This window comes from Silvania sp., from assembly GCF_051656365.1.
Lineage (GTDB): Bacteria > Pseudomonadota > Gammaproteobacteria > Enterobacterales > Enterobacteriaceae > Enterobacter > Enterobacter hatchlandensis.
This window is the reverse complement of record NZ_JBOGBT010000084.1, coordinates 56,618-100,514: the sequence shown is the minus strand read 5'-3', so window position 1 is coordinate 100,514 and position 43,897 is coordinate 56,618. Positions and strand designations below refer to the sequence as shown.

At 58.5% G+C, this 43,897-nt stretch carries 41 protein-coding genes and 1 pseudogene (1 of these 42 only partly in view); 10 read left to right on the top strand and 32 right to left on the bottom strand.

Annotated features, from left to right (window positions below):
* The 12 genes from ACRDD5_RS15965 to ACRDD5_RS15910 all read right to left on the bottom strand — a co-directional run.
* A partial coding sequence (locus ACRDD5_RS15965; RefSeq protein ID WP_438677311.1) for an Ig-like domain-containing protein occupies nucleotides 1-11,129 on the bottom strand: 11,129 nt, incomplete at its 3' end.
* Between the two features lie 465 nt (nucleotides 11,130-11,594).
* Complete coding sequence (locus tag ACRDD5_RS15960) at nucleotides 11,595-11,870, bottom strand: hypothetical protein (protein WP_438677310.1); 276 nt, start codon at nucleotides 11,868-11,870, stop codon at nucleotides 11,595-11,597.
* A gap of 65 nt (nucleotides 11,871-11,935) precedes the next feature.
* On the bottom strand, nucleotides 11,936-13,060 hold the full coding sequence (locus ACRDD5_RS15955; protein WP_438677309.1) for a hypothetical protein: 1,125 nt from the start codon (nucleotides 13,058-13,060) through the stop codon (nucleotides 11,936-11,938).
* Nucleotides 13,061-13,086: 26 nt separating this feature from the next.
* Nucleotides 13,087-14,028, bottom strand: a complete 942-nt coding sequence (lafU, locus tag ACRDD5_RS15950; protein ID WP_438677308.1) for a putative lateral flagellar export/assembly protein LafU — start codon at nucleotides 14,026-14,028, stop codon at nucleotides 13,087-13,089.
* The gene (gene motA / locus ACRDD5_RS15945) at nucleotides 14,021-14,890 is read right to left on the bottom strand and encodes a flagellar motor stator protein MotA (RefSeq protein WP_438677307.1); all 870 of its coding nucleotides are present in this window, start codon (nucleotides 14,888-14,890) and stop codon (nucleotides 14,021-14,023) included. The genes lafU and motA overlap by 8 nt, the downstream gene beginning before the upstream one ends.
* Nucleotides 14,891-14,897: 7 nt before the next feature.
* Complete coding sequence (locus ACRDD5_RS15940; RefSeq protein WP_438677306.1) at nucleotides 14,898-15,596, bottom strand: FliA/WhiG family RNA polymerase sigma factor; 699 nt, start codon at nucleotides 15,594-15,596, stop codon at nucleotides 14,898-14,900.
* 17 nt (nucleotides 15,597-15,613) lie between these two features.
* Nucleotides 15,614-16,132, bottom strand: a complete 519-nt coding sequence (locus tag ACRDD5_RS15935) for a flagellar basal body-associated FliL family protein (RefSeq protein ID WP_438677305.1) — start codon at nucleotides 16,130-16,132, stop codon at nucleotides 15,614-15,616.
* Nucleotides 16,133-16,143: 11 nt separating this feature from the next.
* Nucleotides 16,144-17,154 (bottom strand): flagellar hook-length control protein FliK, encoded by a 1,011-nt coding sequence (locus tag ACRDD5_RS15930; protein WP_438677304.1) that lies wholly within the window; start codon nucleotides 17,152-17,154, stop codon nucleotides 16,144-16,146.
* On the bottom strand, nucleotides 17,147-17,458 hold the full coding sequence (fliT, locus tag ACRDD5_RS15925; protein ID WP_438677303.1) for a flagellar protein FliT: 312 nt from the start codon (nucleotides 17,456-17,458) through the stop codon (nucleotides 17,147-17,149). The genes ACRDD5_RS15930 and fliT overlap by 8 nt, the downstream gene beginning before the upstream one ends.
* Entirely contained in the window at nucleotides 17,451-17,846 is a 396-nt protein-coding gene (fliS, locus tag ACRDD5_RS15920) for a flagellar export chaperone FliS (protein WP_438677302.1), read from the bottom strand. Before fliS ends, fliT begins: the two co-directional genes overlap by 8 nt.
* Nucleotides 17,847-17,856: 10 nt before the next feature.
* Nucleotides 17,857-19,170 carry a flagellar filament capping protein FliD gene (fliD, locus tag ACRDD5_RS15915; RefSeq protein ID WP_438677301.1) on the bottom strand — a complete coding sequence of 438 codons (1,314 nt, stop codon included), beginning with the start codon at nucleotides 19,168-19,170 and terminating at the stop codon, nucleotides 17,857-17,859.
* Between the two features lie 220 nt (nucleotides 19,171-19,390).
* The gene (locus ACRDD5_RS15910) at nucleotides 19,391-20,452 is read right to left on the bottom strand and encodes a flagellin N-terminal helical domain-containing protein (protein WP_438677300.1); all 1,062 of its coding nucleotides are present in this window, start codon (nucleotides 20,450-20,452) and stop codon (nucleotides 19,391-19,393) included.
* Between the two features lie 432 nt (nucleotides 20,453-20,884).
* On the opposite strand from ACRDD5_RS15910, the gene ACRDD5_RS15905 reads away from it, so the two are divergent.
* Nucleotides 20,885-21,790 (top strand): winged helix-turn-helix domain-containing protein, encoded by a 906-nt coding sequence (locus ACRDD5_RS15905; RefSeq protein WP_438677299.1) that lies wholly within the window; start codon nucleotides 20,885-20,887, stop codon nucleotides 21,788-21,790.
* Entirely contained in the window at nucleotides 21,756-22,223 is a 468-nt protein-coding gene (locus tag ACRDD5_RS15900; RefSeq protein ID WP_438677298.1) for a hypothetical protein, read from the top strand. Before ACRDD5_RS15905 ends, ACRDD5_RS15900 begins: the two co-directional genes overlap by 35 nt.
* A gap of 82 nt (nucleotides 22,224-22,305) precedes the next feature.
* Here ACRDD5_RS15900 and ACRDD5_RS15895 read toward each other — a convergent pair whose 3' ends face one another.
* From ACRDD5_RS15895 to ACRDD5_RS15840, 12 genes and pseudogenes are all read right to left on the bottom strand, one after another.
* Nucleotides 22,306-23,325, bottom strand: coding sequence for a hypothetical protein (locus ACRDD5_RS15895; RefSeq protein ID WP_438677297.1), 1,020 nt, complete (start codon nucleotides 23,323-23,325; stop codon nucleotides 22,306-22,308).
* A gap of 2 nt (nucleotides 23,326-23,327) precedes the next feature.
* Complete coding sequence (flgL, locus tag ACRDD5_RS15890) at nucleotides 23,328-24,236, bottom strand: flagellar hook-associated protein FlgL (RefSeq protein ID WP_438677296.1); 909 nt, start codon at nucleotides 24,234-24,236, stop codon at nucleotides 23,328-23,330.
* Between the two features lie 17 nt (nucleotides 24,237-24,253).
* On the bottom strand, nucleotides 24,254-25,621 hold the full coding sequence (gene flgK / locus ACRDD5_RS15885) for a flagellar hook-associated protein FlgK (RefSeq protein WP_438677295.1): 1,368 nt from the start codon (nucleotides 25,619-25,621) through the stop codon (nucleotides 24,254-24,256).
* 113 nt (nucleotides 25,622-25,734) lie between these two features.
* Nucleotides 25,735-26,019: pseudogene (locus ACRDD5_RS15880) on the bottom strand (rod-binding protein); the annotation flags it as partial.
* A gap of 2 nt (nucleotides 26,020-26,021) precedes the next feature.
* Nucleotides 26,022-27,116: a flagellar basal body P-ring protein FlgI gene (locus ACRDD5_RS15875; RefSeq protein WP_438677294.1), complete on the bottom strand. Its 1,095-nt coding sequence runs from the start codon at nucleotides 27,114-27,116 to the stop codon at nucleotides 26,022-26,024.
* A gap of 11 nt (nucleotides 27,117-27,127) precedes the next feature.
* Nucleotides 27,128-27,793, bottom strand: a complete 666-nt coding sequence (gene flgH / locus ACRDD5_RS15870) for a flagellar basal body L-ring protein FlgH (RefSeq protein ID WP_438677293.1) — start codon at nucleotides 27,791-27,793, stop codon at nucleotides 27,128-27,130.
* Nucleotides 27,794-27,797: 4 nt separating this feature from the next.
* Nucleotides 27,798-28,583, bottom strand: a complete 786-nt coding sequence (gene flgG / locus ACRDD5_RS15865) for a flagellar basal-body rod protein FlgG (protein ID WP_438677292.1) — start codon at nucleotides 28,581-28,583, stop codon at nucleotides 27,798-27,800.
* Between the two features lie 21 nt (nucleotides 28,584-28,604).
* Nucleotides 28,605-29,336, bottom strand: coding sequence for a flagellar basal body rod protein FlgF (locus tag ACRDD5_RS15860; protein ID WP_438677291.1), 732 nt, complete (start codon nucleotides 29,334-29,336; stop codon nucleotides 28,605-28,607).
* The gene (gene flgE / locus ACRDD5_RS15855) at nucleotides 29,336-30,538 is read right to left on the bottom strand and encodes a flagellar hook protein FlgE (protein ID WP_438677290.1); all 1,203 of its coding nucleotides are present in this window, start codon (nucleotides 30,536-30,538) and stop codon (nucleotides 29,336-29,338) included. The genes ACRDD5_RS15860 and flgE overlap by 1 nt, the downstream gene beginning before the upstream one ends.
* Nucleotides 30,539-30,553: 15 nt before the next feature.
* Nucleotides 30,554-31,240 carry a flagellar hook assembly protein FlgD gene (gene flgD / locus ACRDD5_RS15850; RefSeq protein WP_438677289.1) on the bottom strand — a complete coding sequence of 229 codons (687 nt, stop codon included), beginning with the start codon at nucleotides 31,238-31,240 and terminating at the stop codon, nucleotides 30,554-30,556.
* Nucleotides 31,241-31,243: 3 nt separating this feature from the next.
* Nucleotides 31,244-31,669, bottom strand: a complete 426-nt coding sequence (gene flgC, locus ACRDD5_RS15845; RefSeq protein WP_438677288.1) for a flagellar basal body rod protein FlgC — start codon at nucleotides 31,667-31,669, stop codon at nucleotides 31,244-31,246.
* A gap of 15 nt (nucleotides 31,670-31,684) precedes the next feature.
* Nucleotides 31,685-32,035, bottom strand: a complete 351-nt coding sequence (locus ACRDD5_RS15840; protein ID WP_438677287.1) for a flagellar basal body protein — start codon at nucleotides 32,033-32,035, stop codon at nucleotides 31,685-31,687.
* Nucleotides 32,036-32,185: 150 nt separating this feature from the next.
* On the opposite strand from ACRDD5_RS15840, the gene flgA reads away from it, so the two are divergent.
* The 3 genes from flgA to flgN all read left to right on the top strand — a co-directional run bounded on the left by flgA (nucleotide 32,186) and on the right by flgN (nucleotide 33,690).
* Nucleotides 32,186-32,878, top strand: coding sequence for a flagellar basal body P-ring formation chaperone FlgA (gene flgA, locus ACRDD5_RS15835; protein WP_438677286.1), 693 nt, complete (start codon nucleotides 32,186-32,188; stop codon nucleotides 32,876-32,878).
* Nucleotides 32,879-32,986: 108 nt separating this feature from the next.
* Nucleotides 32,987-33,259, top strand: coding sequence for a flagellar biosynthesis anti-sigma factor FlgM (locus ACRDD5_RS15830; RefSeq protein ID WP_438677285.1), 273 nt, complete (start codon nucleotides 32,987-32,989; stop codon nucleotides 33,257-33,259).
* A gap of 23 nt (nucleotides 33,260-33,282) precedes the next feature.
* A complete protein-coding gene (gene flgN / locus ACRDD5_RS15825) occupies nucleotides 33,283-33,690 on the top strand; it encodes a flagellar export chaperone FlgN (RefSeq protein ID WP_438677284.1) in 408 nt (135 codons plus the stop codon).
* Nucleotides 33,691-33,695: 5 nt separating this feature from the next.
* On the opposite strand, the gene ACRDD5_RS15820 is transcribed toward flgN, so the two are convergent.
* From ACRDD5_RS15820 to ACRDD5_RS15785, 8 genes are read right to left on the bottom strand one after another with little or no spacing between them, the layout of a single operon-like run.
* Entirely contained in the window at nucleotides 33,696-34,355 is a 660-nt protein-coding gene (locus ACRDD5_RS15820; RefSeq protein WP_438677283.1) for a hypothetical protein, read from the bottom strand.
* A gap of 20 nt (nucleotides 34,356-34,375) precedes the next feature.
* Nucleotides 34,376-34,798 carry a flagellar FliJ family protein gene (locus ACRDD5_RS15815; RefSeq protein ID WP_438677282.1) on the bottom strand — a complete coding sequence of 141 codons (423 nt, stop codon included), beginning with the start codon at nucleotides 34,796-34,798 and terminating at the stop codon, nucleotides 34,376-34,378.
* A 25-nt stretch (nucleotides 34,799-34,823) separates the two neighbouring features.
* Complete coding sequence (gene fliI, locus ACRDD5_RS15810; protein WP_438677281.1) at nucleotides 34,824-36,140, bottom strand: flagellar protein export ATPase FliI; 1,317 nt, start codon at nucleotides 36,138-36,140, stop codon at nucleotides 34,824-34,826.
* A complete protein-coding gene (fliH, locus tag ACRDD5_RS15805) occupies nucleotides 36,133-36,864 on the bottom strand; it encodes a flagellar assembly protein FliH (protein WP_438677280.1) in 732 nt (243 codons plus the stop codon). Before fliH ends, fliI begins: the two co-directional genes overlap by 8 nt.
* Nucleotides 36,865-36,867: 3 nt before the next feature.
* Entirely contained in the window at nucleotides 36,868-37,926 is a 1,059-nt protein-coding gene (locus tag ACRDD5_RS15800) for a flagellar motor switch protein FliG (RefSeq protein ID WP_438677279.1), read from the bottom strand.
* Nucleotides 37,877-39,583 (bottom strand): flagellar basal-body MS-ring/collar protein FliF, encoded by a 1,707-nt coding sequence (gene fliF, locus ACRDD5_RS15795; protein WP_438677278.1) that lies wholly within the window; start codon nucleotides 39,581-39,583, stop codon nucleotides 37,877-37,879. Before fliF ends, ACRDD5_RS15800 begins: the two co-directional genes overlap by 50 nt.
* 9 nt (nucleotides 39,584-39,592) lie before the next feature.
* A complete protein-coding gene (fliE, locus tag ACRDD5_RS15790) occupies nucleotides 39,593-39,952 on the bottom strand; it encodes a flagellar hook-basal body complex protein FliE (protein ID WP_438677277.1) in 360 nt (119 codons plus the stop codon).
* 30 nt (nucleotides 39,953-39,982) lie between these two features.
* Nucleotides 39,983-41,008 carry a sigma-54 interaction domain-containing protein gene (locus ACRDD5_RS15785; RefSeq protein ID WP_438677276.1) on the bottom strand — a complete coding sequence of 342 codons (1,026 nt, stop codon included), beginning with the start codon at nucleotides 41,006-41,008 and terminating at the stop codon, nucleotides 39,983-39,985.
* Between the two features lie 580 nt (nucleotides 41,009-41,588).
* On the opposite strand from ACRDD5_RS15785, the gene ACRDD5_RS15780 reads away from it, so the two are divergent.
* The 5 genes in view from ACRDD5_RS15780 to fliR are tightly spaced (at most 3 nt apart) and all read left to right on the top strand, a layout consistent with a single transcriptional unit that may run on beyond the window.
* Entirely contained in the window at nucleotides 41,589-42,293 is a 705-nt protein-coding gene (locus ACRDD5_RS15780; protein WP_438677275.1) for a FliM/FliN family flagellar motor C-terminal domain-containing protein, read from the top strand.
* On the top strand, nucleotides 42,286-42,675 hold the full coding sequence (gene fliN / locus ACRDD5_RS15775; protein WP_438677274.1) for a flagellar motor switch protein FliN: 390 nt from the start codon (nucleotides 42,286-42,288) through the stop codon (nucleotides 42,673-42,675). Before ACRDD5_RS15780 ends, fliN begins: the two co-directional genes overlap by 8 nt.
* On the top strand, nucleotides 42,672-43,427 hold the full coding sequence (fliP, locus tag ACRDD5_RS15770) for a flagellar type III secretion system pore protein FliP (protein ID WP_438677273.1): 756 nt from the start codon (nucleotides 42,672-42,674) through the stop codon (nucleotides 43,425-43,427). Before fliN ends, fliP begins: the two co-directional genes overlap by 4 nt.
* Before the next feature lie 2 nt (nucleotides 43,428-43,429).
* Nucleotides 43,430-43,702 carry a flagellar biosynthesis protein FliQ gene (gene fliQ / locus ACRDD5_RS15765; RefSeq protein ID WP_438677272.1) on the top strand — a complete coding sequence of 91 codons (273 nt, stop codon included), beginning with the start codon at nucleotides 43,430-43,432 and terminating at the stop codon, nucleotides 43,700-43,702.
* Nucleotides 43,703-43,705: 3 nt separating this feature from the next.
* Nucleotides 43,706-43,897, top strand: partial view of a flagellar biosynthetic protein FliR gene (gene fliR, locus ACRDD5_RS15760; RefSeq protein ID WP_438677271.1) — the beginning only. It continues 582 nt past the right edge of the window; the window shows 192 of its 774 coding nt (coding positions 1-192); the start codon lies at nucleotides 43,706-43,708; the stop codon falls past the right edge of the window.

The window sequence follows — 43,897 nt, the reverse complement described above, 5'->3', positions numbered from 1 at the left end:
GTATCTTCGGGGGTAATGAGGGATGTCTGCTGCGCTGTCGGGGTGCCGTTCATTACCGCAATGGTCACCGTGGCCACTTCCTGATGTCCGTCCGGGGTGGTCACGGTGTACGAGAAGCTGTCGATCCCGGTATAGCCCTGCGGCGGCAGATACTGCAGGGTGTTATCGCTCAGCACCCGCACCCGCCCGCCCTGATCGGTACGCCCATCCAGCGAGCCGGCCACCGGGATCCCGGCGGTCAATGTCAGCTGGTTGTCCGGGGTGGTAAAGGTGTCGTTAGCAAGCACCGGAATAATCACCGCGTTATCCGCATGGACGAGGGCAAAATCATTGCGCGTGTCACCCACCGGCACGACGCCAATATTCAGCAGGCTGTGGGTGGTGCCGCCGTCGTTGCCGTCCGAGACGGTAAAGCCAATCTGCGGCACCGGGCCATGCCAGTCTGGGGCAGGAGTGAAGGTCCAGCGGCCATCGCGGGTCATCACCAGCGTGCCTGCCGCCAGCACCGCGGTTTGTCCGGCGCTGTAGGTGTGATTGTCGACCGTGAATTGGGTCAGCGTCAGCGGGTCGTTATCGCCGTCGCTGACGCGATCCATCACGTTGCCGCTCAGCGGGGTGTCTTCGGCGGTGGTCAGCGCGAAATCCGCCGAGGTCGGCAGGGTGTTGAGCATGGTCACGGTGACGGTGGCCGTCTCGCGAACGCCGTTGCTGAAGACCGTATAGGTATAGGTGTCGGTACCCACGTAACCGGCCATTGGGGTGTAGCGCAGTTGGCCGTTTTCCAGCGTGACCGTGCCATGTGCGCCCTGGGTAAAGGACTCCACTGCCCGCAACGGGTTGCTGAAGGTATCGTTCGCCAGCACGTCCGTCAGAACCGACACTCCAGCGTGGGTGCTGGCCCGGTCGTCGAAGGCGTCCTGCACCGGTCGCACGGTGATGCGCAGAATATTGCTCGCCTGGCCGTTGCTGTTGCCGTCGGTGACGGTGTAGGTGACGTCAGGTACGCTACCGTTCCAGTCCGCCATCGGCACAAAGCTGTACCGTCCGTCGCGGTCCAGGGTTAAGGTCCCGACGCCTGCCAGGGTGATGATGTCGCCCGGCTGATAGACCTGCCCCAGCACGCGTAAACTCTGCACCCGCAGCACATCCCCATCCAGATCCTGATCGTTGGTCAGTACATTCCCGGTGACGTTCGCGTCTTCGAGGCTGATGACCAGGTCCGGCTGGGTTTGCGGCGGCGTGTTGCGCACATCGATGGTGATGGTGGCGGTCTCTTCTTTACCGCCGCTCAGCACTGTGTAGGTGAAGCTATCCGCACCGACGTAGCCGGCATCCGGCCGGTAAGTCACCTTGCCGTTGAGAATAGTCGCCTGCCCGTGCAGCGGCTTGCCGAGGGCGATGATGGTTTTATCGCTGTTGGCGAAGCTGTCGTTATTCAGGGCGTCAATCGTCACGCTGCCGCCAGAATGCAGCGACGTGGCGTCATTCACTGCATCCACTACCGGGGTTACCACCAGCTGCAGCTGCCCGGTAAAGCGCCCGTTCTGATGGCCGTCAGTGGAGATAAAGGTGATGGTCGGCACGCTGCCGTTCCAGTCCGCCACCGGCACAAAGATGAACTGCCCGTCCGTCTGCAGGGTAAAGGTACCGATGCCGGGAATAGCGTACGGCACGCCCACGCTGTGCGGGCGGGTTTCACCCGGCAGATTCCAGCTCTCAACGCTGAGTACGTCCGTTGGATCGGCGTCGGCAACGTTAAGCAGCACCGAACCGGTCAGGTTACTGTCTTCCGGCCCGCTGACGATCAGCCTCGCTGGCGGCACCGGCGGGGTATTGGTGATGTCGACGTAGACGGTCGCGGTTTCGGTTCGCCCGCCGCTGGTCACCGTATAGGTATAGATGTCCTGGCCCACGTAGCTGGCCACCGGGGTGTAGGTGACGGTGCCATCCGCGTTGATTATCACCCTTCCGTGCTGGCCCTGGGTGACGCTGGTCACCTGACGATTGCTGTTGCTGAAGGTGTCGTTGGCGAGCAGATTACGGGTGTCAGACTGACCGGCATGCAGTGACACGTTGTCATTGCGCGCGTCGCTGACCGGGGTAACGACGATCGTCAGCGTGCCGCCGATCTTACCGTTCTGATTGCCATCGGTCACCGTGTAGTTAATTTCCGGAACGGTGCCGTTCCAGTCCGCCTCTGGAGTAAATTCCCATGTCATGTCGGCGTTGACCACCAGCGTGCCGACGCCCGCGAGCGTCAGGGTTTTGGCTGCATCGCTGCCCATCACCAGCGTCTGACCACCCGCACTAAAGGAGACCACCCGCAGCACGTCGTTATCCGTATCTCTGGCGTTAAATTTGCCGCTCAGGACGTTGTCTTCCGCCACGGTCTGCCGATCGTCGGTGGTGCCGGGACGGGAGTTGGTGACCAGAATCGTCACCGTCGCCGTTTCCGTCACGCCGCTGTAACTGGTGACGGTGTAGGTGAAGGTATCGGTACCGACAAAGTTGGCGGGCGGCTGATAGCGCAGGGTGTTATCCGCCAGCAGCTGAATCTGGCCCCCGCGATCGGAGGTACTCAGCGTCGATCCGGCAACCGGGTTCCCGGCGACAATCGTCACCCGCTGCTTGTCGCTGAAGGTGTCGTTGTCGAGCAGCGGTATAATCACGCTGTCATCCGCGTGGGTGGTGGCGGTGTCATTTTGCACATCGGCCACCGGGATCACGGCGATCAGCAGCTGGCTGGTGGTGGTGCCGGTGTTGCCATCCGACAGGGTATAGGTCGCCCTCGGCACGCTGCCGTTCCAGTCGGCAGCCGGGGTAAAGATCCAGCTGCCGTCGCGGTTCATGGTCAGGGTCCCCGCCTCGACCGCCGCCGTCTGCCCGGCGCTGTAGGCGGTGCCGTTGAGGGTAAACCCGGTCAGCACCAGCGGATCGTTATCGACATCGGTCGCGCTGGTCTGCACCGAACCGCGCAGCGGGGTATCTTCGGCGGTCGAGACCGACATATCGCGCGCGATCGGCGCGGTGTTGGTCATCGACACCACCACGGTGGCGATTTCGCTCACGCCGCCGCTGGTAACCGTGTAGGTGAAGCTGTCGCTGCCGACGTACCCGGCCACCGGGGTGTAGACCAGCTTGTTGCCGACAATGCTGACCGTACCGTGCTGCGGCGCGGAGGTGCCGGTAATGGTTTTGGTGCTGTTTTCGAAGCTGTCGTTCCTCAGGGCATCGATGGTGACCGCCGTCCCGGCGTGGGTGGTGGCGGTGTCGCTGATGATATCGGCCACCGGCGTTACGGTGATATCCAGCGAGGCGGAGTTGGTGCCGCCCTGATTGCCGTCGCTGACCGTAACTTCAATGGTTGGCACGCTGCCGTTCCAGTCGGCGACCGGGGTAAAGGTGTAGTTACCCTGGGCGTCGATAATAAAGGTCCCGACCCCGGCAATGTTGCCGCGCTGCCCGACGTTAACGCTGAGGTTATTGACCGTAAAACCGGTGACGGTGAGCGGATCGCCATCCGGATCGCGCAGGGTGGTCAGAATATTGCCCGTCGCGTTAACGTCTTCCAGGGTGGTCGCAAAGAAGTTGCCGGTAAACGGCGACTGGTTGGTCATGATCACCGTCACCGTTGCCGTTTCCGTTACCCCGCCGCTGGTGACGGTGTAGGTGTAGCTATCGGTGCCAACGAAGCCTTGCTGCGGCTCGTACAGAACCTTGTTGTCCGCAGTAATTGTTACCCGACCATGGGCAGGCTGCGTGATGCCGGTGATTTTCTTATCCGTATTGCTGAAGCTGTCGTTTAACAGCACATCGTGGGTGGCGGAGGTTCCGGCGTGGGCGATATACGCATCGTCCTGCGCATCCTTAACCGGGTTAACGGTTAACGTCAGGGCGCCGGTTGCCGTCCCGCGCATATTGCCGTCGGAGATCGTATACCCTACCGTCACGCTTCCATTCCAGTCAGCTACCGGGGTGTAGGTGTAGGTGCCATCGGCGTTGACCTGCAGGGTGCCCTGGTTTGCGGCAAGCACAATAGTCGCGCCCGGCGCGTAATTCACGCCGTTAACCGTGAAGCCGGTTAAGGTCAGGGGATCGTTATCGCCATCGCGGTCGTTACTCAGCAGATTGCCGCTCACCGGCAGGCTGTCTTCGCTGAGGATCTGCCTGTCGTTGACGGCAACCGGCACGATGTTGGTAACGTCGATATTAACGGTGGCGGTTTCGCTCACGCCGCCGCTGCGCACGGTATAGGTAAAGCTGTCGGCACCGACATAACCTTTTGTCGGGGTATAGGTGTACATACCGCTGACGGAGTCAAAAATCAGCGTGCCGTGCGCGGGCTGGGTAACGCTCTCAATCACCCGGCCAGAGTTCTCGAAGGTGTCGTTGGCTAACAGCTGCGCAGCGGTCAAAGGCAAACTCAGTCCTGCATGAATGCTGAGACGATCGCCCACAATGTCCACCACCGGGGTAATGTTGACCCCCAGCTGTGCCGGAGAAGACCAGTGCTCGATAGCAGCAGACCAGGTCGCCGCGTAATCGAAGAAGTTGACCCGGGAGTTAACCCCTGCCCCGCCCACCAGCGTCGGATCGCTGGCGTCGGCGGCGCGGATCTGCAGGCCGCCATTAATCGGGCCGTTATAGTCCGCCAGCTGCACAAAGCGCATTTGGGTATCGCGGCTTAAAATCAGCGCACTCGTGGCGCTAAGATCGGCTGGCAGGCTGTTCCAGGTATTGTTGTAAAAATACTCCCAGTGACCTTTGGTGGCGTCAGTGGTATCGCCAAAGATCCCCACCAGTGCCAGACCCTGGCTGGCATTGCCGCCACCCGGGATAGCGTTCTGATTATCCAACTGGTCGCTGTAGCGGCTGTCCAGCAGCTGGCCCAGCGTGGCCGGCACGTTGCCATCTTCGGCGAAGGTCCAGCTCCCGCCAGTCAGCGTCGGGCTGTCGTTGACGTTGGTGACGGGCTGTTTGAGCCTCACCACCTCATTGCTGAACAGCGAGGTGCCGCCATGCCCTTGCGTGCTGCCGCTGCCGCCGTTAACCGGGGCTGTCGCGGTGCTGGTTTTGTCCCCGTTAGTATCGTTTTCTACCAGCCGCGCGCCCAGCAGGGCTGGCTCACCGAAGAAGTTGGCCGCCGGAACAAAGCGCAGCTGCGCTGCCCCGTTTAAGAACAGGGCATTGCTGTCACTGCGCGGGCCGACCGCTGTCCAGCTCTGGCCGCCATCGGTGGAGTATTGCCACTCGCCCTGGCGCGGATCCAACGCCAGGCTGCTGATGGCGATCCCCCAGAAGGCATCGCTGTGGCTGCCGTTAACCACTTCATCACGGCTGTCGTCAAACAGCGGGACAAACAGGCTGCCAACGGTGGTGCCGTTAATGTTCGCCGCCAGCGTATCTTCCGCGATGGCGGGCAGCGTGACGCTGGTGCCGGTGGCTACCGGGGCATCGTTAACCGCGTTGACGGTAAAGGTGAACTCGCGAGTGGTAATGATGGCCGCCGAGGTCGGATCGGCATGGTCCGCCCTGCCCGGATCGCTGGTTGCGTTGGTCATATTGGCGGGCAGGGTCGCCGGGCGACTGCCGGTCGAGCCGTTGTCATCCACCGTCACCACCACGCCAAATCTGCCGTTCCAGTCTGCCGCCGTGGCAGTCCCGGCAACGTCAGGGAGCGTGACGGTGATGGCCGCCAGGCGGCTGTTAATTTCTGCCAGGGTGCCGGTCAGACGCACCGTGGCCCCACCGGTCCCGTCCACTGTCCCGCCGCTGCCACCGATGCCGCTGATAACAAAACCTGCCGGTACCTGGACGTTAACCGTCAGGGTGCTGCTGCCTGCATCTGCATCTGTCACCACAATCGGCGGCAGGACCACGGTGCTCTTGCCTTCGTCGGCCTGCAGCACCGGGCTGTCGCCAAGGCGGATCTCTGCCGCATCGTTGACCGAACTCTGGAATACCTCTGTCGAGGCAGCGCTGACGTTTTGCGCCAGCCCGCCAGGCAGCGCGGCATAGGGATCGATCTCCGTCAGCGGAGCGTTTTCGGTGCCGGTGTTGCTGACGTTGCTGTTCTGCCCGCCGTTGGCGAGACCGGTCAGCTGACCGGTGGCATCCCGGTTGCGATCGTCGGCAATCACCTCGACGCGGTAATATTTATCCGCATCGTCGGCATCGAGCCCGGTCATTTTGACCTGCAGCTGCGCCAGCCAGGCGTTGATCTGCGCCCGGGTGCCTTCTATCACCATCGGGGCGCGATCGCCATCGGTCGGCGGCGCGCCGGTGGTGATGAGGGTTACGCCGCTGCGGGTCTCCCCGGAGGTAATTGAAATCGAGGTGTTGCCGCGGTAATCACCAATGGCGAGCGGCGTACCGTCCTGCTGGGTCAGGCGCACGGTCACCCGCAGGTGATCGCTTTCACCCCAGGCAATCCCACCCCCGTCGGTGATGTCCGGATCGTCGACGGAGAAACCGGGCACCAGGGTGAAACCACCCGCCACCGAGTTGTCGAGGTTGATGATGGTCGAACCGGCATTGACCACCGGCGCGTCGTTCACCGCATCGATCGTCAGGGCAATGCTGAGATCGGCAGGTGCCGTTCCCTGGGTGTTGCCGATGGTCGAATTTTGCGTGTTCAGACTGACGGTCAGGGTCACGTCCCCCGCCGCGCCGCCGTTCTGATCGTGGTTGGCATTCAGGGCGCTGAGGTAGGTTAACCCGAGCGCCGGATCGTTAAGCAGCGCCTGAATGGCGCTGGCCTGGCCGGTTAACACCAGCGTGCCGGTGTCGTCCCCGCTGAGGGTGACCCCGTTGAGGCTGGTCTGCACGCCCGCCCCGCCAATGCCCAACGTGCCTTGCGCCACCTGCAGAGTGACGGTCACCGGCAGGCCAAAGGCGTTGGACTCCACGTCATTGATCACGAAGTTGCCGCCAATCCAGCTGGCCTGATCTTCGCGGACGGTTTTCTGCCCGTCACCCGCCAGGGTGCCGGGATCGTTAATGCTCGACGCCAGAAGGGTTGCGCTGCTGGCGGCGATGTTGCCGTTGTTAACCGGAACGCTGTCGGCGTACCAGGTGTAGTTTTTGCCGTCCACCGCGCCAGGCTGGCTGCCAAAGGCAGGATTCGTCACCTCGTTGAGCGGGCCGCCATTGGCGCTGCCGGTCAGGTTGCCGTTGGCGTCGCGCAGGCGGTCATCGGTGATCACCTGAATCTGGTACGCGGCGTTATGATCCTGGCTAAAGGCGACGGTCAGCCCCGCCAGCGCGCTGTTGATTTGTGCCACGGTGCCGGTCAGCACCAGCAGATCGCCGTTGCCACCCACCACGGTCAGGCCCGGTACGCGGGTGATGCCGAGCGTCACGTCGCGGTATTCCGCCTGAGTCAGCGCCGTGCCGTTGGCGTGCAGCAGACGAACGGTGGTTTGCAGTTGGTCCGTAACGTTGGTGGCGCCAATGTCGAGATCCGCATCGCGCACGCTAAAGCCGGGAACCGGCGTAGCGCCTGCGCCCACCGGGATCACGCTCCCCGGCCCGTTCACCTGTGGCGCATCGTTCGCCGGGTCGATATTGATAACAAACTGATTGCCGGACTGCTCTTTGTCGCCGTCCGAAAGGCGGAAGGTAAAGCCGTCCTGGGTGATTGTCCGGTCGCTGCCGTCGTTCAGGTAATAGATATAGCCCTGGGCGATATCCTGCTGGGTAAAGGTGGACCCGGTGCCCAGCACGTTAAAGTTGACGCCATCGGTGGAGCGCGCCAGGCGGCCAAAGCCCGGCGACTGGGTGATCGTAAATTGCACCTGCTCGGCGCTGCTGTCCGGGTCGTAGGCCTGCAGCATCGCGCTGGTGATCTGGCCGTAGCCGCTTTCACGCACCGTCAGGGGGTTGTTGGCCGGGGTGCCGCCAATCATGTTCGGCGATTCGCGGCCCACCACCGGATCGGCGGCGGTTGGCGAGGTGGCGATCTGCGGGCCGTCGTTGATATTGGTGATCACCAGCCCTACGGTGGCGGCGCTGAGAGATTGCGCCCCCCAGCGGTCGACGGCGGCAACCGAGAACGTGGTGTTGCGGATCTCGGAGCCGTCGCTGACAAAACGCAGCCCGCTGGTGCCGTCGTTGGTCAGGATCGCGGCATCGAGCTGCAAGGTGTTCAGGTTGGCGGGCGTAATATCGACCCAGCTGCTGCCGTTAAAATACTGCAGCGTTCCGCCGGTTGGCAGGGAGGTAAACAGCAGCTTCAGAGCGTTATTGCCCGTCACCTCGTTATTCAGGGCGTAATTGGTGTTGCCGTTCAGGGTGCTACTGTTCTCATACGGCGTGCCGCTGTTGGCATCGTCCGGATCGCTGGCCGTCAGCATATCGCGTGTAATGACCAGGGTTGCCCCTTCTGCCAGCACGTTGTTGGACGAGCCGCTAATCTGCGGCAGATCGTTCACCGGGGTGATAAACACCGCCACATCCACGCGCTGGATAACCGGAACCGGATCGCCGTTGGCATCCAGGGTGACGCGCCCGGCAGAGACGGTAAAGCCCGGCGTGAAGGTGAAGTGTTCCCCGCCGTCGTGGGCGAAGCGAATCTGGCCGTTATTGACGTCCGCCTGGGTAAAGCTCTCGAGCGGCAGCAGGGTCACCCAGGCGCCGTTGACGAATTTCTGCAGCGCTAAGGCGCTTCCCGCGCCGTCGCCAATCCAGGTGTAGACCACCTCGGACGGTGAGACATTGGGCAGGGTGTAGCTCAGCCCCGGCGTGGCATCGGTGATGTTGCCAGTTCCCGCCAGCACCAGGGTTCCGCCTTCGCTAAAGCTGCCGTGGGTCAGCGCATTGGGGTCGTTGACGTTGGTGCCAAACACCGGCGAGATCACGGTAGTGACCGGCTGATCGAGGGTCGGGACACTGCCCGGCTGCGGATTGTTGGTTTTGTCGGTCAGGGCGAAGATAAAGCGGTACTGAGTCAGAGCGAATTCCGGGGCGTTGCCCTGATAAATCCCCCCCTGGCGAATATTGGTGACGCCCGCGTCTGTCCAGTAGACGTTTAACCCGTGGTTAATGACCTGGAAATCAAAGCTGTCCTGCTCGTTCGGGGCGGCATCGCGGTACTGCACATAGCTGACGCGACCGGCTTTGATATCGTCGACGCTAAAGGTGTCGCCGCTTTCCAGCCGCAGGCCGTTAAGGGTCAGATAGCCGTGGGTCAGGTTGTCGGCGTTGACCACAAAACTGATTCGGTCGTCGCTGGAGTCGACGTCGGTGGCGTTGAGCATCGCCGGGGTTAACACTACGCTGCCGCCCGCATTCACGGTGGTCCTGGTGCTGCTGTTGTTATCCAGGACAGGGTTGTCGTTGACGCTGTCCACCGTCAGGGTGATGGTGCCATCGCTGCTCGCCGGGGTGCCGGTGCCGCCGCCCTGATCGCTCACCTGGACGCCAAAACTGTCCTCCCGGACCCCTTCGGTACCGTCGTTGCTGTAGGTGAGCTGGTCTTTATCGGCATAGTCAAAGCTGAATCCGGCCTGGATAGGCTGCCCTTTGAAGTACAGCCTGCCGTGGGCGGGGAGCGCCGTAATGGTCAGCGTCAGCCGGGTATCCTGCGGATCGCCGCCGGTGGTGGCCTCGATGTATTTGCCGACGTTCCCCGTGATATCGGCATTCTGCGGCTGGCCTTCAAACACAAAGCCGCTCCCGCTGACGCTTGGGGGCTGGTTTTCCGGCTGGATGTTAAGGGTCACGGTGACGCTGTCCGACTGGCTGACCGGGGTCGCGCCGTCGTTCAGGCTGGCCGAGAAACTGTCGGCGGTGTTTTGGTCGGTCCCGGTGGCGGTATGCACATACTTCACCGCCCCGCTGTTAACGTCCTGCTGGGTAAAGACCGAGCCGACGCCGATGCGCTGGCCGTTGAGGGTCAGATAGCCATAGCGCGGCAGAGCCGTCAGGCTGTACACCATCTGGGCGGCGGTTTGCGCGCCGACTGCCAGCTCGGAATCGACAATCGCCAGCGTCGCCGGGCCAATCACCGTGCCGCTGCCGTTACGCTCCGGCACCAGCAGGCTGCTGTCATTCACCGTCGCCGGGTCGTTGGCCGGGGTGATAATGATCCGCTGGGTCATCCAGCTGATGCCCCCCGAATCGCTGAAGACATAAATATCGACCCCGGTGGCGTCGGTATGATTGCCGAGCTCGCGGTCGGAGGCGGTAAAAGTCAGCTGATTTAGCCAGGCCTGCGCCTGCACGGCCGTGCCGCTGAAGCTCAGAAAGACGTTGTCCGGAGGCTGAACGCCATCAGAGAGCGTGCCTTTACTTCCGTCCTGCAGATACAGGTTCAGTACCAGCGTGGCCGACGGGTCACTGAGATCAATCGCCCAGCCGCTGAACTGCCCGACCTCTTTTCCGGCAGTCAGCACAGAAGGCTCGCTGACGATCAGGTCGCCCGCGCTGTGCGTCAGGGTTGGGGTTTCGAGCTGCCCGGCGTAGTGCAGCACCAGCGTGCGGGTTTCGACCTCGCCAACGGCGGTTTCGAGGATCCAGTTGCCGCCGCCCTCGCGGCTGCCGGTGGAGTCGCGCGAGGCGGCCACGTCCGCATGGGTGAAGGTGGCGAGCTGGCTGACCAGCGCCGTGTCTTTGCTGGTGACCGAGCAGCCGTAGAGAAGGATATCCCCCTCGGCCGTCATCTTGTCGCCGAGGCTTTGCAGCTGTGACTGCAGGCCCGCGACGTTTTGCGCGGTAATAATGTCGCTGCCGAGCGTAATTTCGTCGCTGGCACCGTGGCTGTAAATATGAATTGCCGCGATCTGTTTTTCATCTGCCAGCGCCTGGTTGAGTTGGCCCAGGCCCGAACTGCCCTCGCGCAGGACCACCACTTTGCTGCCCTGTGGTAATTGCGCCACCAGTGACTGCCAATGGGTAATCTGGCTATCAATGACAAAGACTTCTTTGGCAGGGGTCGGCTGTGAAGCGGCGGCGCGTTCGACCGTCACCGGGCGAAAGGCGTCCCGGGAATTATCATGAGGCGCCTCGCTGCCCGCATCATTATGCTGGGCGGTTTCGGCTATCGCGGCGCCATCAAATAATTGACGGGCTTCAAGTGCAAACCGGTGTAAGCGAGGGCGACGAAAAGTACTGCTGGCATTTTTTTTCATATTTTTACACGAAAGCCATAACATGTTGCGACATATTAACCTGACCCAGAAGGGGTATATAGCACTTTTTACCAATCATTATTAAATAGTATTTATAACCTATCAAAAATGGCACTAATTACTTAATAATACTTAAAAATCAGCCTGATAAATAAAACCCTACTTTCTTTAAGGTTCTTCCCTCTGACGCGTCGCATGACCTGTGCCCGCCAGTTATGTAACGAGGCCGGCGATATTTTTAAACAGTAAATTAATGTAAGTTTTACGCCCTCTCCTGGACACCTTAAAGAATTAACAACGCAGCGCGAAAATCGACAAAAGATTAACTAAAAAAGGACATCAATGAATAATTTCAGCAGAGGATGATTGAGGTCGACAATAGCGGCGGGAATCGTGACTTATAAGGGGCAGATCATCAAAAACGTGTGAGGTCTCAGAAAGACCTCATTTTAGATTATTCAGGAATTATTCGAGGGAGGTTTTCACAATTCGCGTTTCGCTGGGACTGTATTCGGTCAGCGTCCACTGCACCGCCTGGGCCGCGTGATAGGGCATTACGGTGCCTTTTTCGATACTGACCACCTGCGGTACAGTGTTCCACAGCGTGCGCCACTGGCCGCTTTGCTGGCAAACGGTGCCACTGTACTGCGAAAACCCCAGCGGTTTTCGGCTTTTCTGCTCATTTGCGCCATCCACAGTAAAGCCGGAACCATAATGATAAGCGCTACCTTCAATTTTCATTATGAACATCCTGGAAAGAGTGAGTATTCATAAAATTGAAGCGACACGTCTCATTTTTATATTAATTAGATCCGCGGCTTTTTCTTCTGTTCGGCACGGGCGATAATATTCGCCAGCTCATTATACCGCTGGGAACCTTCGCTATATCCCCAGGCAGCCACCAGCTCGGCCTTGCTCGGAATACTGGTTGCCGTGCCGTTAGCTTCAATCACTATTTTTGCTGCCTGCAGCTGTTTATCCAGCGATTGCTGGAGCTGCTTTAATTTGTGCGGGCTCATCAGACGGGTCTGCATCACAAATTGTGATTGGCCGTCCACCACCGGGGTATTTTTTAATACCGGCCGTTGACTGCCGGGTAGCTCCGCCAGGCCCAGCGCCGAGAATACGCCGTTATTAATCACCTCTTCAGAAAACGGTATCGCCCCGTTTTCATGGCGGATAATCGCTTTACTCAGCGCGCTTAATACCGAGGGGGAAGCCACGTCCAGCCGGGTATGCGGCGAAACGCCCAGCGCCGTACTCACTTTCTGGATATAAGCGGGAGTATCGTTATTATCCTGCGGCGGTGCCCAGCGGGAGATAATTTTGCTGATGGTATCCAGCCCACGCCGCTGATAGGAGAGCAGATTCATCCCAAGGGCGCGAATGCCGTGCTCAGGGGAGGTGAAGGTGGCAAAACGCCCGTCGTTGCCGTTCTGCCCCTGCCACTGAAACGCCTGACTGGCTTCGAGGTTGCCGGGATTGTTGTTGCGAATACCGCGCACGCCACCGGCCTGCTGCGGGGAGACGGCCAACCCAATCTCTCTGACCATCGCCAACGCCGTCTCGCGGGTGGCAAGCGGGCCGCCCTGCGCCGACCAGGGTTGCCCGGTGCGGCTGTTTTTACGCTGGGACAGGCGCTTCATCAGCGCGATCTGCTTCTCCGTCCAGCCCTGTGCACGGGCAAACTTCTCCAACTGATCGAGCGTAGCGGGCGTCGCCTCCGGTGATATTGGACGGGCGGCAGCCGTTTGCGGCGCGCTCGCCGCAGGCTGGGTTAACATCGGCTGTGATGAATTTAAGACCTGCGAAAAGGAAGCCGGAACGCTGGTCTGTGTCGCCCCTGCCGATGGCGTTTGCGCCGTCAGGGTGGCCGCAGACGCCGTGTTCACGCTCTGCTGCTGGATATAGTAATGCGCAATGACAGACATCTTTCCCTCTTAATACACATCCGCGATTAGCGCGGGTGCTTGTCCAGCTGCTCCGCAAGCGGTTTAACGACGTTTTCACCATGCTGACCGAAGAACTGATACAGCGAATCTGCTGCCGCATGGGTTAATACCATGATTTCGATCCGGCGGTTAGCCGCACTTAACGGCTCTTCCGGCCTGAGCAGCATTTTGTCGGCCATCGCATTCACCTGGATGACTTTGTCCGCCGCCATGCCGCCCTGCTCCAGGGCTATTCGCGCGGCCAGGGCGCGGTCGCCCGACAGGTTCCAGTTATTATACAGACGCTGGTCCCGGTAGCGAGAGGCATCCGTATGGCCGGTGAGGATCATTTTATTGTCGATTTTGTTGAACACCGGTGCCAGCTGGGTCAGTAAACGCTGGAAAAACGGCGTCAGCAGCGCGCTGCTGCGCTGGAACATCTCCCGCTTCTGGTCGTCCTGAATCAGGATCCGCAGCCCCTGCGGCACAATCTCCATCTGCAGGTTGGACTGCGCATCGTAGGCACGGGTAATCTCCATGATCACCCGCGACAGCTCAATCATCTCCTGCTGAGAGCGTTTGTTCACCTCGGTCAGCGATTCGCTGTTGTTTTTGACTTTGTCCAGCTCGCCCAGCTGCTGCAGCTTTTTCTCGATATTCTGCGTGGGGTCGGCTCCCCCCTGTTTGCCGGGCATAATCATATTGGGGCCATTCACCGCCCCGCCGCTGGAGAGCGGCGACATCACCTGACCGTCAAAAATCGACTCGCCTGTCAGCCGGGCCACTACCTCTTTACGCTCCTCTTCCGTCACCGAGCTCATGATCCATAGCACCATAAACAGCGCCATCATCGCCAGGGTGAAGTCGGCAAAAGCCACCTTCCACGCGCCGCCGTGATGCGCATGATGCTCCCGGCGGGCTGAACGTTTGATGATTGTGGTATGCGCCTGTTTCTTACTGCTACGCATCCGCCTCACCAATCAGTTGGTTAACCCAGCCGTCCAGGGTGGCAAAGGTCGGTTTGGTGTCCATCGGCAGCATTTTGCGTCCGGCATCCACCGCCAGCAGGGTCGGTTTGCCCGCCACCTGATTGACCAGCACTGTGCGCACGCACTCAAGCCCGGCCATCTGTTTGCGGGTCTGCTGTTCCATGGCATTGGCCAGCGGATCGAGCAGGCAGTAGCAGATAAAGACCCCGAGGAAAGTGCCCACCAGCGCGGCGGCGACTTTGACGCCAATGATGGCGATCGAGCCGTCAATAGACTGCATGGTAATGATGATCCCCAGCACTGCCGCACAGATGCCGAACCCCGGCATCGCTTCGGCGGTACGCTGCATTGACCGTGACGGGCGCAGCAGCTCCTCTTCCATGGCGCTCAACTCCTGTTCGAGGATCCCTTCCAGCTCATGCTCGTTGATTTTGCCCATCGCCATCAGGCGGAAGTTATCCGAGATAAAGGTGATTAAGGCATGATCTTCCAGCACCTTCGGGTACTTCTTAAACAGAGAACTGTTTTCAGGCACCTCGATATGTTCATCCAGCACCTTCAGACCGCCGTCCTGCACCAGCTCCAGCAGTTCATACAGCAGCATCAGCAGCTGGCGCTGGTACTCGCCGGTGTAGGTGTTTTTGCGCATCGAGTTTTTCACCTGACGCCACATCTCCACCAGCACCGGCTTGGGGTTGGCGAGCACCAGCGCCCCGATCCCGGCCCCGATAATAATCAGCAGTTCGCCCGGTACCCAAAAAGCGGCCAGCCGACCGCCCGACTCCAGAAAGCCGCCAACTACGCAGCCAAAAATAATCAATAATCCCAGTAGTTTTTGCATGTCCGTCTCACTGCGCCATGGCGACTTTAATTTTTTGTACGATGCCTTTATTCAGCTGGCACACTCTGGCTTCCGTAATCTCGAGGATCAGCGCAATCTCTTTCAGACTCAGCTCATGCTGGTAATAGAGCGTGAGGATCAGCTGTTCGCGGCGGTCCAGCGTTGCCAGGGCAGCACGCAGAGAGTCGTTGATGATCATCTCCTCCTCCAGCGGCCGGCTGTGGTGCCCGATGCTGCCATCCATCGCCAGTATCTCGTCCAGGCTTTGCAGCGCGCTGGCGTTCTCCAGCAGCAGATACTCCTGATACTCCTGCTGGCTGATATCGAGATGGCGAAGGATGTCCTCATCGTTAAGCTCGCGGCCCAGCTTGCGCGACAGCTCGCGGATGGCGTCGTTAATCTTGTGCGCCTTCTGACGCATCCGCCTTGGACGCCAGTCCAACATTCGCAGTTCATCCAGCACCGAACCGCGAATACGGGCGTACGCATAGGCGGCAAACTGCTCGTCGGGCTCACCGTAGCGACGCAGGGAGCTGAGCAGCCCCATCAGCGCAATTTGCTCCATATCATCGCTGTCGATAACGCTTTGGGTCTGCCATGACAGCTGCTTCACAATGCGTTTCACCAGCGGCAGATAAAGGCTGATGTAGTGCGCTTCCTGCGCCGGAGAGAGCGTTTCGTCGGTGATAAAATTGCTGCTTTCCATCGAGTATTCCTGGGCGTTTATTGCAACAGCATCTTGCTTATCGTCACGTCGTTAAACGGAACCGATTGTTTCAGCTCGGCAAAGCGAGCGTTGTAGGTGGCCATCAGCATGTCGTGCAGCTCGGGGATATGCATGGCGCGCACCGCGCTGTATTCCATATCAGAGAACAGCGCCACGGTGGCCCCGCGGATGGCCGGCAGCATCATTTCGGTTTGCTGGACAGCCTGGCTATCGGCAGCAGACAGCGCCAGTTCGAGCAGCATGTAGCGCTCCCGATCGCCGTCGCTGCGCAGGGTGATCATGATGTTGTTCATCTCAACAAACTGCGGCGGCGCCACGTTGTCGCTGCTGGCGAAGAAGCCGCTGACTTTGTGCCAGATGCCCGGCTTCGCCTCTGGCGCCCCGTCCTCTGATGCCTGTGCGCTGCTGTTGGTGCTCGCATTGAGGTAATAGGTGCCCGTTACTGCTAACCCGGCGGTTAATACCGAGGACAAAACGGCGATCGCCATCACTGCAGAAATTTTTTTAATCGTCATATTTGTCGCTGTTAAATAGTCATCAAAATTGAGGTGTCTTCGCGCGGACCGGTCGCGCGGGTGTCGCTGGCGTCATTGGCCAGCACGGGCGTCGCCAGGCTGCCCTGCTGCTGCGGGTGATGGCCGGGCTGTTGTTGCTGCTGATGTTGCGAGGAGACCTGTACATCGACGTCGACAAAATGCTGCTCCGTCAGCGCCTGGCGCAGCTCCTGGCTGACCTGCTGTAAGGCGCGATAGACATCACTCTGTCCAGCATTGATCTGCACCTGCAGTTTCCCCGCTTCGAAATGGAGGACGATCTCGATCTTGCCCATCTCCGGCGGGTCGAGGCGGATGGTGGCGTGCTGGATCTGGTTATTCACCTGGATGTTGAGCCTGTCGCCCAGCGCGCTCTGCAGCTGCTGCCCGATATCCTGATGGCTGCTCTCCAGCCGCAGCGGGGCATTCACCTGCGCCTGCGACTGCCCCATCGACACCACCGGAAGGTGCGCGACCGAATGTGAAATTGGCGTGACCGGGTGCCATGCCTCTTTATGCACGATCGGCATTGCCGCCGGTTTGCCTGCGAGGGTTTCTGCGCTTTTGGTCTCGGCCTCTGTCCTGGTTGCTGCAACCGGCGGTTTGTGGGTGGTCACGACCTCAGCGGCGGCGGGTACGCCTGATGCTGCCGGTGCGGTGATGGCGCTGTTTTCCGCCAGCATCACCGGGCGCACCGCTGTTTCAGCGACCGGGTCCGCCAGCGGATTAACCCGCAGCGAAGCCATAAACTGCTGGGCGATCAGCGCCTGCTCTTCCGGGGTCAGTTCCGGCGCTGTCGGCATCGGGCCTTCCGGGAGAGGCGTATCGCTCACCTCGACAGTCTCTGACGCCAGCTCCGGCATTACCTGCGCCAAAAGCTCGTCGAACGCCAGCATGGGCAGCAGATCGTCCCCGCCCGGCATCGGTGATTCCTGCGCCAGCAGCGGCTCACTCGTGGGCAGGGTCGGCGCGCCCTGAGGGGCAAGATTTAACATGTCACTCATTGCGGAAATTATCCTCGTCCATAAAAGCGGAGTAGGCCTGAGCCCCCTCGCGCTGCTCACGAAGCTGTGCCATTTTTTGCTGTAACTGCTGGCTGCTGTGCTGAGCAAGCTTCAGCACCTGCTGATGGGTACGCTGCAGCTTCAAAAGCTCGTGGCGCTTTTGCTCGGTGAGCGGCTGCGACCCTAACGTCTGCAGCAGCCCGGCAATTTCGCGGTCCAGCGATGCCACGCTTTCCCAGTCGCCCTTGCCCGCCGCCGCCCCCAGCGCACGGGTTTGCCAGTCAATTAACAGCAAATCATCCATTCAGCTTGCCCATCGCTTCCCAGCCCTGACGCAGCTCGCCAATCAGGTTTTCCACTTCGTCGATCATCTCGGTCGACAGGGCGTTGCTCGCCTCGTACAGGCGGTGAACGCAGTAGTCGTAGAGGTTCGCCAGATTGCGCGCCAGCTCGCCGCCCTTGTCGTAATCCAGGGCGCTAGTCAGGGCATTGAGGATATCGATGCACTTGTTAACGCTGTGCGCTTTGCGCTCGTAGCGTTTGGCCATAATGTGGCTTTTGGCGCGTACCAGTTCGTCCGCCAGGCCGTTAAACAACATCATCACCAGCTGATGCGGCGTAGCGGCCGCTACCTGCGCGGCCATATCGGTTTCATAGAAAGCGTCGTACCCTTCCTGGGTGTTTCCGTACATGTATGCGTCCTTATGTCAGGCCAAACATATTGGCGGTGTTGTTCATCTGCTGCATCACGCTTTGCAGGCGCGTGAACTGCGACAGATAGCGGTTGTAGGCGGTGTCGTAGCGCGTCGAGATTTTGTCGCTGCGATCGCTGAGTTCGGTTTCGCGACGGCGGAAGGTCTCTTCCCGGGATTTGATTTCGCCACCGGTGATGCTGAGGAACTTATCCATCGATTTGTCCATCGCTTTCAGCAGGCCTTTATCGCCGTTAAACAGGGCGTTGAGCTTGCCGGGATCTTCCGTGAGCTTCTCTTTCAGCTTGTCGCTGTCCAGCGTCAGCTTGCCGTCTTTATCCGCGCTGAGGCCAAACTGGGTAATGTCCTGGCCGCCGATGGCGGTACGCAGCATGTTGTTAAGATCGCGACGCAGGTTGCCGACGCTGGCATCCCCGGCGAAGGCACCACGATCGGTGCTGCCGGAGCCGGTCGCGGTGAGGCTGCCCAGCGAGCTCAGCAGCTTGTTGTAAGACGCAACAAACGCATTTACCTGCGCCGTGGTGTCGGCAGTATTGACGCCCACATCAATGCGCAACGGCGTATCGCCGTCCTTCTGAGCTTGATTCAATTCCAGCGTGACGCCGTCAATCAGATCGGTGAAGGTGTTGGTGCTGCTGCTCACCTGAATGCCGTTATTCTTTTCGCCCAGCCAGGCGATGGCGTCTTTGGCTTCCGAAAGCGTTACGGCCTTGCTGTTCTCTATTTCCGGGAATCCGGACACCGTGAGGGCATTGCCAGCGCCGCTTTTATCGCTGCTTAACATCAGGCGCACTTCACCGTTGGTGCGCACCAGCGACGCGGTCACGCCCGGGTTATCGCTGACGCCATTGATCGCTTTTGCCAGGCCCGCGAGGCTATCCACGTTGTCCATATCAACGGTGATCGTTTTGCTGCTGTCACTGCCCACCTGAATCTTCATGCTGCCGGTGGCATTTTTTACCGCATCTTCATCAAGCGCGTTGTAGGCCAGCTGGTGCGAGGAGGCGAGCTGCTCGACAAAAACGTTGTAAGTACCTTTACGCGTCTCTGAGGTGGTGGTCACCTTGACCATGTTCTCCACGCTGACGCTCGAGCTGGTTTTCAGCATCCCGGCATTGGTTTTATTCAGGTTTTGCATCGAGGTGCGAAACTCGGTCAGCGCACTTTTCAGGGTGCGCAATGCGGTCTGCTGCGAGGCAAGCTTCGACTTTTGTGTCTTTAACTGGTTCTGCAGCGTCTGCACATCAAAACCGGCAAGCTGGGTTGCCATACTTTGTGGATCAATATTTGAAAAATCACTCACTGCTCACTCCTCCCTGACGACGCGGCGTATCGCCTATTAAGCAATAGCCATGCCAACTTTTAACTCTTTGAAAATTCGTAAAAATGAGAGCGCAGAGGAAACAGCGCTTCCGCCTGATACGGAAATGTTCCGCTAATCAGTATTAAGCGACACAAAAAGTAGGGAAATTAAAAAAGGCTCCAGAAAGGAGCCTTAAAGGATGGATAACGAAGGTTGCGGATTAGCCCAGCAGGGACATCACCATGCCTGACATGCTGTTCGCCTGTTTCAGCATCGACATACTGGTCTGGGCCAGCATCTGGTTGCGGGTCATGCTGGTGGCTTCAGATGCAAAATCAGCATCGCGAATATTACCCAGCGCTAGCGAGGTGTTATCTTTCATATTTGCCAGGTTGGCAGAGGTGTGGCCAAGACGGTTAATGTTAGAACCTAATGAGGAACGAACAGTACCTACGGACTCGATTGCAGCGCTAATCGTATTAATTGCCTCATTTGAAGTATCGGCACCAGTTAAGCTAATTGCAGCTACACCGTCACTTCCAGCAAGTGCCCCCTGCGCCTTCTTTAACTCGATTAATGCATCGTTGTAACCCTTTTCCGCATCAAACATATCGTCTTTCTTCGTAGGGTCAGCTGCGAAATCAAGTTTGGCTTTGTTCCAGGCGTCTAATGCATCAGCAACAGCTGTTTTAGGGTCATCGAGACTAGCATCATTGGGGTCATAACTTAAACCAAATTTATTGCCGAGCGCTTGTAGGTCAGTCGAAAGATCGAGTTTGAGGGTTTCTTCTGAACTCGCACCAATCTGAAATGACAATTCACTGCCTAATTTACCGCCAGTAGCGTTGAATCCACCTGCTCCCGAGAAAATAAGCTCTTCTCCCCCAAATTTTGTATTGGTAAGAATATTCTTTAATTCAGCATTCAGTTGGTCTACTTCACCCTGGAGTGCAGACCTGTCCTGGTCACTGTTAGTGGCGTTCGCGCCTTGAGTCGCCAGATCCTTCATACGATACAGAATATTGGTTACTTCCTCGAATGCGCCTTCTGCGGTCTGCAGCATCGCGGTCGCGTCAGAAACGTTACGCTGTGCAACACCCATACCGTTGACCTGGCCCTGCAGGCGGGTAGCGATCTGCAAGCCTGCCGCATCGTCAGCTGCAGAGTTAATGCGTTTACCGGTACCCAGACGCTCCATGGCGGTGGACAGAATAGAGTTAGATTTGTTCAGGGCGTTGGTGGAAGACATTGCTGCGCCGCTGGTGAAAATGGATAAAGCCATGGTATCTCTCCTTGAGAAGTCGTTCTTATTGGGCTGTTTGCCCGTGTACTAAGACTAAACGACACCCCAAAAAAGAAAGTTAAATCAGAAAAGATAATTTTTTTAAACTCAATACTTTGCCTGCTCTCTTTTATGCTTTCACAGCCTTAATCAATAAAACCCCTTAAACGACACGTTTCCCCTTAAACTTAAATGCATAACGACAAATTTAATTAACTTTTCACAATTAACTTACAGCGAATACCAACAATAGCCTAAACCCGCAATAAATACGCCTGATACAGCAAAGTGCTACAGGCGTCTTTTAAGGAGTGCACGTATTTTGAACTTGCTTTATAATTCTTTCGAACCCCCTTTTCATAATAGATAATTAATTAATAGCAAAAAGTTAATTTTTTGTTTGTTTTTGGTGTGAGCCACTTTGACGTCACTATGAATACTCTGCGTTATTCTGTTAATAACTGGCTGTTAGATCTGTCGGCCGGTACCATTGTTCATCTCCAGACCGGCGAGGTTAAGCGGCTGGGCGAGTACCAGATTAAGCTGCTGTATTGCCTGGCGCAGCATGCGGGGCAAACCCTTACCCGTAATGAACTAACCGCCCTGGTCTGGGAACGCCGCGTGATTGGCGATAACAGTTTATCCAACGCCATTCATGCGCTGCGATCCGCGCTGGAAGACGACGGTAAATTGCAACGGGTCATTAAGACGATTCCCAAGCGCGGATATTTACTGGAAGCGGAATATTGCCAGTCCGTCGAGGTCCCGGCACAAGAGGGGATAAAGGAGAGGGTGGAAGCCCCCGACATTACGCCTGTGGATCTGCCCCCCTTGCCAGAACCAGCGCCGGTGATGCCGACAAACATCCCCGCAGTGAAGCTTGCTGGCAGCCTTAAGAAAATCCCCCGCGCCATTATTCTGGCCGTCCTGGTCGGATTGCTTCTTATTACCATTAGCGGATGGTATTCCTCTTATATTCATAATGCGGACATGGTGTATCGGGAGCAGGGAAAAGGTCGGTTTAGCAATATCCGCACTTATAAGATTTCTTTATCATCCGATAACGCGGGTGATGACGACCTGACCCGCTTTAATACGATTTTTCAAAAAATTAATCAGACATTGATAAATCAGGATGCGGGGATGACGGTTTTTTATCGCACCACCGAGCAGATGCTTAATTACACCTTTGCGATTGAAACCCCGTGCGCCAGTCAGCAGCTGGCCATGACGTTGTATCACTGGCGTATTGACCGGGATAAGTTAGTCAATATTATTAACCGCGAAACAGAGAGAGTGTTGAATGAAATGGCTGATTGCAAAAAACCTAAGAATTAAGATCTGCGTCGGCCTGATTTTGCTCGTGAGCGTGGTGCACAGCGTCAATCAGCTGTCGCATGCCACGCCGCGCCAGTCCGAGGGTAAGGGTCAGCTACAGATTGGTTTTTACGATCTGCTGGCCGATCAGCAGGAGAATTATAAGGTGCAGATAATGGACATGAACGGGGCCATGCTGCTGACCATTACCCACCCGGAGGATTCGATGTTTCTGATTAAGGGGCGTCTGGATGAAGAGAAAGAGAGAAATGGTCGGACGTTTTATAGCTATAACCCGGTGCGCTATAACAATCCGCAAAATCATAAGATGATCTTTAGCTTCGTGGATTTTTTGCGCCACAACGAGGTGTGGGTCTATCCGATGACCGTCAACAAGCAGCCACTGCTGATTGGACAGAGCGGGTTAATGTTTGTGTATGCGCTGAAAAGCTAATGCGGTTAGCACCCGGCAATATGAACAGTGGGCCTGGTGCCTTCATCCCATCCCTCTCCCACGGGAGAGGGTGAAAACACCATCAAGTCAGTAAATTCTTAACCGTCGCGGGACGCAAATTCGCCTGCGCCCCTACTGCCCGGGCGACGCTGGCAAAGTCATTCGCCCCGTTTTGCAGATGCTGGCGCAGCGCGCGGGCATGCTCCAGCGCCCCGTTGGCCGGGTAGTGGGTCTCCATCTCATCAATCCGTTTGCGGACGTTTTCGTGCTGTACAAAGAGGTGGCTACGCTGCCGGGTAAGCTGCTCTAACGCCAGCTGTACGTCGCTCTGACGTTCACGCATCGTTTGCGGTGCCTGCGCAAGCTGGCCCAGCGCATCACTGACTGCCGCTTCCGGGCGCGCCAGCAGCGCGGTAAAGCTGTCGGAGAAACGTTTACCTTCACCACGCACGCTGAGCTGGGTACTCACCTGCCCCCAGTTTTTCTCATCCACGCTGAAGGTCAGCTGCTGCTGATTGTCCAGCCGGGCATGAATACCGAAGCGGCCCAGCCCCTGGTTTAACTTCAACACCTGCTGGCGCGGCGTGCTGCCCTCCTCGAAGGCCACCGCCACCATCTCCCGGCGCTGGCCCGCCAGCGAAAAGAGCACCGTTTCCGCTTCATCGCTTTGCAGCAATCGCGCGGCAGCAGGCAGAGTGAATTTGACCTGCGCGGTCTGTTCCAGCGAAACCGCCAGTTGCCTGTCCACCGTGCCGTTGCTGATCGTCGGGCGATTGCCCAGCAATCGCTGCAGGGTGCTGGCCGCTTCCGAAGCCAGCTCCGCGCGCCGTCCGCCCTGGCTGCCGTGCCGCAGCTGTAACAGTTGCCCCTCCACCTGCGAGAGGAAATTGTCCGCCTGCTGAACGGAGGTCAGCTGCTGGTTAAGCTGCACGTTGTAGCGCAGCGGTCGGGTGGAGATCAGCGGTGATTCCGGGAAGCGGTGATCCTGAGGGCGCGGGCTGCCCGTCGGCTGCCCGCGTACCGCCGCGGGGGTGCTAACACTCCCCGTATTAACGGACGGCGTCAGGTTAAGACTGGATTGCGTTAAACCAACCTGCATCATATTTACATCTGATTAAAAAGTGAAAGTTGACTGATCATCATATACGACTTGTTTGATGCCTGAACGGCCTGGGTAAACAGCTGGATATTGACGTAGCTGGTCGCCGCATCGACGGCCGACAGATCCTGGATAACCTGCTCATGGGCGATTTTCACATCGCTGTGGGCATCGCTTAACAGGGTCAGTCGGTTCTGTTTGCCGCCCAGTTCGGTAAAGACCGCCGCCACGTTATCGCTGGCGGTCCGTACGTCGCCCAGCAGCTGCTTCAGATCGTCACGGTAGTCGCTGCCCGGCGTCATCATTTTGTCGCTGACGCTTTTCAGCAAGTTGAGCATCTCCAGGTCGGTCCCGGTCTTTGAAAAGGCCGACGCAAGGGTGATGTTCTCTTCGATCTCCACCCCGTTAGCCACGGTAGTGGAACGGGTGCTGTCATTGCCCTTGAACGCATACTGCCCGCTAGTGGCGTTCCACACCACCGGCTGGGTATTGGTTTTCGTGCCCGAGAACAGGTATTGCCCCTCCTCGTTTTTGGCATTCATCACCGACACCAGCGACTCGAGCATCATCGCCATCTCCTTGCCAAATCCCTCCCGGTCTTTCTCGCTGAAGGTATCATTGTTAGCCGCCACCAGCTTGTCGGAGAGCGACAGCAGCTGGTCGCTGAGCGCGGTGACGTGGGCCTCCTGGGTCGACAGGTTGCCGGACAGGCGGGTAATGTTGCTCTGGTACTGGTCGATGGCCGACTGCTCGCGGTTAAGTTGCACCAGACGGCTGCTGGCCACCGGATCATCCGACGGGACGTTAACCCGCTTCTGAGTCGCCATCTGCTGCATCAGTTTGCTCAGATGGGCGCCGTTCTGGTTCATCTGATTCAGCATGGCTGATGAGTGAAAAAGACTGCTGATACGCATAGTAAATTCCTTTTTGATCAGATCAAATTCAGCAGATCGGCGAAGATCTGATTGCCGGTGGCGATCACTTTCAGGTTGGACTGATACGCCTGCATATAGACCTGCAGATTCATCGCCTCTTCATCCTGATTGACCGCGCTTAAGTTATCGCGCTGGGTCTGGGCTTCGTAGCGTACGGACTCCGCCGCCTCCAGCTCGGTTTTGTTCTGGCGGCTGGCGATGCCGACGGTGCTAATGATCGCCGCAGCGGCTTCGTTGATGCTCATCGACCCCATGCTGCCCACCGGAATCGGCGTGTTTTTCTTCTCGATTAGCGCCTTCAGGTTGTCGCCGTTACCGCTTTCGTCGGCGACAGACGAGAGTGCCACTTCATCCGGTTTGATGTCGGAGACCTGCAGCATCCCTTTGCCGTTCGCTGTGTCAAAGACAAACAGCGGTTTGCCCGGATTGCCGTTGAGGTCAAATCCCTGCGCCAGCTGGTTGTTAAACAGATCCGACAGCCCGCGCGCCATCTCCTGAACGGCCACCTGCATCGTTTTTAAGGTGCCCTGCTCGTAGTCGTTCAGTGCCCCCATCTGCCCGCCGATGGCGTTTTTCACCCCGAAGGTCGTGTTGAGGAACTCGAGGCTGATCGCCTGCTCGCCCGCCTGGTTGGTCGTCGATTTAAGCTGACCGAAGTTGCGCCCGCTAACCAGCGGCTGCCCGTCGCCAAGGGCTACGCTGTAACGGCCGGACGTGTCTTCCGAAACGCGCACGCTCACCATCCCACTTAGCTGTTTCACCAGCTCGTCGCGCTGATCGCGCAGGACGCTGGCATTGCCGTTCGCCCCTTCCAGATCGGCGATCTGCTGGTTGTAGCTGGCGATGTTAGCGCTGAGTAGGTTCACGTTGCTGACCAGCGCATCGCGCTGGGTGGCAATCGACGCTTTCTGGCTGTTGATAAAGCTGTCGACGTTGTTGAAGCGCGTCGCCAGCGAGCTGGCCTCGTTGATCATCTGCTGGCGCAGCGCCTGTGAGTCCGGCTGAGTGGTCAGGGCGTTGAGGGAGCCGAAAAATTTATCTAGCCCGTTACCCAGGCTGGTGCCGTCGGCCCCAATCACCGTCTCCAGCGCACCAAGGTATTTTTGCCCGGCGGTGTAGTATTCCGCCCGGGTTGAGCTGTGCCAGACCTGGTTCACCAGATACTGGTCGGAGATCCGGCGAATGCTGTCCACGCGCACCCCCGCCCCGGCGGAGAGTCCGTCCTGTCCATTACTGACCGCGCTCTGAATAATGCCCTGGCGGCTGTAGCCCGGCGTCAGGTAGTTCGCCACGTTCATCGACGTGGTGCTCATTCCGCGCTGGGCTGCCTGCGCGCCGGTAAAGGCGGTACTGATGATGTTCATGATGCTCCTTGCGATTAGCGCGTAACGGGATCGACCGGGGTGGCTTTATCAGATAAAGCGGCCAGAGGGTCCGATAACTTAAGCGCGCGTTCCATGCCCTCGGCCTGCGGGGACAATTGTTTGATGATCATCTCGGCAATCCCGCTGCTGCGCTGTGACGCAAGCTGGGAGGCCAGCTTGTCGTCGTAAAAATCGCGCATCATCACCTGCTGCTTGCTGGTGAAGGGATCGTTGCCGTTCGACAGCGCGTCCGAGGCTTTGCGCATCTGCTGGAGCATGGCGCGTAAAAACAGCCCTTCAAACTGCTCTGCGGCCTGCTGCAGGTTTTGCGCCTTGTGTTCGCCGCCGATATCGCCGGGGATCACGTTCAGCGGGCGAGAAAGTCCATTGATCGCCATCGTTAAATCACCACCAGCTCGGCGTCCATTGCCCCAGCCTCACTCAGGGCCTGTAGGATTGCCATGGTGTCATCCGGTGATGCGCCCAGGCTGTTTAAGGTATTCACAATCGTGCGCAGGCTGGTGCCCTGCGGCAGTAACACCATCTGGCCGCGATCGCGCGCCACGTTGACGTTGGAATTTGGCGTGACCACGGTTTGCCCCTGGCTGAACGGCGCGGGCTGGCTGACCTGCGGCGATTCCTGGATAGTGACCGTCAGGTTGCCGTGGGAGACCGCTGCGGCACGCACCACCACGCCTTCGCCAATCACAATGGTGCCGGTACGGGCATTGAATACCACACGCGGGCGCTGGCTGCCGGTGCTGATCTCCAGGTCTTCAAGCGAGGACATAAACGCCACCCGAGCACCTGGCTGTTCCGGGGCGCGGACCATCACGTTGGTGGCACTTTGGGCGGTGGCGATATTGCCGTAGGCCTGATTAATGGCGATAGCAACGTTATTGGCGGTTTTAAAACTCGGCCGCTTCAGGTTAAGGATCACCTGGCTGTTGGCCTGAAAATCGGTCGGGATCTCGCGCTCAACGCTCGCGCCGTTTGGCACGCGCCCCACCGTGGGGGTGTTCATGGTAATGCTGGAGCCGCTGTCGCCCTCGGCCTTAAAGCCGCCGACCACCACGTTACCCTGCGCCAGGGCATACACTTCCCCGTCAGCGCCGCGCAGCTGGGTAAGCAGCAGCGTGCCACCGCGCAGGCTTTTGGCATCGCCCAGCGACGAGACGGTAACGTCAATGCTCTGCCCGCGAGCATACATCGGCGGCAGCGTGGCGCTGATCGCCACCGCCGCCACGTTCTTCACCTTGGGGTCGATTTTGGCGGGCATCTGCACGCCGAACTGGCGCAGCATATTGGTCACCGACTGGCTGGTGAACTTGACCTGGTTTTTATCGCCAGTGCCGTCCAGACCCACGACCAGGCTGTAGCCCACCAGCTGGTTGCCACGTACCCCCTGAACATCCACCAGGTTGCCCAGCCGCTCGGCCAGCGCGGGCCCGGTACCGGCAATCAGCAGCAGGCTCAGTATCAGTCGTTTAAACATCGTGTTTCTCATCAGATAGGGAACAGCGGATGGTTGAAGAAGCGCGTTAACCAGCCCGCCGAATTCGCATCGCTGAGGGCGCCGCGTCCCGAATAGGAGATGCGGGCGTTAGCAATGCGCTGGGAGGAGATGGTGTTGCCCTGGGTGATGTCTTCTGAGCGCACCAGCCCGGTGACCCGCAGATACTCATCGCCCTGGTTAAGGGTCAGCCACTTCTCGCCGCGTACCGCCATCACGCCGTTAGGCAGCACTTTGTACACCGCGACGGTGATCGACCCGCGCAGCATGTTTTGCTGCTGTGAGTTGGCCGCGCCTTTAAAGTTGCGGTCGCCGCTCACCGATCCGCTGGCTTTATCCAGCGTATGGCCCAGCACCTCCGGTACGCCGATGGTCACGTCGTTCTGCTTGCCGAAGTTGGTGGTCGCCTGCTTGCTCGACTGGGTAGATTCATCCAGGTTGATGGTCAGGATATCGCCGACGCGATAGGCGCGGCGATCCTGCACTAACGACCAGGAGTAGCCGCTGTTATACAGCCCGCCGCCGGAGACACGGGTGTCAGGCTGCTCAATGTCGTCCGGCGGCGCGTAGTCGGCATCGTCCTTGTGCGCCACCCAGGTCACGGTTTCACAGCCCGACAGCAGCAGCGCCGCCAGGCTTACAATCAGAATTTTTTTCATGGCGTTACAACGTCTGGGTAATGAATTTCAGCATGTCATCCGCAGCGGAGACCATCTTGGCGTTCATCTCGTACGCGCGCTGAACGGTGATCATGTCCACCATCTCTTCCACTACCTGCACGTTGGAACCTTCCAGCGTGCCCTGTTCGATCTGACCAAAGGCCTCTTCGCCAGGAATACCTTCTACCGGCGCGCCGCTGGCGGCGGTTTCCAGATACAGATTGCCGCCCACCGCCGACAGTCCGGCCGGATTGACGAAGTTCACCAGCGTCAGCTGACCCAGCTCGACTGGATCCACGTCAGCCCCTACGGTGGCAGAAACGCTACCGTCTTTAGCAATGTTCAGCTCTTTGGTGTTCACCGGCAGTTCAATCTGCGGAATAATCGGCAGCCCCTGCGCCGTGGTCAGCACGCCTTCGCTGTTAACCTGCAGATTGCCGGAACGGGTATAGCCAACGGTGCCGTCCGGGCGCTCGACCTGGAAGAAGCCCTGGCCGGTGATGGCGACGTCCATCTTCTGGTTTGTCACCTGCATGCTGCCGATGGTGAAGGCCTTTTGCGTACCGACGATCTTCACGCCGCTGCCGTACTGCATCCCGCCGGGGGTGGCGTTGTTTTCGTTGGCCTGTACGCCCGGTGCGCGCTGGTTCTGGTAGAACAGGTCTTCAAAAATAACCCGGTCGCGCTTAAAGCCGGTGGTGTTGACGTTGGCGAGGTTGTTGGAGACCGCGCTCATTTTGGCGTCCTGCGCCGCAAGCCCGGTTTTGCTTATCCATAATGCTGGGTTCATGCTTTATCCTTTGGTCGCAGATCAGGCGCTGCGCATCACGCGGTTGCCCGCCTGCGCCAGCTCTTCTGCCACTTTCATCATTTTGATTTGTGCTTCGAAGCTGCGGTTCAGCGTCATGCTGGAGATCATCTCCCCGATAGCCGACACGTTACTGCTCTCCAGATGCTTGTTCGCCAGCACCACCTCTTCGCTGCGCGGCTCAATGCGGTTGTTGCTTAACAGAAAACCCGCGTTGTCCTTACTCAGCGCCGAGGAGGCGACATCCACCAGCTTGATGCGGTCGACGTCCATCAGCGCATTGAGGTCGCCGTCCTGCGGCAGGATGGAGATGGTGCCGTCATCGGCGATGGAGACCTGGGCGAACGGCGGCAGCACAATCGGCCCGCCCTCGCCCAGCACCGGCTGGCCGTTGATGGTCAAATCCCCGTCCGGGCTGACGTCGATATGGCCGTTGCGGGTATAGACTTCGCGACCGCCGGACTGCAAAGCGATCAGCCCGCTGCCGATGATGCCGACATCCAGCTCACGGCCGGTCTGCTCCAGCGCGGCGGGGGACATATCTACCCCACCGCTGCCAGAGCGCACGGCGTAACGTGAGTCGTAGCCGCTGCCCGATACCTGGCTCGCCTGAGCCTGATCCAGATCGCTGCGAAAGCCGCTGGTGTTAACGTTCGACAGGTTGTTGGCGCGGATTTGCTGCTGCTCCAGGCTGCGGCTTGCCCCGCTCATGGCGGTATAAATTAAGTGATCCATTACACCGCCTGCATCAGCGCATTCATCATCTGGTCGTTGGTGCTGATCACTTTGGTGTTGGCCTGGTAGTTACGCTGGGCGGTCATCAGCCCCACCAGCTCTGACGTCAGATCGACGTTGGACTCTTCCAGCGCGGACGATTTTATGAACCCCAGCAGGCCGCTGCCCGGCGCGCCAATCAGCGGTGTACCGGAAGAGCCGGTCTGCGCCCAGGTGGTGCCGTCCTGCGACTGCAGGCCGTTCGGGTTGGCGAAGTTCGCCAGAATCAGCTGGCCCTGCAGCATACGTTCGCCGTTGGAGAAGGTGGCAAAGACATTGCCTTTCTCATCCACCTGCTGCCCGGTGCGTTCCCCGGAGGCGTAGCCGTCGCCCTGGTTACGGCTGACCGAGAAGTCGGAGCCATACTGGGTGGTGCCACTGTAGTTCAGCTTGATGTTGATGGGGTCGGCGCCGGTCGGCTGCCAGGCCAGATCCACGGCAGAGCTGCCGTTGGCGAAGTTGGCCATGTTGCCGTTGGTGCCAAACTTGATGTTCTGCGGACTCGCGCCCAGCTTGTTACCATCAATAAAGTAGTGCACATCCCATTCGTTGTTCGCGGTCGCGCTTTTGACAAAGTACTGAGTCAGAGTGTGCTCGCGGCCTAAGGAGTCAAACACCTGGGTGGTGTAGGTGTTGTTATAGGACGAGTCGTCGGTTCTGTCGAAGGTCTTGCCTGGTGCTTTGGCATTGGCGTCAAAGTTGGCGGTAAAGCCGACGGTTTCAGTGGCTTTGGCCGGAATCGATCCGCTCTGAATTTTGAGATCCGCCACGGTACCGACCTGCAGATTGCCTTTGGTATCCACCGGATAGCCCTGCATGTTCATGCCAAGATTGTTGACCAGGTTGCCGTCTTTATCGGTGCCAAAGTAGCCCGCACGGGTGTACGAGGTGGTGCCGGTGCTGTCGCGGACCACGAAGAAACCGTTACCGGAGATTGCCAGGTCCAGCGCACTGCTGGAGGAGACAATGTTGCCCCCGCGGGTGATACTCTGAGTCACGCCGCTGACGCCCACGCCCAGCGGCTGAGACTGGGCATACAGCGCCGAAAACTCCGCGCGGCCCGATTTGAACCCGACGGTGCCGGAGTTGGCGATGTTGTTACTGATGGCGCCCAGCTGCTGAGAAATTGCGTTGAGGCCAGACGTTGCGATACTAAAGCTCATAATGTCATCCTGAAATTAACTGTTACTGCGTCCATTTGCCGACGAGGCGTTGCCGCCAAACTGGCTGATTCGGTTGTAGGGGACTTCACCTAACCCGGCGATATTGAGCAACGTCGCCCCGCCGTTTAGCGGAATACGTACGTTGTTGACGGTGCCAGCCACTTCGATCGGGACGTCTTTTTCCGCCGAGTCTGTCACTACGCTCAGCGTGTATTTCCCTGCCGGGAGATTCATTTTTTTCGCATCGATCTGGAAGTCCACCAGCCCGGCAGCCTGCCGCCCCAGCTCGATTTTGTGCTCCTGACCGAGCGCGTCTTTGACGTAGACGGTGGTCACACCGGACGGATGCTCGAGGGTCAGACGCCCGTTAATCACGCTGCTGCTGTCCAGCTCGACGCTGTCGCTCTGCACCATCACGTTTTGCCCGACCAGGCTTGCGGTGGTGAGGGTTTGCAGGTTGTCCATCAGCACGCTGTTGTTCTGCATCAGGGCCGAGACACGCTCCATCGACTGCACCTGGGAGAGCTGCGCCAGCTGGCTGACGTACTCGGTACCGTCCGTGGGGTTAAGCGGATCCTGATTCTGGATCTGCGCCACCAGCAGCTTGAGGAACATGTCGTTCATGCCCGCCGCCGAGTTGCCGTTAGCGGAAATGGAATTTCCGCCGGTGTTGCCGCTGTACGGGGTATCCGTGACGTTCATCGATTACACCTCGCCCAGGCGGAGCAGGCTTTGCTGCATGCTTTTCACATTGCTCAGCACTTCGGCGTTGGTTTCAAAACCGCGCGAGGCCGACATCATGTCCGCCATCTCTTCCACCACGTTGATATCCGGGTAATAGACATAGCCCTGCGCGTTCGCCATCGGATGGTTTGGTTCATAACGCTGAATGGCCTGGCCGGTCTCGACCACGTCCATTACCTGCACGCGGGCCCCGGTCAGCGCCTTGCGCCCGGTGAGCTCGCTGTTCTGATACACCGACCCAAAAACCGGACGACGGGCTTTGTACACCGTCTCCTGGCTGGCGGACGGTGAATCGGCGTTCGCCATGTTACTGGCGATGGTGTTAAGCCTGACGGTTTGCGCCGTCATGGCCGAACTGGAAATGCGAAAGATATCCGTAAAAGCCATACTTCCTTCCTGAGATTATTTTCCTTCGATTGCTGCTTTCAGACCTGAGAACTTCATTTTCAGAAACGTCAGGCTGGTCTGATAATCCATCGAGTTCTGGGCAAACGCCGCCTGCTCAACGTTGAGTTCTACCGTGTTGCCATCGCCCGCGGGCTGATAAGGCAGACGATATTTCACCTGTAGCGGTGAGCCAAAAGTGAAAGCCTGATTCGCACGTTGCATCTGCGCGGCAAAATCAATATCTTTAGCCTTGAAATTGGGGGTATCTACGTTCGCAAGGTTCGTGGACAACAGCTCCGCCCTGGTCAGTCTGAGCTGTAGTGCCTGTGGATGAACGCCTAACGCCCGGTCAAAACTAATACTCACATTCTCTCCTTCGATCCTCGTCCTGGCCTGCTGCGAACACTTTCAATGCAACAACTATGCCAGGTTTATATTCAAATGATTTATAAAACATTTTTCTCTTTTTTTTGCACCAGGCGGAAGGGTTCTTTCCTCTTCTCTGTCGCCGCAAGCATGATACTGTTTAGCCCCCTCAGCGCGGCAGCGCCGAATGCCGCCCAGCAGATTGACGCAGCGGTAACTCGCGCCGCGCGCAGCGAAATTAACGACATCGCCGCCAGCCAGGGCTGGGAAAAGCGCAAGATCAGCACCGAGTCGGTACTTCCCCCCGAAGCCAACACCCTGGTCCCCTGCACCGCCCCGCTGCTCACCTCACCAGGTGGCGGTAACAAGCGCATGCTGATGCGCCTGCGCTACGAGGTAAGCTGTCCGGGTCCCCAGGGCTGGTCGCTGACGGTGGCGGTCAAAGCCAGCGTGAGGGTGCCGCTGGTGACCAGTGCGCAGATGCTGGAGCGAGGCCGGGTAATTGGCCCAGCGGATGTGGTCATGAGCGAACAGAACGTGGCCCTGATCCAGGATCAAGGATTCAGCGCGCCACAGCAGGTGGTGGGTCAGACGGTGAAGCGCCGCATCAATGCCGGGCAAACCCTCACCGCCAGCCTGCTCGACAGGCCGGTGCTGATTGAGCGGGGCCAGAGTGTGACGCTGATCATCAACAACCAGGGCATTCAGGCGAGTACCGCCGGTGAGGCGTTAAAACAGGGGCGGCAGGGGGAGATGATTCGGGTGCGCAATAGCAGCAGCCAGCGCATTGTCGAGGGGCTGGTAGAGTCGTCTGGCGTGGTACGAATCCTCGGCGCGCCCTGATATGAAATTTCTCACGCAACCGTTAAAGTTTTCGCCACAATGGGTCGTCCTGAATAAGTAGGGAATGGCGTCGAGCCTTTTTAAACGTAAACCACGGGAGTAGAAAAAATGAAAATAACCCAGGGACAGTTTCAACCGCTTCAGGCGACCGGCGTGCAGGCCACCAAAGAGTCGGCGCAGTCCGATGCCGTTAATCCGCTTCGTACAGAAAACATTGCGGCGATCGATCCGGTGCTGGGCGATGCCCAGACCCAGCTGAAAAGCCTGCCGGACGTGGACATGGCGAAGGTGGCCGAGATCAAACAGGCGCTCAGCGAAGGCAAGATTGGCATCAACCTTGATGAGCTGACCCTCTCCATGCAGCACTACTTCTCGCGGTAAACCCGATGACACCAGGCCAACGGATGACTTTACTGGTGCAGGGCATTGCCCAGGATCGCCAGGATTATTTGACGCTGCAGCAGCAGCTTGAAACTCAGCGCATGCTGCTGCTGGCAAGGGATATCGCGCAGCTGACCACCATCAATCAGCAGCTGATGGATATCTACCGGACGCTGAGCCAGCGGGCCACAGAGCGGCAGACCCAGCTGCGGGCGCTAAACGTGAGCGCAGATAAACAGGGATTGTTCAGCCTCTTTCGCCGCCTGCCGCCGGAGCAGCTGAAAAAAGTCAGCGCCCTGTGGGAGGACCTTGAGCAGCAGACCCGACGCTGCCAGCAGCTGAACGAGCGCAACGGCATGGTGCTGCATATGCAGCAGGATATTATGGAAAATATCGTCAATGCCGACCGGCCCGACGCCTTCTTATACTGATGCGCTTACAGGAGCGCCAGCCCCTTCAGCAGGTAAAAATCTGAGCTGAGTCCGTCATCGTTTGCCTGCGCCAGCGAATCTGCGCCATAGCCGCGAAAACAGGTCTCCCACGCCGCCAGCTGCGCAGGCGTCACCCGCGTGCCAGCTTCTATCTCCAGCGCAATCGCCTGGCGTACCCAGAACAAATACTGGCTAAGGCGCGCAAACATCTCGCCATACGAGCAGCGCGGATCGGCAAACACGTTTTCCGCCAGCAGCCCCTGCAGAAGCGATTTCATTACTGGCTCCATCAGTTGGGTAAATGGTTCATCCCACGGACACTCCCGGGTTTGCGGGTGTGAGAAGACCGTCGGAAACTGCTGTAAGGCCTCGACCCGAAACAGCGGGATCGGCATCAGTTGCCCGGCCTGCTGTTGCAGGATCCCGGCCTCGGCAAGCTGCAGCAGGCTCTCGCCCATACTCTCCACCAGCCCGGCGTTGAGTCGGCCTTCATCAATGCAGTGCTGGATTTTACTCAGCAGCGTGCCCAGGGCGTACATCGCCTCTTTAACGTTCAGCTGCGGATGTGCGACCAGAAGCGCGCACTGACGGCGCAGCTGCGCCAGCCAGTTCTGCGGCGGAATAGCGGCCCAGGAACAGGCGCCATCGGGAAAGGACAGGTACATCGGATGCGTCTCCATGTGGGTTACTGACGACGCTGCCAGAACTGGGCGGCCAGCGCATCGGTCTGTTTCTGGGCTTTACGCCCCTCGTCTGCCTGCGCCGTGTCACGCCGCTGGTCGAGCGCCAGCTGAAAGCCCTTTTCCCGGCGGGCTTCGTGCAGCAGGTTCTGCTGGAGCTGCTGCGCTTTCAGGGTCGCCAGGGCCTGCTCCTGCTTCTGCCAGTTGAGAATGCGCTGGAGGTTTTTCTTGTACTGCGCCTCGTTGAGCATCATCGCCACGTGCCCCCCTTCGCTGGGCGGCGCGGTGGAGAGGGATTGCAGGGCCTGAATATTGCGGTCATAGCGCTGGCACAGCTGCTGCTGGGACGAAAGCTGGCCGCTTAAATCACGGACTTTACGGTTACGCAGCGTGATCAGCTGTTCTAGCGTTCGCATCATGGTTGGCATAAGTTACCTCCTGTAAAACCGGCAATCAGTGATTGGCCAGCGCCGTCAGCTGGTCGATGGTCTCGTTGAGCATCGCCGCCTGCTGGACTTCCTGTTGTAAGTAGTGGTGAATGGCCGGGGACATCGCCACGGCGCGATCCGCCAGCGCATCGGTGCCTGCCACGTAGCCGCCTAGCGGCAGCATCGGCTTGATGGCAGCGTATTCGGCATACAGCTGCTTCAGGTTCCGTGCCGCGCGCTGGTGCTCAACGGTGGTGACTTGCGACATGCAGCGGCTGATCGACTGAGAGATATCAATGGCGGGGTAATGCCCGGCCTCCGCCAGATGGCGGGAGAGCACGATGTGCCCGTCCAGCACCGCACGCGCGCTGTCGACAATCGGATCCTGCTGGTCGTCGCCTTCGGCCAGCACGGTATAAATGGCGGTCATGGTGCCTGGCGCATCGCTGTTGCCTGCGCTCTCGACCAGCCGGGGGATCATCGCAAACGCCGACGGCGGGTAGCCTTTGGTGGCGGGCGGCTCGCCAAGCGAAAGGGCAATTTCACGCTGGGCCATCGCGTAGCGGGTCAGCGAGTCCACCAGCAGTAAAACGTTGAGCCCTTTGTCGCGGTAATGTCCGGCGATGGCGTGGCACAGTTCGGTGGCCTTCAGGCGCATCAGCGGCGATTCATCCGCCGGGGCGGCGACGATCACCGATTTTGCCAGCCCGCTTTCCCCCAGCGAATGGTCGATAAACTCTTTCACTTCGCGCCCGCGCTCGCCAATCAGCCCCACCACCACCACGTCGGCGTTGGTGTAACGGGTGATCATCCCCAGCAGGACGCTTTTACCGACCCCGCTGCCTGCCATCAGGCCCACGCGCTGGCCTTTGCCAATCGTCAACAGACCGTTAATGGCGCGCACGCCAACGTCCAGAGGGGTATCGACCGGGCGGCGGGTTAAGGGGTGGATCTGCGCCATCTGGCGCGGCAGCGGCGTGTCGCCCTGCAGCTTGCCTTTGTTATCGAGCGGCTCGCCGAGGCCGTTGACCACGCGCCCCAGCCAGCGGTCGCCAATCATGATCCCGTCGTCTTTCTCGACTGGATAGACTTTGGCCCCGCCGATCAGACCGCTGGGATGTTTAAAGGGCATCAGCCAGGTGATATCCCGGTCAAAGCCCACCACCTGGGCGTCCATCGGCTCGCCTTCGAGGCTCTCGATCTGGCACAGCTGCCCGACGGCCAGCTGGCAGCCGACGCACTCCAGCAGCATGCCGTTGACGCGCACCAGCCGCCCGGCAACCCGCGCGAGAGGGATATTCTCGATAGAGCGCAGCGCCTGCGACAGCGCCACGTTATGCATCCTGCGGCTCCGGCAGCAGCGTCTGCTGCAGGGCATCGATGCACTGCTCCAGACGGTGCTGGCAGCCAACATCCATCTCAGTAGTGTCGGTTACTACCCGGCATTCGCCGGCGTCCAGCTGGGGATCGGCGCACAAACCCCACTGCAGGGCACGCTCCGGCTCGGCCTCGCTGATGCGGCGAAACTCTTCGGGGTTGAGCAGCACTTTTAGCTGCTGCGGTATTTTGGGCAGGCTGTTGATCGCCTCTTCCACCAAGGTCAGCAGCTGCGTCGGGTGCAGGGTCAACTCGCAGCGGATCACCTGACGGGTGACTTTCTCCACCAGCTGCAACAGCTCTTCCCGGCGGCGCTGTTCATACGCCTGCAGCCAGTCCGTGACCTGCTGCGAGATGGTCTCCAGCGGACCGGCGGCATCAATAAACAGCTGTCGTCCGGCCTGTTTGCCCTCTTCGTGGCCTTTACGCAGGCCGTCGTCGAAGCCCAACCTCGCCCCTTCCTGGTAGCCTTCACCGCGACCTTCTTCCAGCCCCTGCTCAAAGCCGCGGTTCAGTCCTTCCTGAAACCCGTCGGCCAGCTGCTGCTGGATGGCCGCGCCGTCCGGCGGCGCAATCCCCTGCCCGTCCATCACCGCGGTCTGGCGCAGCGGCGGGAATTTATATAATCGCGGGCGAGCGCTGACACCGGTCGCGCTCCTCTGCAGGCGGGACTTGAATTCGTTATTCACCGCTTACTCCATTGTCTGTTCAGAGAAGAGTTGCACCTGAATCTCGCCCTCTTCCGCCAGCTCCCTGACGGTAGCCATAATCTCTTTGCGCACCTGCTCGATACGGCTGACCGGAACCGGCCCCAGACGCGAGCCGGTGCTTTGCAGCAGCTGCACCTGACGTTTCGGCATCGCGCCGTAAATGGCCTGCCGCAGCACCGGCTCGGTACCTTTCAACGCCACAGCCCACTCTTCGATAGGGATTTCGTCCATCAGGCGCTGCAGGGTGGCCGGGGTCTGACGGCTGAGAATAAAGAATTCGTACATCTGATCTTTCAGTTCGTTAACCACCTCTTCGTCGCGCACCCGCAGCTGATCCAGCAGCTCCTGCTGATTGCCTGGGATGCGGTTGACGATATCGGCAGCGTGCTTAATCCCCGACAGCTTGGAGCCGTGCTCGGACAGCACCGCCACACCGCGCTCGATAATGCGGTCCAGTTCGTCGATCACATCCCGGTTAACGTCGTCGAGGCGGGCGATGCGGTAGACGATTTCATCCCGACGGTTTTCCGGCAGGTAGGTCAGCACGCCAGCCGCCACGTCCGGCGGTAAAAAGGCGAGGAACACTGCCTGCAGCTGCAGGTGCTCCTGGTCTATCAGGCTCGCCAGCTGCGGGATATCCACCCACTGCAGGCGCGCCATGCGGTAGCGGATCTCATCCCCGTAAATACCGTTGATCACGCTGCGGGAGATTTCGCCCCCCAGCGCCCTGTCGAGAATGTTTTTCAGATAGGTGCGTGACGCGCCGTTGATTCCGCTCTGCTCCCGGTAGTCCTGAAAAAAGTTATTCATCGCGTTACGCGCCTGGGTCACTTTAATGCCGTGCAGGCGGGCCATGGTTTCGCTCACCCGAAGCACCTCTTCACGACTCAACTTCTGCATGACGGTAGCGGCAGCCTCTTCGCCGATGCTAAGCAGAAGAATGGCGGCCTGTTCGACCCGGCTGCGTCCGTTGCTGGCGCTGTTAGCGGAACTACGATTGCTCTTGCTTGCCTGCGGAGGCGCTTGCGTTATTTCGCTCATTGCTGTTAATCCATTGTTTTAGAACTTCCGCTACGCGCTCAGTTTCGCTTTGCGCCAGCGTCTGCAGGAATTCGACTTTTGTTTCCAGACCGGAGCTCAGCGGCGGCAGGTTATCCTCCTGCTGGAAGGTGGACCGCGGCAGAGACTGCACCAGCGACTCGTCGTCCTGGGATCTGTCGCTTTCCAGCAGGATGCCGGTCGGCTCGTGCTTCACTTCCTGCACCACTTTCTCGCCCGCGCGGCCAAAGCGCTGAGCCATCGGCCTGACGCCCAACAGCAACAGCAGCAGGGAGAGGAAGCCAATCCCGCCCATTTGTCCCCAGTCGCGGATATACGGGTCCTGCCACCATTTCGGCAGCGGGATCCCCAGGTCATCGGCGGGGGTAAACACCAGCCGGTCGAGGGTCAGCGAGTCACCGCGCTGGCGGTCAAGGCCGGCGGCATCTTCAATCAGCTTGTTGAGGGTGGCATACTGTTCCGGGGTCCACTTCGCCAGTGCGGCGGCCTCGCTGTTGAGTACCACCGCCACGCTCATCTTCTCCACGCGGAATGCCGGGTGGCGGATATGGCGAACGTCGCGGTCGTAGGCGTACTTGCGCTGGCTCTGGGAGCGCGCGGAGAGCGCCTGCGGGTGAGTGGTGTTGGTTTGGGCCGCTGCATTCGCATTGGCCGGCGCGACGGCGCCCGGGGCCGCACTGGTGGCCGCCGGGGCCCGGTTGCTGAGCGAGCCGGGAATGCCCATCGCCAGCTCGTCAGTGCTGTTTTCCTGGCTCAGGTTTTCGTCGCTGATGCGCGGATCGCCTGCATAGCGCTCCTGGGTCTCTTCAACGGCGCTGACGTCGACCTTCGGGACCACGCTCACCCGATAGTTAGCCGCGCCCACCAGCGAGTTGAGCAGGTTGGCGATATTTTTCTCGGTCTCACTTTTGATCTGCCCGCTGATATCCCGGCTGCGGGAGATGCCCGCGTACTGGGTGTTGTCGGCGTCGATCCCTTCTGACAGCAGGGTCCCGGCCTGATCGACGACGCGTACGTTTCCGGCCTCAAGGCCCGGCACGCTACCCGCCACCATCTGCACAATCGCCAGCACCTGCTGCTCGCTCAGGCGCTGACCGCTGTACAGCCGTACCATCACCGAGGCGCTGCTGTCGGGTTTGTTGCTGAGCACGAAGGAGCTGGCTTCGGTCATCCCCAGATGCACGCGGGCAGACTCCACCGGGTCGAGGCCCATGATGCTCTGAGCCAGTTCGCCTTCGATGCTGCGTTTGTAGCGCACGTTCTGCACGAACTGGCTGCTGCCGAGCATCTCTTCTTTGTCCATCAGCTCATAGCCGCCGGGCAGCAGCGCGGTAACGCCCTGCTCGGCCAACGCCATACGTGCGCTGGCCAGTTTGTTCTGATCCACCAGGATTAACCCGCTGGAGGGTTCTATGCGGTAGTCGATGGCTTTGCTGCCCAGCACCTCGACCACCTGCTTGACCGGAATATTTTCCTGGCTACCAAACAGCGCCACGTAACTGCGGTTGCTTAACCACAGGGAAGTGACGATGGCCCCAGTCAACACCACGCCCGCCGCGGCCAGCAGTAGGTTTTTATGTTTTCCAACCGCTGCCGCAGGGAGAGACAGGGGCAGCTTTTGCTTCAGTTTCTCAATCACAACAATCCCTTACACGGCCATATTCATAATTTCATCGAGTGCGGAGGTAAGCTTGTTGCGCACCTGCACCATTGCCGCAAAGGAGACGCTGGCTTTCTGGCTTTCGACCAGCGCGCCGGTTAAGTCATCGCTCAACCCGGTATCCACCGCGACCTGCCGGGAGGCGGCGCTGTGCTGGACGTTATCCACCGTATTGATGGCCTGGTTGAGCACGCTGGAGAACGACGGCGCGCCTGTACTCTGACTGCCGCTAACGAGGATCTGGGCCGGCGAAACGGTGGCGGTGGTGGCCACCTCTGCGGCTTGCTGCATGCGTTGCAACAGGGCAAGCTGCGTGGTCGGGACCGCGATCCCCTCTATTTTTTCCATGTGAAAAGACTTCCTGGTGGACGAACGGGATTAGTTGAAATAACTGGGATCAATGCCGTCCCCGCGCATTGACGCGAGGCGGTAGCGCAGCGCGCGCGGGGTGATCCCCAGCGATTGCGCGGTTTGGGATTTATTGCCGTTGTGCTGCTTGAGCAGCTCGATGATGTACTGGTATTCGGCGTGGCGACCGTGCTCCTTCGCAAAGCGAATCGAGGAGAGCAGCGGCCCGGCCTTTTGCTTGCGCGGCTGTTCAACCGGTTCGATCACGTTGCCCACGCTGACCGGCAGGGCCAGATCGCGGGCGGTGATGTCGGCGCTGTGGCTCAGGATCAGCCCGCGCTGGATGACGTTCTCCAGTTCGCGCACGTTGCCCGGCCAGTGCCAGGCCAGCAGCACGTGACGGGCATCGTGGCTGAGACGTTTGCGAGCCTCGGAGACGAGTTGATATTTTTCGATAAAGTGCTGCGCCAGCGGAATAATGTCTTCCGGTCTTTCGCGTAGGGGGGCGATATGCACCGGCACTACGGCTAAACGGTAGTAGAGATCCTGGCGAAAGCGCCCTTCCTGCATCTCCAGCTGCAAATCTTTATTGGTGGCGGCAATAATACGCACGTTTAGCGGAATACGTTTATTGCTGCCGAGGCGTTCGACTTCCTGTTCCTGCAACACGCGTAATAATTTGCCCTGCAGATTCAGCGGCATGTCGCCTATTTCATCCAGCAGGATTGAGCCTTTATTTGCCAGCTCAAATTTACCCGCCATACTGCCGACCGCGCCGGTAAAAGCGCCCTTCTCGTAGCCAAATAAAATGGATTCGAGCATCGCCTCCGGGATTGCCGCACAGTTAATCGCCACGTACGGCGCCGCTTCACCCACGCTGCAATGATGAATAATACGGGCGATACACTCTTTACCCGTGCCAGTTTCACCGGTGATCAGGGTCGCCACGTTAAAATTTGCCACTCGCTGGGCGAGATTAATGGCATCCAGGCTGGCGGCGGACTTTGCAATAAAGCCCATCTGCGAGACGGCATCTGTGTGTGAAGTGTAGACCATACCAACTCCTGAATCATTTACTCAGCTGGAGTTAAATAATTGTTAAGATATTCTCGGCGAGATTTTCACGCGAAGAAAAAGATATTTTTAGGATTTTTCCCTTAGCAATTATAGAGAGCTCAGGGGGGTTGTCCCGTTTTTAATCAACATTAATCAATAATTAAAGCAAACAGACATTAATTTCATATAAATCATCAACATAACAGTTGTTTTACAAAGATTAATTAATATCAAAAATCGATAATTAATCGATTAATAATCTACGTTTTATTGTTTTTACCCTAGAGGATCCACGATAATTATCACCTAAAGCCGCAACACCCGTTCTTCGCTTTATTCAGCTCTGGCCTTAACGTCTGTGAAGTTGTTTAAGAGATCGTTGTCGCTAAATGATAATGGATACATCATGCTGAATTCACCCAATCGAATCCGTATTTATCACAAAAACGACTGCCCTGACGTGACTCATATCGAGGTGAATAAACTCGGTCGGGCCTATCATAAAATACCGAAAATAATTAGTGAGAACTTTGACGACATTGAATCACGGCTAAGTATTTTCTTTTTACGAAAATATCGCATGAACGCCGTTTTGCGCAGCATGACATTTGATACGGACTGTCACTTTAAGCATGCCCAGATATTTGAAAATGCGTACGGCAATATTGGTTTTGATATTAACCGAGCGTTTTTACTCAATATTTTACATACCTACTACGGCCTAAGTAAGGACAGTAAGCCTGGCGATACCGACAGCCAGCAGCCGGTGACCAAAACCGAAGAGCGGTTGAAAAACAAGCTGGGGCATGAGCTGGCCCAGCTGGTGATGGTGCAGGAGATCCTCGACCAGCCGATGGAGCTGAAAAACGACTATTCCGCCGTGATTAACCAGTGGGCGTGGAGCATTCAGTTCTGGCTGGAAGGCTACGACGAATACTGTTTCTCGCTGCTGCTTGATACCCACCACGTCGATATTTTGCTGGCCTCGCTGCGCGACGACAGCCCTCTGAGCGGCCAGAAAACCGGCAGCCTGACGCCAGCGCAAATCGAACACATGTTTGTGTCGATGCCGCTGACGCTGAACGGAAAACTGGCGTCGATCAATCTGACCGTAGCCCAGCTGCTGGAGATGACGCCTGGCGACATTATCCCGGTGTCGTTGAACACGCCGCTGCCGGTGAGTATCGGCAATGAGCAGCTGTTCAGCGCCACCGTTGCCGAAGATCGCGGCAAGCTTTTCCTGACTGACTTTAACGACAAAACGCCCGAGATGAAGCATGAATGAGCAACACGACCTGTCCGTAGATTTCAATCTGGACGATATCGAATTACCTGAAGCCAGCAGTGAAACTGAGGCAGCGGGCGTCGTTCTTCCGACCATCAACACGGCAGACAGCCAGGCGGAACACCAGCGCAAAATGGCGCTATTCAGCCGTATTCCGGTCAATTTAACCCTCGAAGTCGCCTCGGTGACCCTCTCGCTGGCAGACCTGATGACCATCAGCAATGACAGCGTAATTGAGCTGGATAAAATGGCGGGCGAGCCGCTGGATATCAAGGTGAACGGCATTCTGTTCGGCAAAGCCGAAGTGGTGGTGCTGAACGACAAATACGGCTTACGCATTATTGAATTCAGCTCCCACGATCTCGGTAAAATCACCTCATGAACCACCCGCGCCGTACCACCGTCCTGACCACGCTGCTGTGCGCCGGGCTGATCCTCTCTCCGCTGGCGCTGGCCGCCAATGGGGAGATCACCCTGCTCAGCACTACCAGCAACGGTAGCGGCCAGGATTACAGCGTCAAAGTTGAGATCCTGATCCTGATGACCCTGCTCGGCCTGCTGCCGATCATGGTGCTGATGATGACCTGCTTCACCCGTTTTATTATCGTGCTGGCGGTCCTGCGCCAGGCGCTGGGGTTGCAGCAAAGCCCACCGAACAAAATCCTGACCGGGATCGCGCTAGCGCTCACCATGTTGGTGATGCGCCCGGTGTGGAACACGGTGTATAACGACGCGATTGTTCCCTACCAGAACGAACAGCTGTCGCTGAAAGAGGCGCTCTCGACCGCTGAGCAACCGCTAAAGAAATTTATGCTGGCGCAAACCAGTAAAACCTCGATGGCGCAAATCATGACGATCGCCCAGGAGAAAGGTGACCCTGCAACGATGGATCTGAGCATCGTGGTGCCCGCCTACGTGCTGAGCGAGCTGAAAACCGCCTTCCAGATTGGCTTTATGATCTACATTCCGTTCTTAATCATCGACCTGATCGTCGCCAGTATTCTGATGGCGATGGGGATGATGATGCTCTCCCCGCTGATCGTCTCTCTACCCTTTAAGCTGATGCTGTTTGTCCTCTGCGACGGCTGGAACCTGATCGTCGGCACGCTTACCGCCAGCGTACAGGGGCTGTAGCGATGATGACCATGGATACCGCAGGCGACCTGATGGCAGGTGCGATTATGCTGGTGCTGCTGATCTCGGTAGTGGCGATTGTGCCCAGCCTGCTGGTCGGGCTGGTGGTGAGTATTTTTCAGGCCACCACTCAGATCAACGAACAGACCTTAAGCTTTTTACCGCGCCTGGTGGTGACACTGCTGGTGCTGGTGCTGGCGGGGAAATGGATGCTGGTCAAGCTCACCGACTTTACCATTGAGATTTTTCATCAGGCTGTGCGACTGGCGGGTTAACCCATGGGCATCGACATTTCGGCGCTGGTCGCCCCATTAATGGCAGCCTGGCTACCCTTCGTGCGGATTTTATCCTTTATCCACTTCGCCCCGGTGTTTGATCAACGCTCCATCTCGCGACGGATTAAGGTCGGCCTGGCGCTGGCGCTGACCGCCGTTATTTCGCCGATGCTGCCCCACCCGGTGGTGCTGACC

What these genes read in the sequence shown, in the direction of transcription:
- ACRDD5_RS15960 (WP_438677310.1), bottom strand. Translation starts at nt 11,870, where the DNA reads ATGAAAATTGAAGGTAGCGCTTATCATTATGGTTCCGGCTTTACTGTG.
- ACRDD5_RS15955 (WP_438677309.1), bottom strand. Translation starts at nt 13,060, where the DNA reads ATGTCTGTCATTGCGCATTACTATATCCAGCAGCAGAGCGTGAACACG.
- lafU (WP_438677308.1), bottom strand. Translation starts at nt 14,028, where the DNA reads ATGCGTAGCAGTAAGAAACAGGCGCATACCACAATCATCAAACGTTCA.
- motA (WP_438677307.1), bottom strand. Translation starts at nt 14,890, where the DNA reads ATGCAAAAACTACTGGGATTATTGATTATTTTTGGCTGCGTAGTTGGC.
- ACRDD5_RS15940 (WP_438677306.1), bottom strand. Translation starts at nt 15,596, where the DNA reads ATGGAAAGCAGCAATTTTATCACCGACGAAACGCTCTCTCCGGCGCAG.
- ACRDD5_RS15935 (WP_438677305.1), bottom strand. Translation starts at nt 16,132, where the DNA reads ATGACGATTAAAAAAATTTCTGCAGTGATGGCGATCGCCGTTTTGTCC.
- ACRDD5_RS15930 (WP_438677304.1), bottom strand. Translation starts at nt 17,154, where the DNA reads ATGAGTGACATGTTAAATCTTGCCCCTCAGGGCGCGCCGACCCTGCCC.
- fliT (WP_438677303.1), bottom strand. Translation starts at nt 17,458, where the DNA reads ATGGATGATTTGCTGTTAATTGACTGGCAAACCCGTGCGCTGGGGGCG.
- fliS (WP_438677302.1), bottom strand. Translation starts at nt 17,846, where the DNA reads ATGTACGGAAACACCCAGGAAGGGTACGACGCTTTCTATGAAACCGAT.
- ACRDD5_RS15910 (WP_438677300.1), bottom strand. Translation starts at nt 20,452, where the DNA reads ATGGCTTTATCCATTTTCACCAGCGGCGCAGCAATGTCTTCCACCAAC.
- ACRDD5_RS15905 (WP_438677299.1), top strand. Translation starts at nt 20,885, where the DNA reads ATGAATACTCTGCGTTATTCTGTTAATAACTGGCTGTTAGATCTGTCG.
- ACRDD5_RS15900 (WP_438677298.1), top strand. Translation starts at nt 21,756, where the DNA reads ATGAAATGGCTGATTGCAAAAAACCTAAGAATTAAGATCTGCGTCGGC.
- ACRDD5_RS15895 (WP_438677297.1), bottom strand. Translation starts at nt 23,325, where the DNA reads ATGATGCAGGTTGGTTTAACGCAATCCAGTCTTAACCTGACGCCGTCC.
- flgL (WP_438677296.1), bottom strand. Translation starts at nt 24,236, where the DNA reads ATGCGTATCAGCAGTCTTTTTCACTCATCAGCCATGCTGAATCAGATG.
- flgK (WP_438677295.1), bottom strand. Translation starts at nt 25,621, where the DNA reads ATGAACATCATCAGTACCGCCTTTACCGGCGCGCAGGCAGCCCAGCGC.
- ACRDD5_RS15875 (WP_438677294.1), bottom strand. Translation starts at nt 27,116, where the DNA reads ATGTTTAAACGACTGATACTGAGCCTGCTGCTGATTGCCGGTACCGGG.
- flgH (WP_438677293.1), bottom strand. Translation starts at nt 27,793, where the DNA reads ATGAAAAAAATTCTGATTGTAAGCCTGGCGGCGCTGCTGCTGTCGGGC.
- flgG (WP_438677292.1), bottom strand. Translation starts at nt 28,583, where the DNA reads ATGAACCCAGCATTATGGATAAGCAAAACCGGGCTTGCGGCGCAGGAC.
- ACRDD5_RS15860 (WP_438677291.1), bottom strand. Translation starts at nt 29,336, where the DNA reads ATGGATCACTTAATTTATACCGCCATGAGCGGGGCAAGCCGCAGCCTG.
- flgE (WP_438677290.1), bottom strand. Translation starts at nt 30,538, where the DNA reads ATGAGCTTTAGTATCGCAACGTCTGGCCTCAACGCAATTTCTCAGCAG.
- flgD (WP_438677289.1), bottom strand. Translation starts at nt 31,240, where the DNA reads ATGAACGTCACGGATACCCCGTACAGCGGCAACACCGGCGGAAATTCC.
- flgC (WP_438677288.1), bottom strand. Translation starts at nt 31,669, where the DNA reads ATGGCTTTTACGGATATCTTTCGCATTTCCAGTTCGGCCATGACGGCG.
- flgA (WP_438677286.1), top strand. Translation starts at nt 32,186, where the DNA reads ATGATACTGTTTAGCCCCCTCAGCGCGGCAGCGCCGAATGCCGCCCAG.
- ACRDD5_RS15830 (WP_438677285.1), top strand. Translation starts at nt 32,987, where the DNA reads ATGAAAATAACCCAGGGACAGTTTCAACCGCTTCAGGCGACCGGCGTG.
- flgN (WP_438677284.1), top strand. Translation starts at nt 33,283, where the DNA reads ATGACTTTACTGGTGCAGGGCATTGCCCAGGATCGCCAGGATTATTTG.
- ACRDD5_RS15820 (WP_438677283.1), bottom strand. Translation starts at nt 34,355, where the DNA reads ATGTACCTGTCCTTTCCCGATGGCGCCTGTTCCTGGGCCGCTATTCCG.
- ACRDD5_RS15815 (WP_438677282.1), bottom strand. Translation starts at nt 34,798, where the DNA reads ATGCCAACCATGATGCGAACGCTAGAACAGCTGATCACGCTGCGTAAC.
- fliI (WP_438677281.1), bottom strand. Translation starts at nt 36,140, where the DNA reads ATGCATAACGTGGCGCTGTCGCAGGCGCTGCGCTCTATCGAGAATATC.
- ACRDD5_RS15800 (WP_438677279.1), bottom strand. Translation starts at nt 37,926, where the DNA reads ATGAGCGAAATAACGCAAGCGCCTCCGCAGGCAAGCAAGAGCAATCGT.
- fliE (WP_438677277.1), bottom strand. Translation starts at nt 39,952, where the DNA reads ATGGAAAAAATAGAGGGGATCGCGGTCCCGACCACGCAGCTTGCCCTG.
- ACRDD5_RS15785 (WP_438677276.1), bottom strand. Translation starts at nt 41,008, where the DNA reads ATGGTCTACACTTCACACACAGATGCCGTCTCGCAGATGGGCTTTATT.
- ACRDD5_RS15780 (WP_438677275.1), top strand. Translation starts at nt 41,589, where the DNA reads ATGAACGCCGTTTTGCGCAGCATGACATTTGATACGGACTGTCACTTT.
- fliN (WP_438677274.1), top strand. Translation starts at nt 42,286, where the DNA reads ATGAATGAGCAACACGACCTGTCCGTAGATTTCAATCTGGACGATATC.
- fliP (WP_438677273.1), top strand. Translation starts at nt 42,672, where the DNA reads ATGAACCACCCGCGCCGTACCACCGTCCTGACCACGCTGCTGTGCGCC.
- fliQ (WP_438677272.1), top strand. Translation starts at nt 43,430, where the DNA reads ATGATGACCATGGATACCGCAGGCGACCTGATGGCAGGTGCGATTATG.